Here is a 57,671-nt window from a genome sequence, read left to right on the forward strand (position 1 = left end):
TCAAATAAAATCAATTAGTTATTGTGCTTATCCACAGGATGTGGATAGGTGTATATAACACTATTTAGAGTCAAGACCATATTATAATTTTTTTTTAAAGTTGTAGTTTTGCACGCTCACCTCAATCTCAATTGAAAAAGCTGTGTTGAATCAAAGTTGATGGTAAAAAATCTAATCTAATTGCTGCAAAATTGAAAAAAACATTGGACATAAAAGAATCGGATTCAGCACTTGCAATGCTCCCAGCGATTTTTGTAATGTGGTCTACACACCGGCAAGATAAGAGCTGCGTTAATAATTATGAATATGGCGCTTATCACAGTGATATCTAAAATTTGATCCAAAAAGGCATAGTCCAACTCTATTTGTGTTTGGGCTTGATCAGGATTTTTGTGCTTATATAAACCACTTGAAAAGTGAGCTACTGCTCTATTTTATTTAGATGGTTTTGTTAGGCTTTGGAATGATTGGCATAACTGCATAGAAATATTGCAGTTGGTGGAAAAACGAATTTGCGGCAATTCCGCATAGAAAATATGAAATTTTGCGATTTCAGTTTAAAATCTATTGGTTAATGTGTTAAGAGTAAAAGGCTAAAGATGATGGTAAATGTTGACTTGAACAATATGGAAGAAAATTTTGGGAATTCTTCTATAGACCCATCATTGGAGAATAGCATGGCTGAGGGAATGACCAATAATATGATAATTTCTGATGAAGATGGTGCAAAAGCCTTTGAACGTGTTGCGGCAAAATTAAAGGCACGAGTTGGTGCTGAAGCCTATTCTAGCTGGTTTGGCCGTTTAAAATTAGCCGAATATATGCGAAATCAGGTTCGCCTTTCTGTGCCAACTGCCTTTTTACGCTCATGGATTAACAACCATTATGCTGTTATCCTTACAGAATTATGGCGCGAAGAAAACTCTGCTATTATGCGCGTTGAAGTCATTGTACGCGGCATGAATCGCGCACCAAAACCAACAGTTAGTGCAAATATTGCAAGCGAGCCTCAACTAAGTGAGCAAGCAACACCAGTTGCCAGTCCCGCGCGCAGTGAAAAGACAAGCTCTAGCTATTCCAATGCCAGTATTTTTGGCTCTCCGCTTGATCCTCGTTATTCATTTGAAAATTTTGTTGAAGGTGCAGCCAATCGCGTAGCTCTTGCCGCTGCCCGCTCTATAGCTGAGGGAAGCCAAGGCGCATTGCGTTTTAATCCGCTTTTCATTCATGCTGGCGTTGGTCAAGGCAAAACCCATCTCTTGCAGGCAATTGCAACTGCTGCCTTAAAACACCCAACACCGCAACGGGTTGTTTATTTAACTGCTGAATATTTCATGTGGCGTTTTGCAACCGCTATTCGCGATAATGATGCTTTGTCCTTTAAAGAACAGCTACGTGATATTGATCTTCTTATCATTGATGATATGCAATTCTTGCAAGGTAAGTCTATCCAACACGAATTCTGCCATTTGTTAAATACTCTGCTTGATAGCGCCAAACAAGTAGTGGTTGCAGCTGACCGTGCACCAGCCGAGTTGGAATCGCTTGATGTGCGTGTACGTTCACGCTTGCAAGGTGGTGTATCGCTTGAAATTGGCTCGCCAGATTATGATATGCGCCTTGAAATGTTGCGTCGCCGTTTACGCACCGCTCGCCAAGAAGAACCAAGCATTCAAATTGGTGAAGATATTTTATCTTATATTGCCCAAAGCGTTTCAGGCTCTGGCCGTGACCTTGAAGGTGCTTTTAACCAGCTTTTATTCCGCCAATCTTTTGAGCCAGAATTATCCATTAATCGTATTGATGAATTATTAGGCCATTTGACTCGTAGCGGTGAACCAAAGCGCATTCGCATTGAAGAAATTCAACGTGTAGTTGCTCGCCATTATAATGTATCCAAGCAGGATTTATTATCCAATCGCCGCACCAGAACTATCGTTAAGCCGCGCCAAGTTGCAATGTATCTTGCCAAGATGATGACACCGCGCTCATTGCCAGAAATTGGCCGTCGTTTTGGTGGTCGTGATCATACCACCGTTCTTCATGCCGTGCGCAAGATCGAGGATTTGGTTGGCGGTGATCAAAAGCTGGCGCAGGAATTGGAATTGTTAAAGCGCCTCATCAATGATCAGGCAAGCTAAGCCTATTGGATTGCTTTTAAAAAGCGTTTAATCTTAAAACTTGAACGCTTTTTATTTAAGCCAAATAATATCTCATAAAAAAAGCCCAATTTGATATCGTCAAATTGGGCTTTATTTGGGATATCAGCAAAAAATCAATTATCGGTTTTATTTTTAAAAATTAGCACACGGATAATGGCGGACAAATCAGCAATTGCCTCAACAAGGATAAAACCATTCTTGTCAAAAAGATCATTTACATCTTTTTCTTGGCCCATACCAATTTCGAGGGCAATATAGCCATCATCATTTAAATGATTACGGCTTTGTTCAGCAAGTTGGCGATAAAAATCAAGACCATCAATGCCACCATCAAGGGCGCGCATTGGATCAAATTGACGTACACCAATATCAAGCTCTTCTATTTCCTTATGGGGAATATAAGGGGGGTTTGATGCAATAATATCAAATTTTCCAACAATATTTTCAAACCAATTGCTATAAAGCGGTGTAAAGCGCGGCTCTACACCATGTCGAGCGGCATTGCTTTTTGCCATATCAAGCGCATTTTGTGAAATATCAACGCCAATAGCGTCAACTTTTGGCTCTTCACAAGCAAGGGTAACCGCAATAGCACCGCTACCGGTGCCCATATCAATAATTGTGACTTTGTCCTTTTGTTGTGCAAGTGAACGCACATAGGGCAAAAGCACATCAATTAAAGTTTCGGTATCAGGGCGCGGCTCTAATGTGTCGCTATTCAGCCAAAAATCACGGCCATAAAAATTGCGCTTTCCCATGATGCGATGCACAGGTTCGCCATTAAGTCGGCGTTTGATAATGCTGTCCAATTCCATCACTAATTGATGGGTAATCACCAATTCAGGATTGCTAACGCGGTCCAAACGGCTCGTCGCAGTAAGCCAACTTACAAGCAAATCTGCATCAAGTTCAGCAGTGGCAATATCGGCGTCTTTGAAGGCTTGTTTTGCACTCAAATAACATTCTTGCAGGGTCTTACTGGTCACGCGTCACTCATCTCTGCCAATAATGCACTTTGATGATCAGAAATAAGCGCATCAATAATTTCGTCTAAATCGCCAACTATAATGCGGTCAAGCTTATAAAGCGTGAGATTAATCCGGTGATCTGTCACGCGGCCTTGCGGATAATTATAGGTGCGGATACGCTCAGAGCGATCGCCCGAACCAACTTGGCTTTTACGCGATGCTGAACGCTCGCTATCGGCCTTTTGCCGTTCCATATCATAAAGACGGGCGCGCAAAATTTGCATGGCGCGGGCGCGGTTTTGATGTTGGGATTTTTCCGCCTGCACCACCATAATACCGGTTGGAAGATGGGTGATGCGCACTGCCGAGTCGGTAGTGTTGACGTGCTGACCGCCGGCGCCTGATGCACGCATGGTGTCAATACGAATATCTTCATTGCGAATTTCAATATCAATATCTTCAGCTTCCGGCAAAACCGCAACGGTTGCTGCCGAAGTATGGATACGGCCACCCGCTTCTGTTTCAGGTACACGCTGCACGCGGTGGACGCCTGATTCAAATTTCAACTTGGAAAACACGCCCTTACCGGTAATAGTCGCGATAATTTCCTTAAATCCACCGGCATCGCCTTCACTGGTTGAAACCAATTCGACTTTCCAATTATGTTCGCTAGCATAGCGCTCATACATGCGGAAAAGATCACCGGCAAAGAGGGCAGCTTCTAAGCCACCAGTACCCGCACGAATTTCCAAAATAGCGCTGCGCTCATCGGCTGCATCTTTTGGCAAAAGTAAAATTTGGACGGATTTTTCCAAATTTTCAATTTTTTCTCTAAGTTCGGGTAACTCCGCCTCCGCAAGATCACGCATTTCTGCGTCTGTATCGCGGTCATCAAGCATGGCTTGCAAATCTTGCAATTCGCTAAGAGCGCTATTTAAACCACGAATCTGAGTGACTATCGGCTGCAAATCCGAATATTCAGAAGCAAGGCGCACATAGGTTTCAGAATCGGGATTTTGTGACATCTGCGCTTCAATCATTTCAAAGCGTTTTTCTAATTGATGCATGCGATCCAGTGGCAGTGATACCATTGCTTATTACCTGACCTTGAATAAATTTTTTTAAAATAAATAGCTTATGCAGCCTTAGCATAGCTATATATTTGAACTATTTGATCACTTTTATCCAATCTTGAAGATTTTATTAAAGCGATTATGGTTGCAATCCTGTTTTAAGCTATATACGCGCATTTATGCGCTTTACAACCAATTTATCAATGGCTTGGTATTATTTTAATGTTTTTCCATATGGTTTCGCAGCATAAAAATAGCAAAACAGAATAAAGTGAACGATCCTTTATTGGCTTTTTAATTGATTAAGGCTAAGATCAATTGAAGTTAAAAATTATTACATGGCTTTTCACCAACTGCCGGTTGACTAAATATTGGGTCGTTGACATCTTTTGGCAGTTTTTAATTTAATCTATGTTAAGTTGCTCTATCGTGACACAAATTTTAAGCAGTTTAAAAAAAAGACCGCATCAATATCCAAAACTAATGGTTTTGGCTGTGATGTTTGCGCTTGTTTTTTCGCTTAATATAATGGCGCCGCCATTCATACAGTATAAAATGAGCAATGAGATAACCAATGATATAAGTAGCGATAATGCTAGAATAGCGCTTATTGATGTTCATTGCCATGACACAAGGGACGTAGCTAATCAGTCCTCACAACTACCGCATCACTTACAAGATTGTTGTCGCTTAATGGCCGGCTGCGCCTTTTGCTTTCCCCCTATCGACCAATTTTATTCCTACAGCATAATGCCAACCAAAATTACTATGGTTTTAAGCCATGATGTTTTTATGGTGCAAAGCAATTATCTACCGCCATTACCCCCACCTAAAGTGTCTTGATTGTATTTTTTAAAGTTTAAGCCTTAGCAAAAATGGCTTTAAGGCTTTTTAATAATTAACTTTCTTACATTAGGTGTAAATTATGAATCGTAGAAAAATTCTGCAATTGCTGGGCTCTGGCGCCCTCATGGTAACTGTTGCCCATAAGGCTTTGGCACAAAGTGGACATCAAGGGCATGGCGACCATTCGGGTCATGGTGCAATGGATCACAATAAGATGGATCATAATAGCCATGGTTCCATGCCCGCCATGTCGCATGATTTAGCGGATTTAATGCCGCTTGATAAAATGCCAAGCAAGCAGCCTTTGCAGCCCTTAAAGCTTTTAAAAAATATCGCTAATAAGCAAGGCGTATTTATAGCGAATTTGGAAGCAAAGCCAATCAAAGTTAACTTGGCTGACGACAAGGAAACTGAAGTTTGGGCCTATAATGGCCAATTGCCTGGGCCGCAAATTGTAGTCTATGAGGGCGATGCGGTTGAAATCCATTTTAAAAATTCACTATCACAACCAACCACAGTACATTGGCATGGTTTACCAGTACCGCCGCAAGAAGATGGCAATCCCCATGATGCGGTAAAACCGGGAGAAAGTCGTATCTATCGCTTTACTTTGCCGCAAAATTGCGCCGGCACCTATTGGTATCATCCTCACCCCCATGGCGATGTTTCGGAGCAAGTGGCAAAAGGCCTTGCTGGTAGCTTTATTGTAAAAGCCAAAAATGATCCTTTAAATGATTTATCCGAGCAACATTGGCTTATTTCAGACTTACGCCTTGATAAAAACGGTAATATTCCTGAAAATACCATGATGGATTGGATGAATGGTCGCGAAGGGCAGTTTGTGTTGATTAATGGTCAATTACAGCCACGCATTAACGTCAAATCTGGCGAGCGTATTCGCATCTGGAATGCTTGTTCCGCCCGCTATTTGCGCCTTGCCATACCTAATTGTCAATGGATTGTGGTTGGTAGTGATGGCGGCCTTTTGGAAAAGCCACGCCCTAGCGTCAATGAATTAATGCTTAGCCCTGCCGAGCGGGTCGAGGTGATTTTACAAACAGATAAAGACCAATCGTCACAATTGGTAAGCCATTATTATGACCGCCAAAAAATGATGGTAACTGAGCCGCATGATGATGTCCTATTGGCAGATATTTCGATTGATGCAAGCGCAGTTAAATTACCAAATTTCCTGCGAGAAATTGACGATTTTGGTGCAATTACTGCAACAAAAAGCGTTGAGTTTTCGGAAGCGGAAATGGATCACGCCCATATGGATATGGGCAATGATAAGGCCAAACAAATGGCCATGCTGCAAAATATGTTCAAGGTTAATGGCAAAACCTATGATATGGATCGGATAGATTTAACCAGCAAGCAAGATGCGGTTGAAGAATGGCAAATTTTCAACAATTCTCATATGGATCATCCTTTTCATCTTCATGGCACGCAATTTTTAATTATTAAGCGTGAACTTGATGGCAAAGTAACCGATGAGCCGTTTAAAGCCTTTAAGGATAGTTTTAATTTGCGCCCTTATGAAAAAGTAACCATAAAGGTTAAGCAAACAGAAAAAGGCATCCGCATGTTCCATTGTCATATTTTAGAACATGAAACCCTTGGTATGATGGCGAATTTAAACGTGATTTAAGCTAATATTAAACCCATATTGAACTCTGTCCTGTTTTCACAACAGGACAGAATTTAGCTTACAGCCATATTTCTTCATTGATATGTATATTATGTAAAAAGTCTCGGTCATGGCTAACAATAATTAATGCGCCGTCATAGGTGTTTAGTCCGTTTTCTAAGGCTTCGATGGTTTCAATATCCAAATGATTGGTTGGCTCATCAAGTAATAGCAATTGAGGCGGCGTATCGCTACCAATGGTACAGCAAAGACCAGCCCGCAATTTTTCACCGCCACTTAAATCACCAATTATTTTTTTTGCCATAGTGTTGCGAAAACCAACCCGCGCCAAAGCCTCAAAACATTGGCGATCATTGGCCATGGGGTTAAGCCGTGCAAAATTATCAAGCAAGGTAGAATTGCCATCCAACAAAGATACAAATTGGTCAAGCATGGTAAAGCGGACAAAAATACTTGCTTTGCCGTTTTTTATCGGCAAAATACCACTCAATAATTTTAATAAAGTCGTTTTACCGCTACCATTTTTACCATGAAGCGCAAGGCGTTTTGGTCCGTAAAGCTCGAGATTGAAATTTTGAATAATATCATTATAGCCACCTGTTAATTCATTTGCCGATAAAACCAGCTTTTGTGGCGCTAGCTTGGTCGGTAATAGCCTAAAAGCAATCGGCAATTTTTTGATCAACGCAGATTTTGCAACCGTCATTATATCTTGCGCTTTACTCAATAAGGCTTGGTTCTGTTGAATAGTTTTGCCGCGGGATTTTTCAGCTTTATTCTTTGCCTTATCCAATGACATTTTTGGAATATTAGCAGTTTTGTTCTTGCGTTTTCCGTTTTGGTCGCGCTTATTTTGCCGCTCAATAAGCTTTATGCCTTTATTTTTAACATTTTTTAAATCAACCTCTGCCTGATGAACATCGGTTTCAATTTTGGCTAACCTTTGCATTCTATCGTGATAATAAACACTATAATTACCGCTCACTTGATAAAGACCCGTTGACGATAATTCATTGATTGTGTCCATGTGTTCGAGCAATTGCCGATCATGACTGGCAATGACAATAATGCTTTTTTGTACAATCAAAGGATTTTGGGTTAATTGTTGAATTAAGAAATCTCGTGCTTCAATATCAAGATTATTACTTGGTTCATCCAGCAAAATAAGCGGATAGGCGGCACAAAAAAGTCCAATAAGGCTAGCGCGTATGATCTCACCGCCACTTAAATCACTAGCCAATGTATCAAAATTACGGTTGTTAATCGTGCTTTTTTGCAAAAGATCGTGAAAATCTTCCAATGCAGTCCAGTTAATCTTATCGCTATCAAAAGATAAAAGCTCGCCGTTTTTAATTTTTTCAAGCATACGCAAATCATCACCAAGGCCAAATAGATCTGCAAGAGTAGTATTGGTGCTATCTTTAATGTTTTGGTTAAGATAACCAATCGGATTTGGTGTTTGAAGCGCACCACTTGTTGGCTGTTTTTTGCCGGCAATTATGTCAAGAAGGCTGGATTTACCAACCCCATTTTTTCCAATCAAGCCATGTAAACCAACAGGCAATGCTGCATTGACATTGGAAAACAGCCAATCACCATCAGGTAATTGATAGCTAAGTGAGGTTAAGTCGAGTATGGGAGAATAAGCCATGGAAAACCACCTTTTCATAAAATAAAACAAATAATTTTATGAGTGGATTGCGCACGACACTTATTCCTTTATTGCAATAGGACTATTTTGCACCAAAATTTTAACATGAAAATCCTAGGCTTACCATAGATTTGGCATAACTATATTTAAAATAGCGCTATTTTTCAATAAAATTACCATTAATGTCATATTTATTTCATTGCATCTTTTAAAGAAGCAAGGCAATTTGCATGGCAATTGCGCTTTTATTATTTAAATCTTTTTGGCATTTGAATATAAACGCAGGAATTATAAGCATACGGGGCAATGATGGTTGATCTTAAACAAACAACTTTATTAATTCGGCAACGCATAAAGTTGGCGACAGAAGGCATGATTGGTCGCGAGCAATTGGCCGAATTAATGATTTTAGGCGCGATTGCCGGCGAACATTTATTGGTGATTGGTCCGCCCGGCACCGGCAAAAGTGCTGTGGTGCGTCGTGTGGCTAATTGCTTTGGCGGACGCTATTTTGAATATTTGCTTGGCCGTTTTACTGAACCATCGGAATTGTTTGGGCCGGTTGACCTGCGAAAACTAAAAGAAGGCAAGGTTGAAACTGATATTTCTGGCATGTTGCCTGAAGCTGATATTGCCTTTCTTGATGAGGTTTTTCTTGGCTCTACCGCAATTTTAAATACTTTGCTTGGTATTTTAAATGAAAGGCGTTTTCGCCGCGGTCATACCGAACTTATCTGCCCTTTAAAAATATGTGTTGGTGCGTCCAATTCCTTGCCTGACGATCCTGCCCTTGCCGCCTTTGCCGATCGCTTTTTAATGCATCTTTTCGTTGACCGCATTGCCGATCATCAATTGGAAGATATGTTAAAAGGTGGTTGGCAAGCACAAAGCCAAAATGCAGCTTTTGAAAAGGCTGGTGACCTTATTGCAACATTAAACGCACAATTGCCAAATGTTGATATGGCAAATATGCGGCCAATTTTGGCTGATGCAATACGTAAACTGCGCCATGGTGGAATAAATCTATCAGATCGGCGTATTGTGCGTTGCCAAAATTTAATTGCCGCAGCAGTTTTATTAAATGGTCGATTTGAGGCCAGCAAAGAAGATTTATGGCCTTTGCTTTATGTGGTACCAACTGAGGCCGAGCAAAAATTTGCCCAAGATATTTTACGCCCTATTTTAGGCGATGCGGCTAATTTTTCTTTGCATGGCGCAGTCGAAGCGGTGGCAGAGCAACCGGCAAGCCGCGTTGCGCGTCTCGCTGAAATGGCGGATCTATGCCTTAAGGCGGAAGAGAGTGATCTTAGCGCAATTGAAAATATCTTGCGTGAAATTGATGTTAATTTTGCAAGTGATGCTGTGCCGCAAGAATTGGTTGGCTTGCGTGCCCGCTTGCTAGAGCGTTTGCAGGAAAAACGCCATGGCGAAGTTTGATTGGCAATGGCAAGCGCGGCAAAATGGGCTTACTGCTAAAGGCATGGTTGTTTTTGGCCCAGCAAGTTTTGATTTGCTTGACCGTTTGGAAGCCATTGATGACAGTGCGCGGCAAGCGGCCTTACAAATTGTAGGCTTTCGCTATGGCATTGTGGTTTTAGGGCCATTGCAATATTTACCATGGTGCGAAAATGGCCATTATATTGGCCATGATCTTGAAGCGCCAGAATTATGGCTGCCTTTGCATAGCATGCCTAATGCGCCATTAGACCTTTTGCTTGCAGCCTTTAAAAAGCGTTTTCCATCGCCGTTTTTGCTATGGCCAGAGCCACGTCAAATCATTGATTTGCATCGGCAATTTCCTATTCAATCTTCAGTGCTGACATTATTGCACCAAGAGTTAGAGGAAAACGCAAAATGACAATGGCGCAACAGCAAGCATCTAACCCAAATACATTAAATAGCTTATCGGCTGAGTGGCAGCACTGGCTTAAATGGTTTTTAGCCGATTTGCAGGGTGATATCGGGCAAATATTGCATCATTTGCATCCTTTATTAACCGCGCCGCGCCCAAGTGATAATGGTGGGTTATTAACCGCGCCAGGGCTTGAAACCGTATTGCGACGCGGAAATTATGCCAATTTGCTATTATCTGAATGGATACTTGCGGATAGTTTTCCTGATGAATTTTTGCGCCGTGCCGCTCAGCATGAACATTTGTTTTTTGCGCCGCCGCCCCTTGAAGACGATGGCGGTAAGAGAGTGCTTGCCCTTTTTGATGTCGGCATTATGCAGCTTGGCTTGCCGCGTGTCGCCCATATAGCCTTGTTAATGCTTTTATCGCGCCGTGCGCAATTGCTAAAAAGCGAATTTTATTGGGGCATCGTGCAAAATGAACCGCAATGGCATGAATTTTCCAATGTCAACCATTTGCGGCAAATGCTCGATGACCGACACATTGCTTTAATAACAGCTGAAAAACTTGATAAATGGCGCAATTTTATTGGGCAAGGCGACAAAGGCGATGAGTGCTGGTTTATCAGCAGCCAAAAATTTCATGATCAAGGTAAAAGCCTTTTTGCAAGCCACAGATTAAGCATTGACGAAACGTTTAAAGGTACATCGCTTGAGGTTGTTTTGCACCAAAATGGCTGCTCAGCAATTGAAATTGCGCTACCTTTACCCGATGAAAAGCAATGTAAGCGCTTATTATCGGCTAAATTTGTCAAAAAAGAAACGCAAGCAAAGAAGCAAACTAACAGCTTGCTTGCTAAAGCTTCGCTTTTGTCGTCCCTAATCATTTCACCTAATGGTAAAAAAGTCATGCTGCGCATGCGCGGCGACAATGATGACCAGTTTATTGAAGTTGATATAAGCCGAATTCAGCCTAAAATACGTAAGTTGTCTTTACCACAAAGCGCACATATTGTAGCAGCTGGTTATATGATAAATGGTCATATCAGCTTGCTATTAAAAGTTGATCAAGATTATCAATTATGGGCTAAAGGCCATAAGCTTTTAAGGGGAAATATTCAAACCAATATTTCCGATTCACCTGCAAGAACAACACAAAAAATTGAACCGCTCATTGTCATGACTGATCAAAATGACTCTGGCTGGACTGCGCGGTTGTCAGGCGGTTTGACACAAAACCTTTATATAACCGATGCGACAATCAAGCCTTTGAAAGAAAATTTAGCGTTTCTCGATATTTATGCTGTGCAATATTATTCCTATAAGCATTTTTTAATTTTAAGAAATATAAAAGAAAATTTTCGCTTAGATATGATCAGTATCAAAGATAACGCGGTTAAACAATTTTTTGATCTTGGGCCATCATTTCAAACTTCCAAGACATTTATAAAAATAGGCTATATTGACAATCCAGCTTATAAGGGATCGCAAAAATTTGTATCTGGTATGCTTGCCAAAAATAATGATGAAAGCCGCTTAAACTGGTTAAGCCGGACTAAAATTGGTGGTGAGCAGCTTGTTGAAACTCTATTCACCTTGGCCGAGGGCTGTAAGGTCATTGGCACGTGGTTTGATGACGCTTTAAATGTTTTGGTACCAGTTATCTGGGACCATAAGAAAACCATTGGCGCATGGCGTGGTGATCGTTTTGAAAACTGGTATAGCGATGCGGTAAAGCTAGCTAACGCTGAAATGTGTATCTATTCGGGTACTATTGTTATGCAAAATGTTGATCATGATATCATCTTTTTTGATGTCAATAGTCGGCAAATTATGGCGCATACGGGGCATGCAAACGGGGTAGGCAAACGGGGATAAAAATGGATAAAACAAATTTTTCACCGGTGCGCCAACCTTTAGCGCAAGGAAGACGCGATGTAGCTGGTTTGTGGTTACCCCATGAATGGTATAGCGAAAGTGAGCGCCAACGGATTATCTGGCATTACTGGCAAAAAGGCGCGCAAATTTTGCGCTTTTCAAGTAGTAGCGAATCCTATTTCAATGCAAGTGGTGATTTATTGCGATTTCCTGTTGCATGCTCGATGCTTTGTAGTGATTTACCGGGGCTACCCTTGATTGCTTATGGTGCAATGCTTGCCACTGCTGATCTTGATAAAAACGAGCAAAAAAAAATACCCACTTGTGATTGTTGGATCATTGCTGGCAATGAGACCAATGCTTTAAAATTCAGTCAAGGCGCATATATTGACCCGTCAAATTGGGCAAATATTGCTAACTATACGTGGCATGAAAGTTTTGATCTCACGCCGCCAGTGATAGAGATTGAGGAAATTGCTCCAAAGCCTAGCGGTGATACTCGTGCAATATTGGGTGATAATATTCCGCAGCCAAGTGAAAGCCAAAAAAGAATATTACAAGACTTAAAGAAAAAGGCAGCAGCAAAGAGTAATGATAGTGGCGGCTCCGTTTATGGCAGTCGAAGAGAAAAAAGCCAAACCAACAGCTCTAATAACATCGTTAAATGGGTTTTTCGCCTAGCATTTTTAGGTTTCATTGCTCAAGCACTTTTTTGGATCTATGCAAGCCGTTCAATTCCATTAAAATCAACGCCGCAAAATAATCCAGTCGCTCAACCAATTATCGAGTATAGTAGCAGCCCTTCAATTTTTTATTGGTTGGTTGTTTTTGGGTTGGTGGCACTTTTTATATTTTTATTACGCAAATTTTTAATATCCAATATTTTTAATAAGATAACGGCTACAAGTGTTGAGCAATATACAAAATATCAAGACAGCTTAGCAACGCGGCAAAGTTACCGTCAAACTACGCGGGCGCAAGGTCCTAGCGTGCAATCAACTCATCAAGACGTTGAGCAAGATGGCGTTAATGATGCGATAAGAGCAGAAAGTGCAGAAAGTGCAGTTGTCGAAAACCTAAACCAAGAAATGGCGTCAAATAAGCCACAAACTCAAAACAGTTCCACGCCAACGACCGAAGGCAAAAACAATAAAAATCACTCAAAAAATAATAAAAATGGGCTTAAAGAGCGAGATGAAGATGAGATTATGCGCCCACCATTATGGCGTTTATTGGTGGCGCGGTTGGCAATTGTTAGCAAGTTAAACCACTTGTTTGCTATGCGGCAGGCACGATATTTAAATTCTATGCTGCGCATGTTTGAACAAGGCGATATAGAAAATGCTTTGCGCCATGCTATACCGTTTTCATCAGGTCAAAGCGATGGTGGCCCAATGTTTGGCGTACCACGACCGCGAGATAATTTGCAATTAGGCGCAAAGCAGGTTGGTGGTCCATCTATCAATATTGACGAAGACGCAAGAAAGATGCTTGCCGGCTATTATTGGCGCGCTTTTACAACCCTTGATCAGCAGGGCCGCATTGAAGAAGCCGCTTTTGTTTTAGCTGAATTGCTAAATGAGCGCGTGGAAGCGTTGGATTACCTTGAAAAAAATGGCCGCAGTGATAAAGCCGGCGAACTTGCGCTTGCTTGGGATATGTCGAGTGACATTATTGTGCGACTATATTGCCTTTCTGGGCAATGGGATTGGGCTATTGCTGTTGCGCGCCGCGACCATGCTTTTGCTGCGGCGGTTTTGCGCCTTGAAAATGAGGAATCTGCGGCGAGCTTTCGATTGCGCGAAGAATGGGCGTTGTTTGAAGCTGAAAATGGCAATTTGATGAGTGCCATACAAATTATCTGGCCGCTTAAAAACCAGCGTGATCTTGCATTGCAATGGCTTTTACTAGCTGAAAAATCAGATGGTGAACTTGGTGCTGCCGCGCTTGTTAAACGGGCAATTTTACTATCAGACACGGTTGAGGATTATCGCACTAAAATAAACCAAATTATTGAAAATAAAAATCCCAAAGTTTTTGAGGCACTCATTAGCGAAATTGATAAGGCATTTTTAAATGGTGACAGTAGTGAAGGACTTATTTTTTTAACCCGCTTCATTACAAGGCCAGCCTTATTACGGCATCATCAAAACGCATTTTATCTTAATAAACAAAAGTTTTTGCGGCTTTTACATGCCAGCCAACAATCTGCTTTTGACGCTGATTTGCCAAAAAACGGTTGGGGGCAAGATGATTTGGATGCATTTAGCGCCAGTAATATTTGTGATTTTCAAGCACCAACCAATGGCAGACCGCTTGATATTCATGATATAGTCTATGTCAGTGAAGGACGATTTATTGCCGCCCTTGGTGATGGCGGCGTGGTGCTTCTTGATGATTTAGGCCATCAATTGGCTTTTTATGATGTGCCTGCTTCGCAACTGGTGGTGTCGGCTTCTGGTAATATTGTGCTTTTATTAATGCAGCGCGATAATTTATATCGTATCACACGGCTTAATCTTAATGATAATAGTTTAACGCCGCTCAAAAATTTGGCTTTGCAAGCAATGACGCGCGATTTTGACGGTGTTTCGTGGTCAGTTGCGCTAACGGATAGTTTTATTCATGTGCTTGATACAGCCCGAGGCTTAAAATCGCTTTGGAAAAGCGGAGAATTATCGGGGACAGTATTTAAGATCCGTTATCGCCATCGCTTTGCTGAAGGTGTGCCAACAACTGCAAAAGGCGAGCAATGGCTTATTGGTTATGGAAACTCACAGAAAAAGTCATTCTCACTTGAAAATTGGTATTATTCGCTACCAAGTAGAACTTTACGCTCGCGTGATTTTATTCCAGACGAGGAGGGTGGGGTAACTCGTATGTTCTTGCCCGAAGATTATATGGCCTATCGCTATGGTATTCAGCAAAATGATGAAGGCAATACTGAGCTTTATTATTGTGATGTTTTTGAGCGCGCTGATAAAACGCAATTTGTTTCAATTAATGACCGTTATTTAGGAGAAAATAGTTCCGTTGCTATGTTTGGTTTTAATAATGCGTTTATTGTCAACTATAATGAATCTATCTATGCAATTTCGCATGAAAATGATGTCATTGCCTCTCTCGCATGGGGTAATAGTCGCTATCGTTTGGCAGAACAGCAAAACCATTTAATTGTTTATGATGATCGCGGCCGCATTTTTCATTTTGACATGGTAAACCATACCGGCAAAGCAATAAGCGTTCAGTAAATTTATCTTAGCATAAATACAATTTTTAAAATCGATTTGGATAAACCAAATTGGACATTGGATTAGTGCGTAAAATTATAAACGGTTTAGTATTCATGAATTTTATTCATAGCAGTATGAAGAATTTAGCCTATTCCTTTCATAGGCTTTAGCTGGTTTAATCAAAACCAATAACGAACAAGACTGCTGAAAAGCCAAATTTTATCAAAGTTTCATCCAAACAACTGGAATAAAAAGGACATTTTATGCTTAGTCAATTACAACAAATGATTGTTCCTATTGCAGCTTTTACAGCTAAGGGTGATATTGCGGCATTAAAGAGCGCCCTAGATAAAGCATTAGATGAAGGGGTTACCATTAATGAAGTAAAGGAAGTTATCATTCAAACCTATGCTTATGCTGGTTTTCCGCGTAGTTTAAATGGCTTAAACGCATTGCGAGATGTTTTAGACAGTCGCAAAACTGCGGGCAAAAATGATGAGCTTGGCCGCGATATTTCCCCCATTGCTACCAATCAATCCATGCTTGAAATTGGTACAAAAATCCAAACTAAGGTGATTGGTCAGCCGGTTAGGGGCGGGGTTTATGATTTTGCCCCTGCCATTGATCAATTTTTGAAAAGCCATCTATTTGGTGATATTTTTGCCCGTGATATTTTGGATTATCCAACCCGTGAAGTTGTAACCATTGCAATTTTGGCAACTATCCCTGGGCTTGAAGCGCAATTGCAAGGCCATTATAATATTGGCATGAATACGGGATTAAGCAAAGAGCAATTGCAACAAATTGTAAATATCCTAAATGCAAATCTTGGCAGTGATGTTGGTAAACGCGCCCAAACAGTGCTTGACCAAATAATCTAAAAGTGAGCGGTCATTTTTAATGACTTTGCCAATAAAAGCCCTGCATAGAAAACTATGCAGGGTTTTTTATAAGATTTTTAGAATGAATATTACGGTTCGATTGTATAGGCAAGAATGGAATCACCCATTGGGCTACCCATTGAACCATGACCACCAGCAGCAACCAAAATATATTGCTTACCATCAGCGCCGCGATAGCTCATTGGTGTTGATTGACCACCGGCGGGCAGACGTGTTTCCCATAGTAATTTGCCGGTTTTTAATTCATAGGCTCTAAAGCCACTATCAGCAGTACCTGCCATAAAGACAATACCACCAGCAGTAATTAACGGGCCGCCAAGGCTGATTGTGCCCATTTCAAGTGGAATTGGGAAGCGCTGGCCAGCAAATTCTTGCCCCTCTACGCTGCCATTTCTTTGCTGCCATGCTGTTTTACCACTTGCAAGATCAACACCAACACGCAATCCCCAAGGTGGTGATTGGCATGGAATACCAAGTGGGGATAAAAATGCACTGAGTTTTACCGCAAAAGGTCCACCAAGATTTTCGCCCGATGGCTTAGGACCGGTTGATACCATTCGCTCATCGGCATTTTGTGGGAAGTCTGGACGTGGATAAACGCTAAAGCGGAATGCCATATTGACTGGCGTACCGAAAAGATATTGGTTTTCCGGATCAACCGCAACACTACCCCAGTTGAAAATGCCAGTATTGCCAGGATAGACGATAGAGCCTTCAAGGCTTGGCGGTGTAAATGGATTGCGGTCATAACGGCTCTTACGATAGGTCATCCGACAAAGCATTTGGTCAATAGGCGTGATACCCCACATGTCCTTTTCTTCAAGAACAGGCGGAATAAAATTGAGTGCGGATATTGGCTGCGTTCCAGCTGGAGTTTCTTGCTTAATATCAGATTTATCGGAAACCTTTTCCTCATGGACAGGGTAAATTGGCGTGCCATCACGGCGATCAAGCACCCAAAGATTGCCACCCTTGGTTGGCACGATAATAGCCGGTGCATTTTTGCCCTGATAATCTAAATCAAGCAGCAAGGGCTGTGAGGGCAAGTCTCTATCCCATAGGTCATGATTGATGCTTTTGAAGCTCCAGCGTAACTCACCGGTTTTAACATCAAGCGCAACAAGGGCTGCAGTAAATTTTTCAACTTCAGCTGAGCGTTTTGCACCAAACTGGTCTGGTGACTTATTGCCAAGTGGCACATAAACCAAGCCTAATTCATCATCGGCCGCCATAACGGTCCAAGCATTAGGAGAGCCGGGTTCATAAGTGGCATCGCCTTCAAGCGGCTTGGTTTCATTGGGTTTTTGCGCATCCCATTTCCAAACCAATTGGCCATTATGCACATCATAAGCGCGGATGACGCCAGATGGATTATCAATATAATAATTATCGGCAATTGCACCGCCAATAATCGCTAAATCATGCGAGATAACCGCAGGGGACGTCATCATAAAAGTGTCGGGATTTTGATTAGGTTGATGTTCCATCAAATTAACAAAACCTTGATCGCCAAAATCGCTACAGATTTCGCCATTATCGGCATTAACTGCAAACATACGGGCATCACCCGTGGTGGCAATAATGCGGCGTGGACAATGATTGCCTTCAACCAATTGCTTATCTTCATGATACGATACGCCACGGCAGGTCTGGTGTTCATAAATGACACTACCTTTAACCCGTGGATCATAACGCCACTTAAGTTTACCAGTTACTGGATCAAGGGCTTCAACAATATTATGCGGTGTGCAGCTATAAATCGTATTATTGACTTTTAAGGGATTAACCTCAAACGTATATTCGCTAGAATCATCTTTGCCTTGAAAATCGCCGGTGTGGTGTTCCCAAGCCAATTTTAACTTACCAACATTGCTGGTATTAATGTCTTTTAAGGTTGAATAGCGTTGGCCAAGATTGCTACCACCATAGGCTATCCAATCATCTCCAGCCATGCGGCTTGGATCAATAGTGCTGGCAATTTTTTCATTTTGTGGCAATTCGCCGTCAAAAGTGGCAGGGTCAATAAACCAAGACACAACAGCCAATAGAATAATCACCAAAAGCGAACCACCCAAAAGCCTTGATGCGGGTTTAGTATTTTGGTGATTGTTTCTTATTGGCCGTGATACTAAAGGCAGGCATAATAAAAGTCCAAACAGCACAAGAATAACGCCGCGCGGGATCCATTGCCATTTATCAAAACCAACCTCATAAAGCGTCCAGATAAAAGTTAAAATAAGAGTAAATGTATAGACCCAAAGACCACTTGCTTTTTTGCGCAAAAGCAAGAAGCCGCTCATAAGAAGGCCAAGCCCCATAATGATATAAAAAGGTGAACCACCAACCAGAGCTAGCTGAACGCCTAAAGCGGCGACAGCCAAACCAAATAGCAGGATCACAAAACTAATGATAATAAGTAGCACGCTATTCTCCCAAAACTGAAGTTTAGGTAAAAGTAGATATGGAAGAGATGCCTTATGTCAATAAGAACTTGAAAATTAACATATTTTTATGCTGTCTTTTAAAATTATTGTAATTTAAATATAGGCTAATTATCGGCGTTTTCGCTAAAAAATACTATAAATCAATAGAGATAATATTTTTGTGATAGGTTTGGTTTTTCTCAGTTAATATAAAGAATGTTCATTTTATGATTATATTTATTGTTAAAATATTTGATTTAATATCAATACATCAATAGCAAGTTCGTCGGGAACGCTAATTTTAATGCAAACAATTTTTGGGAAAATTTATTTGTTGTGTAGAAAGTCGTAAATCGGAATTCTAGCAAAATTGTATAAATTGATATTTCATCGGCAACGAAAATGAAGTAATATGATTTACACCTGCCATAATGACTTTGCCAAAAAGGATTAAAAGATATGACAATTGATGAACAAGACGAATTGCCTGATGAAATCTTTGATCAAATAGCTGACTTGTCGGAAGATGGTGAAGATCTTTTTGAAAATGGTGATTTTGAAGAAGCCATTGCAAAATGGACTGACGCTTTAGCTTTGCTTCCAGAACCTAAAGGCAAATGGGACGCCGCTTTGTGGCTTTATACAGCTCTTGGCGATGGTTATCGCAATGTTGGAGATTTTGACAAGGCATTGGTGGCGTTTAATGCAGCTTATGAAAGCGTAGATGGGTCAACCAATCCCTATGTGCTTTACTCAATTGGTGCAACTCTTTACGATCTTGATCGTAAGGATGAAGCGGTTGTGCCATTGTTAAAGGCCTATGAAATGGAAGGCGATGAAATTTTTGAAGAAGAAGGTGAAGTTTATCTAACCTTTCTTGACGAAAAAGGCCTACTTGACGACGCTGAATAAACTAATTTAGCTTAATCATGTCCTGATTTTTTTGCCGTTGTGTGGAAAATCAGGATATGGGTGTTTGAGACGAATTTGCCTTTGGATATTGGTAAGGTTGTCATCTTGCCGTTAAATTATTACTGCCGCAAAGCCTTTAAAAAGCCAGTAACAGATTTTCCATATTATAACTTGATTGCGAATCATAATATTGATCAAATAGGCACTCCTAATAGGTGTGTGTAAGTGCCTCATGCCTTTGCCAAGTTGTGCGCACTCACCTTTTGAACCTTTCAATCTACAGCGTGTAATATCCAATTTTCAAAAGCGGCTATGCGCGGTTAGATTTTCAAAAACGCCATAATTTGGTATTTTGCCGCTAATTAATCTCTGAAAGTTTGATGATAGTTTCCCACATTTTATGGGCAATTATAAAACTATTTGCTGATGCTCTTTACATTTGATCAAATTAATAGCATAATTGATCAAATATATAAATATGACCGATAGAAAAGACGATTAATAATATCGCAGCTATTGGATCATGTCATGGGAGGTATAGCAATGGACAATAATGAGTTTTTTTGGGCTGCCCAAAATTTCAAGGGTAACAAGTTCAATTTTCGTTTGAAAAGAACACATTCTTTTTTTGCTTTGATTAATAGTTTCCAAAAAATGTGTAAGATTATCTTTAGTACTACTACAAATTTGCACAAGCGGTTTTTGGGGCAGCTAAAATTGCAAAAGGTTTTAGTCCTTTCTCCAATAAACTCAACCATATTGATTCCTTTGACCAAATGTCGCGCTGGTGAGGATTAGCGCAGCTTAGGCATTGTAGAATCGTTTTCCTTTTAAAATTATCTCTTTAGTTCTGGTGTATTATGATTGATGAAGCTCAAGCAAAGAAATTTATAGAAGAAAATCCTGATTTGCGCGTATTGGAGGCCTTCGTTATTGACGTTAATGGCGTACCGCGCGGCAAGTGGATTCCGCGTGAACGCGCATTGGATGTTTTGGTAAACGGCATGGCTATGCCGCGCTCGGTTTATGCACTCGATGTTTGGGGACGTGACGTTAATGATGCAGGTCTTGCAACAGGTACTGGTGACCCTGATGGCATGTGCTTTCCCTCACCCGATTCTTTGTCGCGCGTCACATGGTTGGAGCGCCCAACCGCACAGGTAATTTTGGGCATGCAAAACCGTGATGGTACTGGCTTTTATGCCGATCCTCGTCAGGTTTTGATTAATGTCTTGGAGCGTTTCAAGAAATTGAAACTAACTCCTGTGGTTGCAACCGAGCTTGAATTTTATCTTATCGATCCTGTTCGCTCGGCATTGGATCCAGTGCGTCCACCAAATACCCGTGATGGCCGTTGGCATACGGGGCAAACACAAGTACTTTCTATTGCTGAATTACAAGAATATGAGCATGTTTTTGATGATATTTCAGAAGCTTGCCGGGCACAAAAAGTGCTTGCTGATACGACTTTGCGTGAAAATGGCCCTGGTCAATATGAAATCAACCTTAATCACGTGCCTGATGCGTTAAAGGCTGCCGATTTTGCCGTGCTGCTAAAACGTATTGTTAAGGGTGTTGCGCGCAAGCATGATCTTGATGCCACCTTTATGGCAAAACCATATGGTACGCAGGCTGGCAATGGTATGCATGTGCATTTTTCATTACTTGATGAAAATGGCAAAAATGTTTTTGCTGGTGATACAGGCCCATCGGAAGTGCTGTTGCATGCTGTTGGTGGTCTTTTGGCAAATATGGCGGATAGTATTGCAATTTTTGCGCCGCACGCCAATTCATTCCGCCGTCTAACCCCAAGTGAGCACGCGCCAACCTATGCTTCATGGGGCTATGATAACCGCACAGCTGCGGTACGAGTTATTACTGCAAGTAAAGCGGCTACCCGTATTGAGCACCGCGTTGCTGGCGCTGATACCAATCCCTATCTCGTACTTGCGATGATTTTGTCAGCAGCGCTTGAAGGCATGACAACCCGCCGTGATCCAGGTGGTCCAATCCATGGTGATGATCATGATATCGCCCATGAACCACTACCAACCAATTGGGATTATGCCTTGCAGCTTTTTGCAAAATCAAGCTTTGCTTATGCAACCCTTGGTCCCAAATATCGTGATTTGTTTACCGGTTGTAAAAGGCAAGAAATGGCAGAATTTGCCTTGCGTGTAACCGATGTTGAATATGATGCCTATATAAGGACAGTATGATATGACAACAAACTCTAATTCCAATACCATTTCTAATCCAGGTCATGCCGCAACCTATTATGCCGCAACCGCCAATGACAAGACTGTTCATCCTGAGTTAGAAGGTGAAATCACGACCGATGTTTGTATAATCGGTGCAGGCTTTACCGGTGTTTCAGCCGCGCTTGAATTGGTTGAAAACGGTTTTTCCGTTGTCTTGCTTGAGGGGGACCGTATTGGTTATGGCGCGTCAGGGCGTAATGGTGGCCAAATTGTTAATGGTTATAGCCGTGATTTAATGGTTATCGCCAAGCGTTATGGACAAGAAAAGGCCAATGCACTTGGTGCTATGTCCCTTGAGGGCGGCGACATTATCCGCGAGCGGGTGGCAAAATATAATATTGATTGCAATCTCGTCAATGGTGGTTTTTTTGCAGCTTTTACCGATAAGCAGGTGAAAGGCATGGCAGAAAACCGCGCCAATTGGAAACAATATGGCAATGATGGTCTTGAAATGGTTTCCAAGAGCGATGTTGGCAAATATGTCAACAGTGATCGATATGTTGGTGGTATGATTGATCTTCGCGGTGGCCATATCCACCCACTTAACTTGGTGCTTGGTCAGGCAGCAGCAGTAAGCGCGCAAGGCGGCAAGATTTTTGAAAACTCACGCGTTACCAGTGTTGACACTGGAGCAAATCCAATTGTGCACACCAGTAAAGGCGTGGTTAAGGCAAAATATGTACTTGTTTGCGCTAATGCCTATATTGGAAGTCTTTTGCCTGAAATTGGTAGCCGTATGATGCCAGTATCCAGTCAGGTAATGACGACAGAGGTTTTGGATAAGGATTTGATCGATAGTCTATTGCCAGCTAATTCCTGCGTTGAAGATGCCAATTATGTTTTGGATTATTATCGCCGCACTGCTGATAATCGCCTGCTTTATGGAGGTGGTATTGGTTATGGTGGGCAAAATCCAAGTAATCTTACCGCAGTTATTCGCCCCAATATGCTTAAAACCTTTCCACAGCTTGAAAATGCAAAAATTGAATTTGCATGGAGCGGTAATTTTGCATTGACCTTAACCCGTATTCCTCATATCGGTAAATTATCCGATACGGTTTATTTTTCTCATGGTGATAGTGGTCATGGTGTAACCACCACGCATCTTTTGGGCAAAATTTTGGGTGAAGCAGTGCGCGGTCACAGTGAGCGCTTTGATGTTTGGGCGTCCCTGCCAAATTTGCCTTTCCCGGGAGGGAAATTATTGCGTGTGCCGCTTACAGCTCTTGGCGCATGGTGGTATGGTATACGCGACAAATTAGGTGTATAGAGAAGTCTTAGTTTTTGTTAAGCTATTAATTTGAGCTTTTGGGTTTATGTAAATGTCTAAAAGCTCGCATCATGATCAGGAGTGGTCAATGAAAATTGGAATTTTACAAACAGGACATGCACCTGACGCCATTATTCCCCATCATGGCGATTATAATGACTTGTTTGTCAAGCTATTACAAAGCAAGGATATTGATTTTATTGAATATCCAGTTGTTGATGGTATTTTTCCCGCTTCAATTGGCGAGGCTGATGGTTGGTTGATTACCGGTTCTAAATTTGGCGTTTATGAAGATCATGCTTGGTTGCCGCCGCTTTTTGATCTTATCCGCGAAATTTATGCAAGCGGTAGGCCTTTAGTTGGTGTTTGTTTTGGCCATCAAGCTATTGCGCAAGCCCTTGGTGGCAAGGTTGAAAAATTTCAAGGCGGTTGGTCGGTAGGGCAAATCGAATATAAGCGTGATAATGGCGAAACGCAAAATCTTGTTGCTTGGCATCAAGATCAAGTTGTCGAATTGCCAAAGGATGCGAAAGTGATTGGCTCAGCCAATGCTTGTCAATTTGCTATGCTACAATATGGCAATAAGGCTTTAAGTTTTCAGCCCCATCCCGAATTTAGTGCTAGCTTCTATGATGCTTTATATGAAGCACGCGAAGATGTTTTGCCGCAAAATGTGCGTGACACTGCCATTGAGCCAAGCGAAAAAAATCTTGCTAGAGATGCGGTTGCCGATGAAATTATAGATTTTTTTCAGCAAAATATACTATCCTAACGCAATTATTCTTTTGAAGCCGTTTTTTTAATAAAATGGCTTCAAGGTCACTATATTTACGGGCAATAAAATAACTTGCTGGTGTTTGGTTAAGATATTTTATATTTTCATATCTGGCATAATTAAAAAGGCTCAATTTTAAAATTGGGCAAGGAAAAGCAATGAAAAAAAAGCCAGGGTTAAACCTTTTGCAAGACGAAAAGCATAGTGATGAAACCATTAAGCAATGGGTTTATCGCTCACTACGCCTATCAATTATGACAGGGCACTTTCCGCCAGCTCAACCAGTGACGGTCAAGGCAATATCCGATTTGCTGGATGTGAGTGCAACGCCAATTCGTGAAGCATTGCATCGTTTGGTTGCAGAAGGCGCCTTGGAAAACCTTGATAATCGCCGTGTGCGTATTCCTGATATTGATCCTAATAAATTTGACGAGATCATTGCCGCCCGTATTGCTCTTGAGACATTGGCGGCAGAACGCGCTTTGCCATTTGTTGACTTTATGGATCTTGCTCGCCTTCGCAGTATTGATCAGGAAATCAATCACGCCTATGAAACCGGTAATATTCAGCTTGGCATTGAAAAGAATTTTGCCTTTCATCGCTATTTATATCAAAAGCGCTCAGCCGCAGTTTTATTGCCATTAATTGAATCTGTTTGGCTGCGCCTTGGGCCATTTATGCGTGAAGCCACCGAAAATTTGTCGGAAAGCTATACTGTCGATCATCATCAGGAAGCTTTGGCAGCTCTTGAGAAAAAGGATAGTCCAGCTTTAAAAGCCGCAATCATTGCTGATATTGATGACGGTGCTGGCTATCTTGGCCGCAAACGTTTTATCGAAGCTGAAGAAGTAAAAAGATCGGTTAAGTCTTAACAAGCAAATAGTCCTACCGTTATATAGCTGTTTACTTGCACGTTACTTGCACGGCGCTTCCCTCGCAACCAAAATGGTGGATAAAACCTACTTCGTTTTTTTAATAAATTTAACTATGGCAATTTGGCACAAAAATTTAAGCCTTTTGACAGACAAACTCATTACGCTTAAATTTTTAGCTCTGCTAAAATGAAAACATTGTAAATTTTAATAGACCCTTGTAAAATATCAACATTAAATTGTAAATTTTACTATCAGGGTTATAAAAATGCATAAAAATAGTTCAAATTCATTATATTCAAAATATATCCCTGATGAACTCGATCGGCGCCTTATTGGCTTATTAAGGCAAGATGGTAGAGCGCCGCTTGCTAAGCTTGCGGACATTTTAAAAGTATCTCGCGGTACAGTGCAAAATCGCCTCGATCGCATGGTCAATAATGGCACAATCAGTAATTTTACGGTTCGTGTTCGCGATGATTATGACGCAAATGCAGTTCATTCAATCATGCTCATTGAAGTTGTGGGTAAATCCACCACACAGGTTATACGCCACTTGCGCGGGATTGCCGCTATTCAAACATTGCATACTACTAACGGTAATTGGGATTTGGTTGCTAATATAACCACAGATAATCTTGCAGAGTTTGACCGTGTTTTAGGGGAAATCCGCGCGATTGATGGTGTTTTAAATAGCGAGACCAGTTTACTGCTGAGTAGTGTTAGCTAAGATACATGCAATTTTATCGGTTGATTTTGAAATATTGAGCCGACTTAACTTACCAAGATGGAATTATAACTACAAAAAATTCTTCACTTTAAGAACAGTTATAAAATATATTTTTCTTTTTAGTGTAATTATTGGGCAAAATTTCCTAAAATAAGAATTGTTTTTGGCTGCGAATATTGCAAGTTTTATGAAATTTGTATAATTAGCATTGCCGAATTTTATAAATTTTAGCGAAAATTTGTATATTTTTACAGTTTTAAATAAAAAATTATAACTGTAACTTTAATATTACGAAAAATCGAGGAGGATTGGGAGTTATTGGTCATAGATATGGCTTTATTTGATTTTGGATGTTTGTATTGATATTTCATAGTTTAAAATGAAGTGTTTTAAATATACTTCATTATAACTATTCATATTATTAGTATCCAATTAAAAATTTTATTTAAGTAAAGTAATCATGGCAGTTAGTCCCATCAAAAATTAGGTTTTCAAAAATTGGTTGCACTCAATTTTTCGATAACTTTGTAAGGAAAAGGGTTCAAAATGACTACAACAAGAAGTGTATATAACTTTAACTCAGTGATTGTCCGCGAGCCTTCTCGCTCGGTCGTTAATGGTTTGCGTGCTGATGATCGTGGTAATCCTACCTATGAAGGTGTTAAGGCTGAACATGATGCTTATATCGCAGCACTAAAAACTGCTGGCGTGAATGTTACTGTATTGCCTGCACTTGAAGCTTTTCCAGATGCAATCTTTGTTGAAGATCCAGCGCTCGTTTTCAGTGAAGGCGCAATTTTGCTTCGTCCGGGCGCCGAAACGCGTATCAATGAAGTGCAAGAAATTGCACCAACAATTGAAAAAATGTTTGATACGGTTTTGCGCTTGCCACAAAATGGTTATGCAGATGGCGGCGATGTTCTCAACGCGCCCCACGCCGTTATGATTGGCCTATCTGCAAGAACTGATGCAAAAGGCGCCGAAGATCTTATCGAAGCACTTGCAAAATTGGGCAAAAAGGGTGAAGTTGTTCAAACACCTAAAGGTGTATTACACTTTAAAACTGATTGTTCTTTGCTCGATGATGAAACTATTTTTTCCACTGCACGCTTAGCCGCCTCTGGTGTGTTTTCGCGTTTCCGTCAAATTATTGTGCCAGAAGGTGAAGAAGCTGCAGCAAACGCATTACGGGTTAATGATACCGTATTTGTTGGATCGGACTTCCCAAAAACAATCGATTTGCTAACCGGCCATGGCTATAATGTTGTGCCGCTTAAAACCACCGAAATCGGCAAAATTGATGCTGGCTTATCTTGCATGTCGCTGCGTTGGTTTAAAAATTAAAATATCTTTTATAATAAATTTGTTTAATCAAAAATGTATCGTGATTTTTAAAAATCACGATACAGTAATATTTGCAAAAAATAATAATAAGTCAGTAAATATTATTATCTGGATATTTTACATGTTAATATATTAAGTGTTTTTATCGAAATACTCAATAAAACATGAAGTATTTTAATCGATTGGGAGGTCAAACAATGAAAATTAAGTTTTTAAGCCTCGTTATATTTTCTCTTTTTTCTAATTATGCTTATGCAGATAATCCTTTGCGGCTTGGCATGACGCCTGAACCTTATTTGCCTTTTACGGCAGTGCGCTCTAATGGCGAATGGATTGGTTTAGAGGCTGATTTGTCGCGCGCATTGTGTGAGCGCATTGAAGTAAAATGCCAATTTAAATCCATGGCTTGGGATGGTTTGCTTCCTTCCTTAAATGAAAAAAAGATTGATTTTGCGATTGGTGCGTTTTCAGTAACTGAAGAACGTGCCCAAACAATCGATTTTAGTACGCCTTATTTTGTTGAAGGTACAGCCGTTGTTGGTGCCAAAAAAGACCGAACCGTAATTGCAACGATAAAAGCTGAAGATGGAAAAGGCGATATTTTAGACCAGAATAGTTTGCAAGGTAAAATTATTGGTGTGCAGGTTGCTAGTGTACAATCAAAATATATGAAAAAATATTTACCCAATATACATTTAAAGAGTTATGATACGGCTGATAACAACGCCGCCGACCTTGTTGCAGGGCGTACCGATTATATGCTCGCACCATTGCCTTTTTCGGAAGATTTTCTAAAAACACCGTTTGCTCAAAATTACGAAATTAAACTCATTATTCCTGATAATGTTATGTTGGGGCAAGGTGTTGCCTATGCAATTAAAAAGGGTGACCAAAAGACCCTAGATATTGTCAATAAGGCATTACAAGAGCTTGCTGATGATGGCACGCTTAAAAAAATTCAAGATAAATGGGTTGATAGTGCCACTGTAGAGTAGCCGATATCTTGTGCATTTTTATAAATTAAGAAACAAAAAATCTTAGCTGCTAAAAGCATAATTCAAAGCAAAAAATAAAATATTATGTCTCTGTGCTGAGCTTTATCACTATAAAAAGGGGATATGGAATGACGATCTGTTATTTAATGTTCGTAAATGGTGCATGATGGAAAAATATCTGCATTTATTATCATGGGGTAACGATGGCTGGGGCGAACAGTTTTTCTGGGGCTTTATGCTAACGTTGGAATTATCATTCGTTGCATATTTCATTTCTTTTTTGTTTGGGTTGATTACCGCCAGCGCTAAGCTTTCTTCAAACAAAGTTTTACGTGTTTTAGCTAATATTTATCTAACCATTGTTAGATCCCTACCAGAATTGCTGGTGGTGTTATTGCTTTATTTTGCGGTTGCAACTGGCCTTGAAAATTTGCTCAAACAAAGCAACTTAGTGGGTGACGAATTTCAACTCAGCCCATTTTGGGCCGCAATTATTGCCCTTGCCTTCGTCAATGGCGCTTTCATGACCGAGGTTTTGCGTTCATCTTTGCAAGCCATTCCAAATGGCCAAATTGAAGCAGCTTTATCGATTGGTATGAGCAGATGGCAAATATTTACACGCATTATATTTCCGCAAATGATGCGTCACGCCGTACCAGGTATGAGTAATTTATGGTTATCAATCATTAAAGAAAGCGCGATTATTTCTGTTTTAGGCTCGTTCCAAGAATTGCTTTATACTGGCTATCGTGCCGCCTCGACAACACGAGAATATGTTTTCTTTTATGGTTTTACCGCGTTTCTCTTTTTAGTCATCACGCTTGTTTCTATTGTCGTTATCATGCGTTTAGAAAAACACTTGAATCGTGGGTATTGATATGGATCAGCAATCATTTGATATGTCATTCTTGGGTGGTATGGGCGTTTTCTTTGGACGGGTTATAGAATTTATTCCCATTCTTTTGCATGCTTTACCACTCACCTTATTTCTAACTTTCGTTGCTGGCTTATTTGGGCTTTTAATTGGAACTATTGGTGGTATCAATTTAAATTCGCGCAATTGGTTACTATCAAAACCAACCGCCCTTTACACATTTTTGTTTCGCGGCACACCCTTGCTTGTTCAATTATATCTCATTTATCAAGGCGTGGGACAGCTTTTACCTAATTTGCCAGTCCATGATACGTTTTTGTGGCCTTATTTGCGTGAAGGACTTTGGTATGCACTGGTTGCGCTTAGTCTTAATCAAGGCGCATATACTGCCGAGGTTATTCGCGGTGCTATAAAGTCGGTTGGACGTGGTCAATTAGAGGCAGCACAAGCAATCGGCATGAGTTCCAACCAAATATTAATGCGCATTACCTTGCCGCTCGCCTTTCGTCAGTGCTTACCAATTTTAACCAATGATTTGATTATTTTGCTTAAATCAACGGCGCTTGCATCAACAATTACCGTTATGGAAATAATGGGCACAGCGCGCGAATTACAGCGCAGCCTTAACTTGTCTTTAGAGCCATTGGTGGCTGCAGGTATCATTTATTTTGTTGTTGTTTTGATAATGACCAAATCGATCTCGCATTTTGAAAGACATTTCACGCGCTATAGATCCAATTAAGCCTAATACGTTTTAAAATTAAAAGCATTCCTATAAAGAAGTTGGGAGCATAAAATGACCGCCAAAGCATTAACTGTAACAAATATTCATAAAAGCTTTGCCGATATTGAAGTACTAAAAGGCGTTTCTTTCGAGGCAAAAAAGGGTGATGTTATTTCCTTGATTGGCAGTAGTGGCTCAGGCAAAACAACATTATTGCGCTGTATAAATTATCTTGAAACACCCGACTCTGGCGAGATCAGTGTTGCAGGTGAAATTATTGAAACAAAATTGGCAAAAAACGGTAAACAATATGCAGCCAATAAAAAGCAATTGCAGCATATTCGCACCCGTTTAGGCATGGTTTTTCAAAGTTTCAATCTGTGGTCTCATAAAACAATTTTACAAAACATTATTGAAGGACCGACCAAAGTGCTTGGTATTTCAAAAGATGAAGCGATTGAAAATGCCAAGGTTCTTATGGAAAAGGTTGGCATTTCATCAAAGGCAGATCAATATCCATTACAATTATCGGGTGGTCAACAACAACGCGCCGCTATTGCACGGGCACTTGCGATGAAGCCTGAGGTAATTTTAATGGATGAGCCGACATCGGCTCTTGATCCAGAATTGGTTGGCGAAGTTATTCAAGTTATTAAACAATTGGCAAATGATGGATGTACCATGGTGATGGTAACCCATGAAATGGCTTTGGCGCGTGAAATATCAACACAAGTGATTTATTTATATAAGGGTTTAATCGAAGAGCAGGGACATCCAAGTGAAATAATGGCCAAGCCCAAATCAGAACGCTTTAAACAGTTTTTAAATATGCTTTGATGGCGATAAAAAATGGCTCCTAAAGCAACATAGGGTGCGGGATAGTTTAATTTAGTGAACAATATTTTTAAAGGTTAATTTTGTTCACTTTCGGCCATAATATCAATTATGGTTGCGGCTTCGCGCTTCATCAACTCATAGAGCCAAGGGCGACGATCATCTGTCATTCTGGTTTCTATAGCGGCAATGCTTAGTGAGCCAATTAGATTATCTTTTTGATCGATGATTGGCAGTCCAACTGCACCCATGCCTTTAATATAGTGGCCGGGATTGAAGGTATATCCTTGTTTTTTGGCAATTTTTGCATCTTGTTCTATATGTATTATGGTTTTTTCACCATATGACGAAATTTGGTTTATATTACGCTTTAAAACCCTTTCTATTTCCAAATCAGGTAAAGATGAAAGTATGGCTAAGCTTCCCGCACCAATGCCAAGAGGACGCCGATCACCAACGGCTAGGGTTAAGGTTTTTATTGGGTAATTACCTTCTTCCCGCGCAATGCATAATGCTTCATCACCCGAACGAATTTGAAGATAAACGGTGTCTTCAGTTTCTTTAGCAAGGCGAGCGATACTACCTTGCGCACTGTTTAAAAGGCCAAATCGTTTGGCAGTTTTATTGCCAAGCCTATATAATAAAAAGGCTGGAAAATAGCGTAAGGTTTCAGAATTTTGTTCAACCAATCCAACTTGGATAAGGCCAGATAAAAGCCGATGGACAGTTGAACGCGATAATTGCGTGAGCTCTGCTACATCGGCTAATTTTATACCATGGTCACAATGATCCGTAATCGTTTTTAACAGGGCAACAGTTCGTTCAATTCCCTGATTTTGGTTTGGTGAAACAGTCATTTTCTTCCCAAAATAGCAAGTGATATTTATGCTATCTCTATACTATCCCACATTATCGGGCAATGTTTACTTGATTACATTAAATGACCAAGTTTATAGCAATGTCTAATGAATACCTTCTCCTTGTAGATATCCTTTTTGGCGAGGATCTGGCATGGCTAGAACCGATATAAAGGTGATGACCATCATAAAGGTGACATACCAAAAGAAGCCACTTTCCATGCCAATGGATTTAAACCAAAGGGCAATATATTCGGCGGTGCCGCCAAAAAGTGCATTAGCAACGGCATAGGGGAAGCCTACACCAAGCGCCCGCACTTGTGGTGGAAACATTTCAGCTTTAATCAACCCACTGATTGAACTATACATACTCACTGTTGCAAGCCCCACCATAATAAACACAAATGCGATCATTAAGGTTTGCGCCTGACCGATTAATGTTAATAATGGTACTGTAATAAAAATAGAAAGAAAGCTCCAGATAAGTAATGAGTTACGCCTGCCGATAATATCGGAAAAATAACCAAATATGGGTTGTAAAATCATGCAGCCAAGTAAAGCCCATGTCATGGTTGACGAGGCATCAGATTTGGAAAATCCTGCGGTATTGACAAGATATTTTTGCATATAGGTTGTAAAGGAATAGAAGAATAAAGATCCCCCAGCAGAAAAGCCCATGACGCATAATATGGCGCGTCTATGCTGTTTCCAAAGCCCGATAAGGCTGCCTTCTTTTGTCTTGGCGCGTGTTTCTGGTGTTGAAGTTTCATGAAGGTTACGACGCAAAATCAGTGCAACAATTGCAAGAATACCACCGATGAAGAATGGGATACGCCAACCCCAATCATGCAATTGCTGATCGTTTAACAACGACTGCAATATGACTAATGTGAGAACGGCAGTAAGCTGACCACCAATCAATGTTACATGCAAAAATGAGCTAAAAAATCCTCGTTTACCTGAAATTGCAACTTCGCTCATATAGGTAGCGGTTGTACCATATTCGCCGCCGACAGATAGGCCTTGCATTAAGCGGGTTAAAAGTAAAAGAATGGGTGCCAATACACCGATAGTTTCATAGGTTGGCAATATAGCGATGATAAATGAGCCAGAGCACATCATTAAAACCGAAATCAGCATGGATTTTTTTCGGCCAATGCGGTCTGCTATTCTTCCAAATAGTAAACCACCGATGGGGCGCATTAAAAAGCCGGCAGCAAATACTGCTGCGGCATTTAATAATTGCGTTGTTCTATCACCTTGTGGAAAAAATGATGATGCAAAATATAGCGCAGTAAAAGAATAAATATAAAAATCATACCATTCAACCAAATTGCCCGAAGCACTGGAAAATATAGCTATAATGCGCTTACGTGTTTCACTAGGTTTTTTGGTCATATAATCCTCCCGATGTTCCCCAGACATTCAAACCCGTCTCCTTATCGGGAGTAAATGTGGTTAGACCAAATCAAATGCGATTGAAATTAGGCTATGCGATCACCCTTTTTTATAATAGCGGCGCGATTATCAACACCAGGCAGCATTTTGGCAGGATCACGGGTTACAATGACATCTAACACAACAGGCCCTTTGATTGTCATGGCTTGTTGAAGGGCATCGCCAATTTGGTCTGGATCTTCAACGCGAATACCTGTGCAACCAAACGAATTTGCAACTTTTGCAAAATCTACTTCATTTAGGTCAGATGAATGATAATGCCCTGTGCCATAGACTAAGTGTTGCAAGGCTTTAACATAGCCAGAAGCCGCATTATTGACGACTATAATTGTAATATTAAGGTTAAGCCGCTTTGCGGTTTCCAAGTCTCCTAAAACCATGCAAAAGCCGCTATCGCCAGTAAGTGCCATAACTGTACGCTCCGGCGCGGCAAGCGCTGCACCGATGGCGCCAGGTAATCCATATCCAATTGACGCGAAACCGCGATCAGGCAAAAAGCCACGTCCTGCTTGTTTGGTATCATATAATAGACCGCTCCAATGAGCTGCAAATCCACCATCGGCAACCAAGATTGCATCATTAGGCAATGCTGTGTTCAATTCGGTCATTAGTCGTGCCATATTAATTGGCTTTTCATTTGAATATAGGCGTTCTGCAACATCCTTGCGCCATGTATCCATGCGATTACCGACATCATCAATATAAGCTTGGTGGTTTGCATATAATTGTGATGTCTTGTCGCTTAACGCGTCAAGCATATCTTCAAGCCCACAGCGTGCATCACCCCATAAAATAATGTCTGCTTTGGTTGTGCGGCCAAATTCTTCAGGTAATGAGTCAAGGTGAATAATTGTTTTGCCTTTTGGTGGTAATGTATAACGCTTGGTGGCAATTTCGCCTAATTTGCAGCCAACGACAAATAATATATCGGCTTCTTCAATCAGCTTATTGGCAATTCGGTCATAGCGACCAAAGAGCCCTGCATTGAGTGGGCTTGTGCAAGCAATTGCTCCCTTGCCGGTTAAAGTATGGGCAACGGGTATATTGGTTGCTTGCGCAAATTGTTCCAATGCATGATTTGCGCCTGAAATATGCACGCCGCCGCCAGCAAGAATTAACGGGCGCTTTGCCTTGGCTAAGGCAGCAGCTGCTTTTTCTAGGTTAGCCTTATCAGGCCGGCAACGCAAAGCTGGTACACTTTCATTAGCAGGGTCAACCTCAAAATCATCAGCAAAGAAAGTATGGACTGCATGCATGATATCTTCTGGAATATCCACCACAACTGGTCCAGGGCGGCCAGAGGTCGCAACAGCAAAGGCGCGCTTCATTAGTTCAGGGATTCGTTGTATTGTTTCAATGCGGATAAGTTCTTTACAAACCGGACGTAATACGTCCATCTGACGCACTTCTTGTGTCATATTCTTCCATGAGTGATCACGATGGGTATCCCCGATGACACATACCATGGGAGTACCAGCATTGAGTGCTTCACCAAGTCCAGTGACAAGATTAGTGGCTCCCGGTCCTAAAGACGCATCTGCAAGACCAACGCGACCAGTTACTTTGGCATAGGCATCAGCTGCAAAGGCGGCGGCTCGTTCATCATTGATTAAATAATGATCTAAACCAAGCTTATCAGCAACTTCATACATAGGTAGTAGTTGGAAGCCCCCCATGCCAAGCATCGGACCACAGTTAAAAGCTTTTAGGATGCGCGCAACAGCTTCCCCACCTTGCATTTCAATGCCGTTTAAATCGCTGCTATTATTATTTGTCATCAATTTATCCTCCCCAGTAAATTCCGTTGAATAGAATTATTTTTTCTATTGAGTAGAATTATTTATTTTTTTAAAAAAGTCAACAGGTTTTATTCAGCAGAATTTTTAATTCAACTGAGCGGATTTAGTCTGGTGAAAATAGGGTGGTTTGAGCTTATTTGTTAAAATTTTAGGTGCGAAAGCGAATATGATTTTTGATTAAATTAGGTTGTATTTTTATTGCTGACGCTAGTACACGGCAAATATGTTATGCTGATCAAATAAAAAGCCGCGTGCCATTTTTTAAATGGCACGCGGCTTTAATTTGTTTAAATAGCTTAGTTTTTAAGAAGCAATAGGATCAAGTTTGCCTTCAGCATAAAGCTTTGCCATGTCAGCAAGTGGCAATGGCTTAATCGCACTGGCGTGGCCTGCCGTGCCAAATTCTTCAAAGCGTTGTTTGCAAAGCTTGGTAACCGCTTCACGCGCTGGTGCCAAATATTTACGTGGATCAAACTCTGATGGATTTTCAGCAAAAACGCGGCGGATCTGACCCGTAATTGCCATGCGGCAATCGGTGTCAATGTTGATTTTGCGCACACCATGGCGGATGCCGCGTTGGATTTCTTCTACTGGCACGCCCCAAGTTGGCTTAATATCGCCACCATATTGGTTGATGATATCTTGTAGCTCTTGCGGAACTGATGAAGAACCATGCATCACCAAATGGGTATTTGGTAATTTGCGATGGATTTCTTCAATAACGCTCATTGCCAAAACATTGCCATCAGGCTTACGGGTAAATTTATAAGCACCATGGCTGGTACCCATAGCAACAGCCAAAGCATCTACCTTGGTTTCAAGCACAAATTTGACCGCTTCATCAGGATTAGTCAATAATTGGTCATGGCTTAGAACGCCTTCTGCGCCGTGGCCATCTTCAGCTTCACCTTGACCTGTTTCAAGTGAGCCAAGCACACCAAGTTCACCTTCAACTGAAGCGCCGCCATAATGAGCCATGGTTGAAACCTGTTTGGTCACACCCACATTATAATCCCAATCAGCAGGTGTTTTACCATCTTCTTTAAGCGAACCATCCATCATTACCGATGTAAAACCGTTTTGTAGTGCGGTCATGCAGGTTGCTGGGCCATTACCATGGTCAAGATGCACGCACACAGGAATATGAGGGAAAATTTCAACCACTGCATCCATCATATGACGCAGCATGATGTCATGGGCATAAGCGCGCGCGCCGCGCGATGCTTGAATGATAACCGGTGAATTAGTCGCGTGGGCAGCTTCCATAACGGCAAGTGCCTGTTCCATATTATTAATATTAAACGCTGGAACGCCATAATCATGTTCTGCTGCATGATCAAGCAATTGGCGAAGGGTAATACGGGCCATGAAAAACTCTCCTCATTCGGGATTTTGGGTTAAAGTATGATAGGTCTTGATTGTATCGACTTCATTGGCTGCACCAAAAATCAGTGGTGTGCGAGCATGATGACTAGCTGGTACAATATCAAGAATATCTTGCATACCATCAGTGGCTTTGCCTTTTGCAGCGTCACAGAGAAATGCAATGGGAAATGCTTCGTAAATTAGTCTTAGGCGACCATTTTCATAGCCTTTACGCTGGTCATTGACATAAAAGAACAGGCCGCCACGCTGAAAAATACGATGGAGCTCGCCAACCGCAGCGCCAAGCCAACGCATGTTGAAATCTTTGCCGCGCGGCCCAACCTTACCTTGTTGAACATCATCAACATATTGACGCATTGGCTGAAAAAGATGGCGATAAACTGAAGCATTATAAGCAAGGTCGGATGTTTCAGGGGCAAGAGTAACATTTTCTTGTAAAATATAAAAAATGCCGCTTTGTGGCTCCATCGCACCCAAAATAAGCCCATCGCCGACCGATAGAGCAAAATCAATACTATGACCATAAGAAATATAGCCAGCAGCCACTTGTTCGCTACCCTTTACTAAAAATGGGTCATGACTATAAGAATTTGGAAAAATCGAAAAAAATGTGCCAATTGGTGCGCCAATGCCGACATTGCCTGAGCCATCAAGCGGATCAAATGCAACAGCAAAATCACCGCCGTCGGGATTGCTTATAACATCTTCAGATTCTTCCGATAAAAGCTTGCCAGCTCCTGCTTCCAATAATAGTTCAGAAAATAAATAATGCGAGCCAACATCAATGCTTTTTTGTAGATCGCCATCGCTATTGGAACCAACGAGGCGACCCGGGTCACCATAAAGATGGCCGCCAGCTACACGCTTAGAAAGCTTAAAGGCACCAAGACAAATAGCCTCAATCAGTTTTACAATTGCTATTTTTGCACCGTCACCATGCATCCACTTGGTTAAATAAGTTTCAAGGGGCATAAAATCTATGGTTTCGTCATCGCCAATTAGCTTTAGCCTTTCAGCATCATGATGGTTTTTCATTTAAACAGTCTCACAGATTTCTTGCCTCAGTTCATTGAAACAATATTTAGCAGCTTTACTGTAATTCAATAGCACCTTGGCAATAAAAGCAATAGGCTAAACTGTTATTAAAATAATAATAAAAAGTTTCATCGCGTAAAGTTGTATCAAATGCGCTGATAAGAACTCTATTGAATTGCCTATTTAACAGTGGCATAGTTTGTAAGTTGTAACACTTTTTAGCTTTTTAAAGAAGCTTTTTATTGGAGGTGGTGTTACTAGGGGGAGGAAGAATGCGCGGTTTTTATCATCAAGATCAGGCTTTGCATGAGCCAAAACAATTTATGCGTTATGGCGAAATAGCAAAGCCCACCGATAGTCCATTGCGAACACAAAAGCTTTTGATCGCTCTTGAAAATTTGGGCGTAAGCGTTGAAACACCGCAAGATTATAGCCGCCTTGCTGCATTAAAAGTTCATCCCAACTATTATCTTGATTATCTTGAAACAGCTTATAGTCGTTGGTTGGAATTACCCATGCATGGGGTAGAGGTTTTACCCAATAGCTTCCCTTATTGGAATGGTGATCCTGCTAAGGATAGGCGCCCTCCTTGTCCAAGTAATCATCTTATTGCCCAAAGCGGTTATTATCTTGGTGATCTTGCTGTGCCAATTAGCAAGTTTACTTACCTATCGGTTTTACGGTCAACCCATAGTGCAACGGCTGCCGCTGAGGCTATTCTTGAAGGTGAAAAAGTCGCTTACGCCCTTTGCCGCCCTTCTGGGCATCATTGCCGTTCCGATCGTGCTTCGGGCTTTTGCTATATGAATAATGCTGCCATTGCTGCAGAGCATTTACGGCAAGAATTTAAAAAAATCGCTGTTCTTGATATTGACGCCCATCATGGGGACGGCACACAAGAAATATTTTATCGCCGCAGCGATATTTTGACGGTTTCTGTCCATGTTGATACATCAGTTTATTATCCGTTTTATACCGGCTATCAGCATGAAAAAGGCTATGGTGAAGGTTTGGGCTATAATGTTAATATTCCGATTGCCGCCAATAGCGATGATGAAAGTTTTTTAACCGGCGTGGGTTTAGGCGTTGATTATGTTAAGAATTATGGCGCTGAAGTTGTGGTTCTTGCCCTTGGCTATGATACCCATAAGGATGATCCTTTAAGCATTGTTAAAGTGACGACCGATGCCTTTCATAAAGCCGCCATCCTTGTTGCACGTTTGGGTATTCCTGTGGTGATTATCCAAGAGGGTGGTTATCAGGTGAGTGTTATTGGCGATTGCCTCAAAGCGTTTTTAACCGGCATTTTAGCCAAAATATAAGATTTTTAAACGGTGGCATGTTAAAATTTAAAAATGAAAATCTTGCTTTCTGTGTAAGTTTTATTTGTGTCTTATTGGAAATGAAAATATTTAAAAATATTGCCTGCGAAAACAGTTTTGTTTTCACAGGCAATAGACAATAAACGCATGTTTTATGCGGCTAAGATGTTAGTGTGTGTTTTGGTTGTTGTTGGCATGATGCAATTCTTGGTCAAGGCGTGCTTCTTCTTCGGCTTTGGGGCGAACAAAGCGGCCAAGCAGCAAATAAGCAACGGGGGTTACATAAAGCGTCGCAATCGTAGCAAGCCCAAGTCCACCAACAATGACCCAACCAAGCGCAATACGCGCCTCAGCACCAGCTCCTGATGCCAAAACTAGCGGTACACCGCCAAGAATAGCGCAAATCATAGTCATCGACACGGGGCGTAAGCGAATATTGGCAGCTTCCTCAATTGCTTGGCGTACATTCATACCGCGATCACGCAATTGGTCAGCAAATTCAACAATCAAAATACCGTTTTTGGCCATGATGCCAACAAGCAAGACCAAACCAATCTGACTATAAACATTAAGACTAACCCCAGAAATCATCATTGCGATAACTGCACAGCCAAGTCCAAGGGGAACGGTTGCCATAACAATAATACCAGAAATAAAGCTTTCAAATTGTGCTGCTAAAACCAACAAAATAATCACAATCGCAAAGCCAAAAATCAAAATAAGACCGGCCGATGTTTCCCCAAGGGTTGCCGCTTCAGCAAGAGGCAAAATATAGCTGCCTGATGGTAACTCATTTTTTGCAATAGCTAAGACATCTTGATAAGCAGTTCCAAGGGCATAATCTGATGCAAGATTGGTGGTCAAGGTTACCGCCCGCATACGTGATTCACGTTGCAATTCTGGTGGTACGGGTCGCTCATCAACACTAGCAATGGCAGAGACTGGCACAAAGCGGCTATCGCTAGTTTTCATATAGATGTTTTCAAGATCGCTTGGGTCATTAACTGGATGGGTAGAGGATACGATTTTTACATCATAACTACGATCACCCACATAAACCGAGCCAATTTTACGCCCATCGAGCATAGATTGAACGGTTTGTGCCATACCAGAAATATCAATGCCAAGATCGGAGGCGCGGGCGCGGTCTATATCAATAAATAATTGTGGTTGTGTTGCATCAACCGCTAGGCGAGGTTGTAAGAATTTGGGGTTTTGCTGCATTTTGGCAATAATTGCCTCTGCCGCGGGTTGCAGGGTTGCGTAATCCTGTCCTAAAATTGCAAATTGCAAACCATTGCCCGCACCACGAATGCCAAGGCTGTTGCCTTCACGGGTAAGAACGCGCACTGATGGGAACTTGCGCATGGCGGTATTAATGTCGCCAATAATTTCCTGTTGACTGCGCGAGCGATCATTCCATGGTGCAAGAGTTAAAATAATAACACCGCGATTGGTCGAGCCGCCCGTGCCTGCTACGGAATAGGTGCTAACAATTTCACCATTTTCTCGCAAGGGCGAAAGAATAGCTTCAATTTGCTTGAATTGATCATTAAGATAATCAACCGAAATACCCTGCGGTCCTTCAATCGATAGGAAGATAGATGAGCGATCTTCTGATGGCGTAAGCTCTTGCTGCAATGTATTAAAGCCCGCCCATGAAAGTCCAGCAAAAACGATTGAAGCAACAATTACCATTAAGGGTTGGTTTAAACAAAAATGCAGAGTTTTACGATAAAAACCGCCAATAAAACCACCTAATTTTTGAAAAAATAATGGCTCACGATGATCGCTTTCATTGGACTTATGCTCTTTTAAAAAACGTGATGCAAGCATTGGGCAAAGGGTGAGCGATACGATTGCCGATAGTAAAATTGCAATCGCTAGCACAAAGCCAAACTCTTTAAATAGACCACCAGCTTGCCCTGGCAAAAACGAAATTGGAATAAACACCGCAGCAAGGGTAAGAGTGGTTGCGACAACGGCAAAAAATACTTCATTAGTGCCCAAAACTGAAGCTGCACGTGGACCAATGCCCATATTGCGGCGGCGAACAATATTTTCTAACACCACAATTGCATCATCAACTACAAGCCCCGTTGCAAGCACCAGTGCTAGCAAGGTTAAAATATTGATGGAAAAACCGGCCAAATAAATTGCGGCAATTGTACCGATAAGAGCAACGGGAATCGATAAGGCTGGGATAAGTGTTGCTCGAACATCCCAAAGAAATAGGAAAATAACCACGATGACGCCAAGAATGGCAACGATCAAGGCAATTTCAACCTCATGAATTGCACCCTTGATGAAATTGGCATCATCACTGGTGATGCGTACTTCAACCCCATCTGGCAAGGTTTTATTGAGCTCTGCAACGGCCTGCGTAATGCCTTTAGAAATATCCAAAGTATTGGATTGCGCTTGCCGGATAATACCAAGCCCAACGGCGGAGCGACCATTGGCATTCACGATTGATGTTTCAACATCAGGCCCTAAGGTAACATTGGCAATATCACCAATGCGGATTTTTGGGGTAATATAAACATTTTCAAAAGCTTGCGGCGTTGAAAGATTTGCTGTTGCACGCACCACCAAGGATTGGTCAGAACTGCGTAATGATCCAGCTGGTGCGTCAAGCGCCATATCTGATAGGGTGGTGGTGATATTGCCAACCGTCAAACCGTAACTTGCAAGGCGTGCCTGATCAATATCAATGCGGAAAATCTTATCACGATCGCCAAACATTTGCACATCGGCAACGCCGGCAACCGCAGACAGCGTATCAGCAATCTGATCATCGGCAAGAACGGTTAGATCATCTACGCTCATTCTATCGGACATCACCGCAAGGCGCATTACCGCATCGGCATTGGAATCTGCTTTGATGATACGTGATGCGTCCGCGGCTTGCGGCAGATCATTGGTGACGCGCGAAATGGCATCACGAATATCAGCCGCTGCAACATTAAGATCAACACCATCATTAAATTCTACTGTCACGCGGCTGCGCGCAAAGGATGAACGCGATGAAATGGTTTTAACCCCGGTGACGCGCGCTACAGCATCTTCTAAAACTTGGGTAATTTCACGGTCAATAGTTTCGGCGGATGCACCAGTAAAATCTGTTGCAACTGTAACTGCAGGGCGATCAACATCGGGCAATTCGCGAATATCCACACCAGAAAGGGCTGCAAGACCTGCAACAACAATCAAGGCATTAACAACAAAGGCGAAAACTGGCCGGCGAATAAATAGATTAACAAAGCCCCCCTTGCTAATTGTTTTTGGCTTTTTTGTTTCGCTCACGCCATCTTTATCAAAGGAATTGTTATTTTGCATTGGCGTGATCCGCTTTGGCTTCTTCATCGCCCTTAGTGGTTGGCTCTTGTGTATTATTATCAGCCTGTGTGCCAACACGTGCTTGCGGATTTTCAAAGCGTACTTCTATGCCTTCGCGCAGTGACTGCACGCCTTGGATAACAATATTATCTCCCGCTTCAATTTCGCCATTGACCAATACATTGTTGGAATTGCGTTGAATGATGGATACTGGAGTTTTAAAGGCTTTATTATCTTTAATCCGCCAAACATAAGCACCAGAGCCGCTCCATTGAATGGCGAGGGGGTTAACACTGGCATAGGGATCACCGGGAAAGGTGAGGCTTACCTCAAAGGACATGCCGCCGCGCAAGACATCATTCTTGTTTAAAATTTCTGAGCGCACCCGCAAGGTGCGGCTTGCTTCATCAATTTTGCTATCAATAGCGCTAACGGTGCCAATAAAGGGCTTGTCACCCTGGCGTGCGATAGATTTTGCACTGATCGATTGACCAATTTCAATTGATGGCGCATAACGTTCTGGCACCCAAATATCGACCAATATCTTACTACGGTTATCAATATTGGCGATTGTTGTTGCTGTGGTGACATAATTACCCGCATCAATCGGTAAAATACCAACCATGCCATTAATCGGCGCGCGAATAGTACGCCTTTCCAGAGTTAATTGTGCATCTTTAACTGATAACTCAGCCTTGGCAAGTGCAAGTTTGCCGCTAATTTCTTGTACTTGCGATACGGTTTGCGTTTCGCGCAAGCGGATAATGCGCTCATAAGCCTGCTTTGCATCTTCTAGCTGCACCTTGGCTTGCTCAAGGGCAATTTCTTCATTATCCGAGTCAAGTTTAGCAATTGGATCATTGATCTTGACATTTTGCCCCGCTTTGACAAAAAATTTTTCAAGCGTTCCTGCCGACCATGGCGTGACTGCAACTGTTTGATCAGCGCGGCTTGTGCCAATAGCGGTTAAATGATCATTTATGATTTCTTTTTTGGCGGGCTCAACCACCACAAGCGCAGAGGCATTGCCACCGCCTGATTTTTGGTTAGGGTTTTGCGCCATAGCTGGCGCGGTAAAAAGCGGCATCGCCATTAATGATGCTAAGGCACTAACTGTACCTAAAGCGGCAACCGTTAATATGGTTTTGCCAATTTTCATCCATTCAGCCCTTTGATTTTATGTGTTCAAATATTGCATTCATGCAGCATTGAAATTTTTATGATGTATGTCACAACGCTCGAATAAGTATTAATATTATGCAAGTTTAATGCGGCTATATGACAACAAGCCAGTCAATTAGATTTTAGCTTTTCTAGTCGGTTTTTATTTAAGGTCATTAATCGCTATTTATAAAGTGTAACGGGATTCAGCCCATTGTTTTATTTATATAAATTCTAAAAGTTAAAGTCGTCTTTCTGATCATATTCCGATATGCTTTGACATATTTTTGGTAAAGATACCTTTAATCATCAAGTTAAATAATTTTAATGCTTACAAAATACACGACTATATGCGCTAGTTTAGATCACCTCGATATTATTGCCTTTAAAAGAATCATAATTATTTCTCGCCTGTTTTAAAAATGCCCTTTTGATAAAGCCAATATTTGATAAAGCCAGTGAGATAATTTAACCGTTCCAATACTTTGCTTAAAAGCATAATAGCAGCGCCGTATCGATTAGCGAAAAATGGCATTTATAAAATTTATCAATAAATTCATTGGTTTGACTTTTTTCTCTTGATGTACTCCACCCGAGAGGAAATTCAAGGGGCAAAAATATTGCATAAAGCCAAAACTATTGCCAAACAAAAAACGGGCATTGCAATTTGTTCTGATCACTTTAATGTGTCATAATCAACACAAGCGCCAGTTAAATTTTGGTAATGAAACCAGAATAGCGGAAAACCATCTTTTCTTGGTGCTCTTTATGTTTCGTCGCCTGATAAAATTGATTATAAGCAAAGCTATCATTTATTTGGATTATTTTTCATGACATTAAATACTAATGAAACCGCGACTGATGGCATGGATATGTCAAGCCAAGATGACTTGGCAGGTCTGGTTCCATCGTTAAATATTAACGCCTCTCATGAAAATAAAATTCCGTTTTTCTCGCGTATTCGCACACGCTTGTTGCTTTTGATGGTGCTTTCAGTTCTCATTACTGAAATTTTGGCCTTTATTCCCTCCATTGCCAATATGCAAAGCCGTTGGCTTGAAAATCAGACCAAATCGGCTATGGCGCTATCTTATGTTTTACTTAATGAAGACAGAATTGTGCTTGATCAGGAGGTGCAGCATAGGGTTCTTTCGGCAACGAAAGCCCTTGCTTTGACTGTAACCCGTGATGATGGTTCGATTGTAGCTATAAGGCTTAATGGGCAGGAATATTCCGTCGACAAGAATATTGATTTGAATAATTATAGTGAAACTCAGTCAGTCATTAGCGGTGTGACAACACTTTTTTCTAGTACGCCTAAAATTATTCGTCTTTTTGCGCGTACCGATGATAGCAATCAGGTATTTTCGATGACCTTCACCAATAGCGAGTTGCGTGAAGAAATGCTGCGTTTTACATGGCAATTTGCGATAATTTCACTCACCATTGCCATTGTTGCCACCACGATTATTTACCTTATTGTTTATGAATTATTGGTGCGCCCCTTGCGTGCTATCTATTTTCATATGCTTGATTTTGTTGCCGAGCCTGATAATCCTAACCGCATCATTGTGCCAGAAAATCGCCGTGATGAGATGGGGGCAGCGCAACGGCGTATTGCGGCAATTGAAGTTGAATTGCAACAAAATTATGTGCGGCAAAAACATCTTGCTAATCTTGGGCTTGCGGTATCGAAAATTAATCACGATATGCGTAATATCCTAGCTTCGGCGCAATTGATTTCAGACCATTTGGCTGAGGTGAATGATCCGCTAAGCAAACGGCTAACCCCTAAATTAATCCATACCATCGATCGGGCAATCAACTATACGCAAAGTATTATTGCTTATGGTCGAATGCAGGAGCAAAGACCCAATTTGCAATTAGTTTCTTTGCATGCCCTTATTGATGATATAAGGGATAGTCTTGCTGTATCAGGACGAGAGCTCGTGAATATCCACAATAAGGTTGCAGAAGATTTCGAAATGTTGGTCGATAGTGAACAGCTCAACCGTGTTCTTACCAATCTGTTTCGAAATGCTGTGCAAGCCATGACCTCGCCGGCAGAAATGGAAAAGGATAAGTCCCGCGATATTACGGTAACCGCCCATTATGAAGGTAAATCGGCGATTCTTGATATTGTTGATAATGGACCAGGATTGCCGGCAAAAGCCAAAGAACATCTTTTTACGCCCTTTGATGGTAGTACCGGACATGGTGGCACAGGTCTTGGTTTAGCAATCTGTCTTGAATTGGTGCGCGCTCATGGTGGTACAATCGAGCTTATTGATGATTGTAAGGTCGGAACGCATTTCAGGATTCGTATACCAATGGCTGTAAATAATGTGGCAAAATGGTATGGCACTAAAAAAAGCGCCTAATCCTTTGGTGTGTGGATATTTTTTTATAAAATTTATTTGTTATAAATCAATGTTTTAAATTTTTTTTTATAAAAATTTGATTTTTTTTGAAATTTGGTCTTGCAATTATCCAACGAACCCTTTAGACACCGGCAAGCGCAACGCAGTGACGTTGCCAGGGCATGCACCCGTAGCTCAGCTGGATAGAGCACCAGACTACGAATCTGGGGGTCAGGAGTTCGAATCTCTTCGGGTGCGCCACTTTTCTCTTAAAATTTCCAAATTTTTAAAAAGTTAATAATGATATATTGTGCGTAACATTTTATGATTGCATAATATGTGGCTTTGTATTTTTACTTTGAGTGATTTTGTTCATAGATTGCTCTGACACCAAGATAATTGCAGCTATATAAGCAATGGAAATTTTTTCCTTTAAGGTAAAGCAATAAATTGTCTAAAATTTCCCATAACGAAGTCTCATGCATTAAATTTTTTTTCACATAAATTTGCCATTCCTTTGCTGCTATATATTAGGTTATAGTCTTAATAGAACTATAGGGTATTATTGGAGGAAAGAATGAAGGCTGTCGGTTATTATAAATCACTACCAATTGACGATTCCCAATCTTTGATCAATGTCGATGTTGCTATGCCAAAAATTGGCGCGCAAGATCTTTTGGTTGAAATCAAGGCAATTTCGGTTAATCCTATTGATTATAAAACGCGCCTTGCTTCAGGCCCCTTTGATGATCAACCGCGTATTTTAGGTTTTGATGCAGCTGGTATTGTGACCGAACTTGGCAGTGAGGTGAGAGGCTTTAAACTAGGTGATGCTGTTTATTATGCTGGTGCAATAAACCGCCAGGGTTCTAACGCCCAATATCAAGCGATAGATCATCGCCTTGTTGCCTTAAAGCCAAAGACTTTGGATTTTGCAGCGGCGGCGGCAATTCCGCTAACCGCCTTAACGGCCTTTGAAATGCTATTTGACCGGTTACGGATCGATCAAGGGGTGCATAAGGGTAAAAATACCTTTTTAATGGTGGGTGCGGCTGGCGGCGTTGGCTCTATGGCTTTGCAATTAGCGCGGCTTAAAACTGATGCCTTGGTGATAGCCACCGCCTCACGCCAACAATCTCACGACTGGGCGCTTAAAATGGGCGCCGATCAAGTGATTGATTATACCAAGTCTTTTATTGAGCAGTTGCAAAAGCTAGGGCTTAACCATGTTGATTTTATTTTTTCAACCGCTAATTCTGAAGGCTATCAACCGCAATATGCCCAAATCATCGGGCCGCAGGGGCGCATTGGCTTGATTGATGGGCCTAAGACCTTTGATATTGTGCCATTTAAAGGCAAATCTGTTTCATTGCATTGGGAATCGATGTTTACGCGATCAATGTTTGAAACAAGTGATATTGGTCGCCAAGGTGATATTTTAAAGCAAGTGGCAGAGATGATTGATGATAAGTTGCTAACACCAACCGCGACTGATAGTTTATCACCAATTAATGCTGAAAATTTAAGGAAAGCTCATCGGTTGATGGAATCTGGCCAACATATTGGTAAATTGACTTTAAGCGATTTTTCTTAATGATTGCATTATCGCTAATGGTTTAACTCTAATGAATGATAAAGTTATATGATCCGTAAAAGCTTGTTTTCTGTCACTGTGTTGCTGTCTTTGCTTATAAGCCCTTTACTGGCTTATGCGCAAGATATGCGGCCGCAAGGGCGCTATTGCGGTAAGGTTTATCACAATGGCTATATGGTCAATGTTGAAATGACGCTTGAAATATCTCCAACGGGTAGTTTAACAGGCTCTATGCGTTATCGTGATGGTGAAGTGGTAACGGAAGGCAAATTAACGCAAATATCGCCGCCAGCGGGACAGCGTGAAACTTTAAAATGGGCTGATAAATATGGCACCGGCTATGCATTTTTGGAATTTAGTAGTGATTTTTCAACATTTACTGGTGCATGGGGATCATGGGCTGAAAGCCCTAAGCAGCCCACCAATCCTTGGACGGGTAAGCGTTGTAACGGATTTATCAGCTAAATTAATTAGTATTTTATAGGTTGAATATTTAGCTTAACGGTGCATTTTAGTACTTATAAAAATGCACCGATTTTTAGCATTGAACAAAACTATTTTATTGCGATTTCTGGAATAGGCTGTGACTTTATTTGTTTAATCCATTGTGCTGCCCAGCGGGCGGATTCAACTAAAACCGGCTTTGGTGCCTTAAACCATTCATCAGGCGAAATTTCGCGTTTTTCGCGCACAAAAGCAATGGCATCATCAATATCTGGAAATTCATTTTCAGCATTAATATGCAAAAACAACGCCATCATGATAACCGAGCGTGAACGTCCACCACGGCAATTAATCAGCACATTGCCACGCTTGCGGCATGGATAAGTAATTTTTTGCGGCAAAATTTGCTGAAAAGCAGCTTCAATTGTAAAATAACCGGCAATAAGTTGGGTGGCAGGATTTCCTGCTCCATCAATTAGGCCAATTTTATAATAGCGTATTTCTGCTGGGCCAAAATCGCGCTGGTGGGTGGTGCGGTCGGCTTGACTATCGGTAACAAAATTAAAATCAAGATTAACCGCGCAATTAATAACCGTGGTAATATCCAAGCTTTTTAGAAGATGGATATCAGCGGCCCCCTCTTTGCCAGAAAGATAAAGATCTTTGCCATAAGGAGCAAGGTTTTGATAAATAAGGCTGAGATAAGGTAAGTCCAAATCTCCCTTTTCAACCTGATGCGCTTTTATCATAATATTCCAAATCCAGCTTGGCTTTTTAAAAGCCAATAATATTTCAATAGTGTCTCTTTAATAAAAAACTGGTAAAAATCCAAATTAATTTTTTAATTAGCGTCATTTGCTTGGGGATTAAGAAAGTATAATACTTTACACTTCCTTTTTTTATTTGATCAATTATAATTTTTTTCAAATGTTAAGCTGTATAAATTTATATTAGAGTTTAATAATAGTAAAAAATTAGCGTTTATAATTCATTCGCCAAAAATCTTGCCAATCCTCTCGTTTATCCCAATCATCAAGACTGGTTGCCATATCATAATCAAAAAGCTGGTTGCGATAGGCACCAATGCCCGATGGTTCATTTTTTGGTAAAGCAACTGATTGATTGGTGGAAATTTTTCCATCAACAGCCTGTGGCTCAATGCCCTCAGCTGTTAGCGCGTAATGAAGGAAGAGTTTTGCACTATTGGGGCTTTTTGTGCCGGTGGCTATAAGACCAATGCTTGGGTAAAGCCAACCCATATGCGGCTTAAGGCCAGTGCAAAGACCAAGGGTCATGCCTTTTTCTTTATTGTCGCGAAATTTAGCGGTACTGACCAGTGCTAAAAAAGGCTCTTTTTGGCCTGAAGCTGCAACCGCATCGGCCGCCGCAGAGTCTGAATCTGTGAGCAAAGGGCCATTTTGTGCTAAAGCTTTGATCCATGCAGCTGTTGCACTTTTTTCATCGGTTTGAATTTTTTTGCCAAATTGTGCTTCATAGGCTTTACGCATGGCTTCATCGCCATGGCTTTCTAATTGGTTAAACCAATCAACATAAGCGCTTTTACCCAAAGGATCTTGCATGGCAACACGGCCGCGCCACTCACTTTCAGTCAGCTGCCAGACATTATCAATCGGGCATTTATCATAAAGGGCGGTATTATAAACCCAAACATTGGGGCTATTTACAATGGTGAGTGGATCGCGATATTTTTCTGGCACATCATTGGCAAGATCTTGCGGAAACCAGCTCATTGCAAATTTTTGTGGGATAAGCTGCGCCATGGCAGCAGGAGCATCACTAATGATTGACACATCACCTTGAATATTATTGGCGCGCGCTTCGCGGATGAGCATTTCAAGCTGTGCGGTGGCTTTGACTTTGCGACCTTCCGCTTTAAGTCCGTATTTTTGACTAAAGCCTTTTGCCATTTCAATGATTTTGCCTGTACTGTCATAAATGACAATTGGTGCTTCATTCTTGGCAGCTTCTTGCAACGCTGCAAGTGTGTCATTGCTTTGTGCAAGATTACCGTTGCTTTGCGCAAGAGCCGAGGTCGCAATAAGGCTCAAAAAACCAACAGCCAAAATCTTTAAAGGTGATTGGCGTTTGGTTGATATTTTAGTGCCCGAAATTTTTAACATAGTTTGTTTGTTTACCACGGTCATCTCACCTTATTGAGCAAGCGTTGATTTTAAAGATTTAATTCAATTTATATCATCCAACTATTGCAATTGCGCGACTCTTGAGCCAGTTTGATCAAAGCCATGCTGGTTTTTGGCTTGAATAGCAATGGCAACCTTGCTGCCTGTTTCATAATTGGGTGGCTGATGGGTGGAGGCAAAAACCGTGTGACCATCCTTGTTTAACTCAATAATCCAATTGCCGCCGGTTGGCAAAATGCCGGTTACCATCATATCAGCCTTAAAAACATTTTCGTTATGCGTTATGTCCTTTTGGGCTATTTCTATTGCTTCCGGCCTAAAGCCAAGCGCTGCGATATTATTTGAGTTTTGGCTATATTGCGCTAAATAGCGACCAATATCTTGGGCGATAGGCTTATCATTGGCGTCACTTAAATTAATAATATTAATTGGTGGGTTGCCAACAAATTCCGCAACAAAGCGGTTGGCGGGACGGTTATAAATATCATCGGGCGTGCCAATTTGTTGCAATGTTCCCTTATCCATAACCGCAATGGTGGTTGCCAAAGTCATTGCCTCCCATTGATCGTGGGTTACAAAAACAATTGTTGTTTTAAATGCATTATGAATGCGTTTTAGTTCTGCACGCATTTCAAGACGCAAACGCGCATCAAGATTGGAAAGTGGCTCATCAAGCAGCAATATGCCTGGATTTATCGCCAACATGCGGGCAAGGGCAACACGCTGTTGTTGGCCGCCAGATAATTGAGATGGATAACGGTCACGATATTGTTCAATATCCAAGGCTTTCATGACACGCTCAACTTGCGCTTCGCGTTCAAGCTTTGGCACCTTGCGTAAGCGCAAGCCAAAATCGGTGTTGCGTTCAATGGTAAGATGCGGCCAAAGCGCGTAGCTTTGAAAAACCAAACCCATTTCACGCTTTTCCGGCGGTATAAAAATACCTTTTTGAACGCTGTCCACGATACGATCATCAATCAGTAATTCACCATCAGATAGATTTTCAAGGCCAGCAATCATGCGCAGCGTTGTGGTTTTACCGCAACCTGATGGCCCAAGCAGACACATGAAATCACCATTGGCAATTTCAAGATCAAGATTTGAAACGGCTTTCTGCCCATTTTTCGCATAGGATTTTTGCGCATTTTGAAGTTTAATTGTCGGCATTAGCTTCCTAATCCTTCTGCAAGATTTGTTTTGGTAAGTTTTTGGGCGGCAAGGGTTGAAAAATAGGCAATGGCAGCAATGATAAGTACTACGGCATTGGCGGCTTGTGTATAATTATAATCAACAAGGCGCAGTGAAAACGTGGTTAGCACATCGGTACTTGGCACAGCCAAAATGACAAAAAGGCTAAGGCTTTTAATGCCAGAAATAAATGGCAAGAGGATACCAGTGACAAGCGAGCTTTTTTGTATGGGGATAATCACTGTTATCATACGGCGCAACCAACCCGCGCCTGATATTTGGGCAGCTTCCTCGGGGTCTTTGCCAAGTTGGCTCATCGCAGCAATTCCAGCCCGTGATGCATAGGGCATTTGATCGGCAATGAGTGCCAAAAGCAAAATGGTAAGCGTTCCGTAAAGCGCAGGAATGGGACCGCGTGCAATGGCAAAGAGAGAAAGATAAGCCGCAGCAAAAGCAACGCCAGGCACAAGATAGGGTAAAAAGGTAACTTGCCGCAAATAAAAGCTCAAACTTCGTAGCGGTGTGCGAATAACCACATAACCAACAATTAAACCTAATAGACCTGAAACAATTGAAGCGATGCCAACAATTTTTAAGGTATTGTAAAAAGCTGCCCATAATTCATGAGTTAATAAAATACCCGATTGCATGGCAACCGTACCAAGATTTTGGCCAATCCAAAAATCAAGCGTGAAATTATCAAGAGTAAATTTACCCGGAATTTTCATCACCGTTGACAGGATCAGCGCGATTAATGGCAAGGCAACGCTAATGGCAAAAATAAAGCTGGCGAAGACGGTGGCAGTCATACGCCAACGGCCAAGATGATTAGGCCTATTCATTGAACCCTTGCTGCCAATTGTCACAAAGCGGCGGGCTTCACGCACCAAACGTGCATCAATGAGCAAGGTTATGATGCCAAGTATCATAATTGCGGCGGCTAAAACTCCAGCAACGCCAGTTTGTCGAGATTCCAATGAGCGAAAGAGCGAGGTGGATAGGACTTGGTAATTAACCGGCAAGCCTAAAACATAAGGCACACCAAATTCGCCAAGGCATTTAGCAAAGATTAAAACAAGGGAGGAGAGTAAAGCTGGACGCATTAATGGAATGATAATTTTCCAGCTTATTTGCAAACGATTTGCTCCTAAAATACGGGCAGAATCTTCCAATTGCGAGTCAAAACGTTGCAGGGCAGAGCCAAAAAGCAGGATAACAAATGGCACATAATGCAAAACCATGATGATGGTAATCGGTATAGAACCATAGGCAATCCAATTGGGTGGGCTAAGACCAATGGTTTCAAGCCAGCCGGGTTGGCCTCCAACCGTTCGGTTTTTAAACACTGTTGTCCATGCCAATGCAAATGTCCATTCGGGCAGCATATAGGGGACAATAAGCGCGGTTGCAAACCATTTACGGCCAAACATATCGGTGCGGCTGACGAGCCAACCCAAAATACCACCTAAAAGCCCACTCCAAAAAATAACAACAGCCGCAATCATTAAAGTATTGAGTAATGGCCGCCAGAAAAGATCAATTGATATTGGTGAAAAAAGCACCCGCAATATATAATAATCGGTAAGTGTGCCAGCATCTTGGCCAAGACGGCGTTCATGACCAAATTGAACCGTGACTGCATCAATTAAAATAGAAATAATCGGCAATACAATAAGATAGGTAAAAATAATTGCTAAGATTATGCCGATAATCGTTGTTGGTTCATGAAAAGCAATTTTGATGCGATAGCGTAAGCGTTGCCAAAAATGTGTAGATAAGCAAGGTGAAAGGGATGGCGTTATGGAACCTGTCATATCCTTATCAATGGGGGATGCTAAGGGCTTAATTGTCATAACCTATCCAGTAAGGGTTGCTCTAAAACACCAATGAGACACAAATTTTTCAAGTTGATTTGGTACTATTGCTGCGAAATTTTTGAATGAACCGGCATAGGCCGTGAAAATATTGCAATGAGGATTGGGTCAGTGTGCAGGATTTTCAAAGCCTATATTTTAAGAATTAAAATGAGCGCTGGAGACGGATGATACCAGCAACAGCATGGCGTCCTTTTTGCGATTGTTGGACGCGATAAAGACCATCATTGGTTTTATAACCATAATCATCATTGAAATTTGCATAGGCAATTTCAGGTGTTAGCACGAGGCCAGACGTAATTTTAATTTTAACATTGGCAGAAGTAACAAAAGTACCAGCATCTTCGTAAGCGGCTTGATAATTAAAGGACAGCTTTTTGGAAATATCATAAGTGCCGCCAATCCAAGCAGCCCAATCGCCGCCCCAATCGCCATAGGCGCTATTAATCTGGCGATAAACGCCTAATCGACGGCTACCATCAGCAAAGGTTTTTATGCCATTGCTACCAAAGGATTTATCAACGTTATAATAATCATCGGCAGTTTTATAGGCAGCCATTGCCCAGAAAAAAGCTTTATCTGTGAGTTGTAGATTTAGCCGCACGCGCATTGCCCATTCTTGATAATAGGAATCATAGGCGGCAACACCAGCGATAGAACCCCATTTTTGGCTATATTTTAAACCCGTCACAATATGGGGGGTATAGTCGTCAATTTGTTGGCGTAACGCATAGGCATGGCTTACAAATGGTTTGCCAGTATTATCCATTCTGTATTGATAGCCAGTGCTTTCACTACCATAGCCTTGTTCAAGCGCAATAATGGCAGAAATGCCGTTTTTATTCTCATAGGTATAGCTAATCGCATTGGTGCGATGGCTAGCAGGCCCGATAACATCGTCTGTCAAAACATCGCCATAACCGTCGGTCCATTCATAAAAAGCGGTTTCAGTAAGGCCAATGCGCAAGCCCGCAAGATCAATATAACCGCGCCGTAATTGGCCAGCAGAACCATCCTTACCATCTTTCCATTCCGAGCGCAGGCTGATTAAGGTGGTCATCGTTCCAAGTTCGGTATCGGATTTTGTTTCAAATTTTAATTCAGCACGGGTTTTTGAGCGATATGTGTCATTCTGGTCACCAAAAGCTTTGCTGACCGTTTCGCCACCAACATCGTCACCAACTGCAATTTCATGGCGGACATAGCCAGAAATTTTCATACAGGTTTCAGTGCCAGGAATATAATAATAGCCTTTGCCATAAGCATCGCAAACACGAATATAATCAATCGGCTCAGCCGTTGGAGCATCTTGAGCTTCTGCATTGTGGAGCAAAGCTATTGATAATAAAGTGGCTGGCAAAATTGCCTTTAAGGGCTTCATTTTTTGAGTCCTGACAAAGAGCGTTCATGGTGCATCACAAAATTGCAATTTGTAAATAAGCAATAAATATCCTTTGTTAACCTTGCTAGAGGATAACAACATTGCCGATTTTGTTTTAGCAAATTTTATAATGATTAAGTTGTAATATTTTCTACGGTATGTATTTTTTGAAATTATATTAAATCTTGAGTAATAATTAAAAAGTTTATTTTAATTGGTAAAAATACTCATAGTTGCTCTATAGATCAAAATTATTACATTTTTTTTACAGTTATGAATAAAAATAGGATTTTTAATATTATAAATATTAAATATTTTTGGGCTGTTCGGACATTTTGAAAATACTTTAAAATATCCGAATTTATTTTTATGATTATGGTTCGCTGAAATTTAACTATTACTTATAAAGATCAATTTTATGTTCAAATTGTTGGATTTGGGCATTGTTACGTTCAATAAATTGATCAAGACGGCAAAGTTGTTGTTCTTTATCTTTAAGACAATCTGCATCACCAAAATCTTGTGATAATGGAGCATTATTGCCATTAAGCTCAGTCAAGTTGCGCCATTGATCAAGCGAGCGTGCGGTGAAGGAAACATTGATGGCATAGACCTTATTGACGTCATCATAATAGCGCTTAAAAATAAGCATGCCGCCGGGTGGAATGTCGTTGGCTGGATAATTACCAAGATGCCAATTGGCATCCACAATGGTTTGGATTTGTGATATATTGGTATCATGGCCTACAAAGACCACCAAAGGTGCATTAAGGCGATCATAGGTGTTTGTTTTTTGATCTGCAGTCCCTGCCGCTAATGCATTTAAGATTTGCCCCATTAAAACATGGCCACCATGGGTTGCAATTTCTTTTGTATTGCTAACAAGATCATATTTTGCGGCATGCAAAACCATTAATTTGGCAACATCGTCAGAATTTTTAACATTGCCAAAGGCAACATTTTCCAAGGGTAAGCCTTCGCTATATTGTAGGCGGATCGTCTCGGCAATAGTGCTCCCGGCTGATACCGGGCCAGTTAATTTATACTTGCCCGGCTTTTCACTTTTAAAGCCCCATTTTTCATCAAGAAATTTACAATCATCGCTTTTATTGCCGCATACCGCAGCTCTTAAACGGGCAACATCATCAGCATATTTCTTTTCTGCCGCTTCTGGTGAGCCACCCATCGCAGCAAGGACTTGTTGTTCAACGATTTTAGGATCAGGCTGGGCAAGCTCTAAATCAACGGCTTGGAAAAGCGGATCATCTGTTTCAAGCTCTAAATGTTGCGGGGCAATACCGCAACCTGGAAACATGCCATCCCCAACTGCTTGCGCTGTGGCAACGGTTCTTTGCACTGGGCTTGCCCATAAAAAATAGTCTTTAGAAGTTGGGCAAGTATTGGCAATAGGCAAGCCTTCAGCTCGCCATGTATCAAGCATATAGTGCGATTGCTGAACAATGCCAGCATAGCCATGGCCAGTTAAAAAGCCATCGGGTACAATCCATTTTGGCCATTGGCGGCCAGTATTTTCTTCAAGCTTTTTGGTGTTGGTTTGCGGCCTAACACCATGGCGCATTAAAACCACCACCTTATCTAATTTAAAATTGGGGGCGAGTTTAGTGCGCATATCATCACCAAAATATTGCGCATGAGCTTGGTTACTGATTGCTGATAATACAAGGACACTTCCCATAATAGCTGCGCTTGCTAGTGTTTTTACCATCAGCTTAGATAAACCAAATGATGATTTTATCTCAAGAGCAGGTTTTGAAATATCAGATGACATGATGACCCCAGATGAATTTTTAAATTGGTAATGAATAAAAGAAGTACTATTCTAAATCCGCTATACTCTTTGCTTTTGCTTATGAAAAAATTAGGTGCATCATTCAAACTATACACTGCTATTGGCATAATTTTTTAAAATAGCTATTTTCAATAAAAGCTCAGCGTGTTGTATATTCTATCAAGATTACAGTTAAGTGACAGTCTTATTTTTCTTTCCCAAAATTGAATTGAACAGAGTTCAATTGATAATTGTCTTAAGTTTAACGGTGGATACTGTTGTGATGAAGCTTTACCGCGTCTATTTTACTAATGGAAATCACGAGATTTCGGCAAAATGCGCACCTGTCGTGGATGGCGTGCGCTATTATTATCATTATCAGTGAAGCGCTCGGGCATCTGGGCAAGATTTAACAGCTCGCTTGTTTGGTCAATAATTTTCTTCGCCACCACATGCACCACGCCTGATGACGCATCACGCTCAACATGACCATGCACCTCGATTAATTTTGCACTCATCACCTCGCGGCGAAATTGCGCCAAAACTTTTGTCCACACCACGATATTGGCAATGCCGCTTTCGTCCTCAATGGTTAAAAATACCACGCCTTTTGCGCTGCCAGGTCTTTGCCGCACGGTTACAATGCCGCAAATTTTAACTCTTGTACCATGGTTGCAATTTTGTGTAGCGCTTACACAATCAATAACTTGCCTTTTTGCCAAATTGGCTCGCAAAAAACTAACCGGATGGGCTTTTAGCGATAGGCGTGTGGTTTCATAATCGGCAATCACCTGTTCACTTAGTTCCATCACTGGCAATATTGTTTTTTCTTCCATACCAATATCTTGAGCATTTACTTGTTTAAACAGCGGCAAGGTTTCATCATCGGGTAAGCGCCGCGTTGCCCATAGGCTTTCACGTCGATCAAGATTGAGCGAGCGGAAACAATCGGCATCGGCTAAAAGATTATAGGCGCGCCGTGGCAGAGCAAGACGGTGATGTATTTCTTCAATGGAATGAAAGTCACCGTTTTCTTGCCGGTTTTTTGCAATGATTTCTGCCCATTGTCGTGAAAATCCGTTAATTTGCCGAAAGCCCAAACGTACGGGAAAAAAACATTGCTGGGATTGTTTTGCGTCCTTTTTTTCTAAATGATTATCCCAAAAGGAAAGATTGATATCAATCGGCTTAATCATCACACCATGCTCTCTTGCATCGCGGATAATTTGCGCTGGTGCATAAAATCCCATCGGCTGCGAATTTAATAAAGCGCAGGCAAAGACGTCAGGATAATGACATTTTAAAAATGCCGAAACGTAAACAAGATGGGCAAAGCTTGCTGCATGACTTTCGGGAAAGCCATATTCGCCAAAGCCTTCAATTTGTTTAAAGCAGTTTTGAGCAAAACCAATATCATAGCCGCGCTTTACCATGCCGCCAATCATCTTGCCGCCAAGACTGCTTAATTTACCCGTGCGGCGAAAGGTTGCCATGGCGCGGCGTAAATCATTGGCTTCATCAGGGGAAAATCCAGCGGCATCAATAGCAATACGCATCGCCTGCTCTTGAAAAAGCGGAACCCCAAGAGTTTTATTTAATACTTGTTTTAATTCGTCCTTTGGGCCAAAAGCCGGATCGGGGGAGGGAAAGGAAACTTGCTCTTGCCCATTGCGGCGGCGTAAATAAGGATGCACCATGTCACCCTGAATGGGGCCGGGGCGGACAATGGCTACTTGAATAACCAAATCATAAAAATTTTGTGGCCTAAGGCGCGGCAACATATTTATTTGCGCGCGGCTTTCTACCTGAAAGACGCCGATAGAGTCGCCTTTTTGGAGCATGGCATATGTTTGTTCATCATTGGCTGGTAAAGTGTAAAGACCATGATTGATGTTATAAAATTGCTTTAACGATAAAAAAGCCTTACGGATCATAGTTAGCATACCAAGCGACAAAACATCTACTTTCATCAGCTTGATTTCGTCAATATCATCCTTATCCCATTCAATAAAAGTGCGATTTTCCATGGCGGCAGGGCCAATGGGTACAATTTCATCAAGGCGCTCACGAGATAAAACAAAGCCACCAACATGCTGCGATAAATGGCGCGGAAATCCAATCAACTCACCAACAAGTTGCAAGGCAAGGTAAATACGCGGATTATCAGGATCAAGACCAGCTTTTTGTATATGCTCGCCTTTGGCCTCTCCGCCATGCGATCCCCATATCGTACCGGCAATAGCATTGGATATATCTTCGCCAAGGCTTAAAACTTTACACACGTCTCGAATTG

The 57,671-nt window shown here is 41.4% G+C and carries 40 protein-coding genes and 1 tRNA gene (1 of these 41 running past the window's edge); 23 read left to right on the forward strand and 18 right to left on the reverse strand.

Annotation, left to right across the window (positions count from 1 at the left end; all coding sequences use genetic code 11):
* Positions 1–677: 677 nt before the first annotated feature.
* On the forward strand, positions 678–2,141 hold the full coding sequence (gene dnaA / locus H3299_RS00005) for a chromosomal replication initiator protein DnaA (protein ID WP_246708091.1): 1,464 nt from the start codon (positions 678–680) through the stop codon (positions 2,139–2,141).
* 134 nt (positions 2,142–2,275) lie between these two features.
* Here the strand turns inward: dnaA and prmC are convergent, their stop codons facing one another.
* Positions 2,276–3,148, reverse strand: a complete 873-nt coding sequence (gene prmC, locus H3299_RS00010; protein WP_182418321.1) for a peptide chain release factor N(5)-glutamine methyltransferase — start codon at positions 3,146–3,148, stop codon at positions 2,276–2,278.
* Positions 3,145–4,221 carry a peptide chain release factor 1 gene (prfA, locus tag H3299_RS00015; protein ID WP_182418322.1) on the reverse strand — a complete coding sequence of 359 codons (1,077 nt, stop codon included), beginning with the start codon at positions 4,219–4,221 and terminating at the stop codon, positions 3,145–3,147. Before prfA ends, prmC begins: the two co-directional genes overlap by 4 nt.
* 907 nt (positions 4,222–5,128) lie before the next feature.
* Here prfA and H3299_RS00020 point away from each other — a divergent pair.
* Entirely contained in the window at positions 5,129–6,700 is a 1,572-nt protein-coding gene (locus H3299_RS00020) for a multicopper oxidase family protein (RefSeq protein WP_182418323.1), read from the forward strand.
* 58 nt (positions 6,701–6,758) lie between these two features.
* Here H3299_RS00020 and H3299_RS00025 read toward each other — a convergent pair whose 3' ends face one another.
* A complete protein-coding gene (locus tag H3299_RS00025; RefSeq protein ID WP_182418324.1) occupies positions 6,759–8,351 on the reverse strand; it encodes an ATP-binding cassette domain-containing protein in 1,593 nt (530 codons plus the stop codon).
* Between the two features lie 306 nt (positions 8,352–8,657).
* Here H3299_RS00025 and H3299_RS00030 point away from each other — a divergent pair, with 306 nt between their 5' ends.
* From H3299_RS00030 to H3299_RS00050, 5 genes are all read left to right on the forward strand, one after another.
* The gene (locus H3299_RS00030; protein WP_210276124.1) at positions 8,658–9,788 is read left to right on the forward strand and encodes an AAA family ATPase; all 1,131 of its coding nucleotides are present in this window, start codon (positions 8,658–8,660) and stop codon (positions 9,786–9,788) included.
* Entirely contained in the window at positions 9,775–10,209 is a 435-nt protein-coding gene (locus tag H3299_RS00035; RefSeq protein WP_182418325.1) for a hypothetical protein, read from the forward strand. Before H3299_RS00030 ends, H3299_RS00035 begins: the two co-directional genes overlap by 14 nt.
* Complete coding sequence (locus H3299_RS00040; RefSeq protein WP_182418326.1) at positions 10,206–12,080, forward strand: hypothetical protein; 1,875 nt, start codon at positions 10,206–10,208, stop codon at positions 12,078–12,080. The genes H3299_RS00035 and H3299_RS00040 overlap by 4 nt, the downstream gene beginning before the upstream one ends.
* A 2-nt stretch (positions 12,081–12,082) precedes the next feature.
* Entirely contained in the window at positions 12,083–15,331 is a 3,249-nt protein-coding gene (locus H3299_RS00045; protein WP_182418327.1) for a bpX6 domain-containing protein, read from the forward strand.
* 245 nt (positions 15,332–15,576) lie between these two features.
* On the forward strand, positions 15,577–16,194 hold the full coding sequence (locus H3299_RS00050) for a carboxymuconolactone decarboxylase family protein (RefSeq protein ID WP_182418328.1): 618 nt from the start codon (positions 15,577–15,579) through the stop codon (positions 16,192–16,194).
* Positions 16,195–16,283: 89 nt separating this feature from the next.
* On the opposite strand, the gene H3299_RS00055 is transcribed toward H3299_RS00050, so the two are convergent.
* Positions 16,284–18,638, reverse strand: coding sequence for a membrane-bound PQQ-dependent dehydrogenase, glucose/quinate/shikimate family (locus H3299_RS00055; RefSeq protein WP_182418329.1), 2,355 nt, complete (start codon positions 18,636–18,638; stop codon positions 16,284–16,286).
* A 459-nt stretch (positions 18,639–19,097) separates the two neighbouring features.
* On the opposite strand from H3299_RS00055, the gene H3299_RS00060 reads away from it, so the two are divergent.
* From H3299_RS00060 to H3299_RS00110, 11 genes are all read left to right on the forward strand, one after another.
* Positions 19,098–19,550, forward strand: coding sequence for a tol-pal system YbgF family protein (locus tag H3299_RS00060; protein ID WP_182418330.1), 453 nt, complete (start codon positions 19,098–19,100; stop codon positions 19,548–19,550).
* Between the two features lie 860 nt (positions 19,551–20,410).
* Positions 20,411–21,769 carry a glutamine synthetase family protein gene (locus H3299_RS00065; protein WP_182418331.1) on the forward strand — a complete coding sequence of 453 codons (1,359 nt, stop codon included), beginning with the start codon at positions 20,411–20,413 and terminating at the stop codon, positions 21,767–21,769.
* Between the two features lies 1 nt (position 21,770).
* The gene (locus H3299_RS00070) at positions 21,771–23,081 is read left to right on the forward strand and encodes an FAD-binding oxidoreductase (protein WP_182418332.1); all 1,311 of its coding nucleotides are present in this window, start codon (positions 21,771–21,773) and stop codon (positions 23,079–23,081) included.
* A gap of 88 nt (positions 23,082–23,169) precedes the next feature.
* Positions 23,170–23,853 carry a type 1 glutamine amidotransferase gene (locus H3299_RS00075; RefSeq protein ID WP_182418333.1) on the forward strand — a complete coding sequence of 228 codons (684 nt, stop codon included), beginning with the start codon at positions 23,170–23,172 and terminating at the stop codon, positions 23,851–23,853.
* Between the two features lie 161 nt (positions 23,854–24,014).
* Complete coding sequence (locus H3299_RS00080) at positions 24,015–24,728, forward strand: GntR family transcriptional regulator (RefSeq protein WP_182418334.1); 714 nt, start codon at positions 24,015–24,017, stop codon at positions 24,726–24,728.
* Positions 24,729–24,996: 268 nt separating this feature from the next.
* On the forward strand, positions 24,997–25,458 hold the full coding sequence (locus H3299_RS00085) for an Lrp/AsnC family transcriptional regulator (protein WP_182418335.1): 462 nt from the start codon (positions 24,997–24,999) through the stop codon (positions 25,456–25,458).
* 546 nt (positions 25,459–26,004) lie between these two features.
* Positions 26,005–26,802 carry a dimethylarginine dimethylaminohydrolase family protein gene (locus tag H3299_RS00090; protein ID WP_182418336.1) on the forward strand — a complete coding sequence of 266 codons (798 nt, stop codon included), beginning with the start codon at positions 26,005–26,007 and terminating at the stop codon, positions 26,800–26,802.
* Positions 26,803–26,999: 197 nt separating this feature from the next.
* Entirely contained in the window at positions 27,000–27,797 is a 798-nt protein-coding gene (locus H3299_RS00095; RefSeq protein WP_246708092.1) for an ABC transporter substrate-binding protein, read from the forward strand.
* 163 nt (positions 27,798–27,960) lie between these two features.
* Complete coding sequence (locus tag H3299_RS00100) at positions 27,961–28,674, forward strand: ABC transporter permease (protein WP_246708093.1); 714 nt, start codon at positions 27,961–27,963, stop codon at positions 28,672–28,674.
* A gap of 1 nt (position 28,675) precedes the next feature.
* On the forward strand, positions 28,676–29,413 hold the full coding sequence (locus H3299_RS00105) for an ABC transporter permease (RefSeq protein ID WP_246708094.1): 738 nt from the start codon (positions 28,676–28,678) through the stop codon (positions 29,411–29,413).
* A 54-nt stretch (positions 29,414–29,467) separates the two neighbouring features.
* The gene (locus tag H3299_RS00110; protein ID WP_182418338.1) at positions 29,468–30,232 is read left to right on the forward strand and encodes an ABC transporter ATP-binding protein; all 765 of its coding nucleotides are present in this window, start codon (positions 29,468–29,470) and stop codon (positions 30,230–30,232) included.
* A 74-nt stretch (positions 30,233–30,306) separates the two neighbouring features.
* Here H3299_RS00110 and H3299_RS00115 read toward each other — a convergent pair whose 3' ends face one another.
* The 5 genes from H3299_RS00115 to H3299_RS00135 form a co-directional block, all read right to left on the reverse strand.
* Positions 30,307–31,086, reverse strand: a complete 780-nt coding sequence (locus H3299_RS00115) for an IclR family transcriptional regulator (RefSeq protein ID WP_182418339.1) — start codon at positions 31,084–31,086, stop codon at positions 30,307–30,309.
* 105 nt (positions 31,087–31,191) lie between these two features.
* A complete protein-coding gene (locus H3299_RS00120; protein WP_246708095.1) occupies positions 31,192–32,484 on the reverse strand; it encodes an MFS family transporter in 1,293 nt (430 codons plus the stop codon).
* A gap of 86 nt (positions 32,485–32,570) precedes the next feature.
* Entirely contained in the window at positions 32,571–34,322 is a 1,752-nt protein-coding gene (locus tag H3299_RS00125) for a thiamine pyrophosphate-binding protein (protein ID WP_182418341.1), read from the reverse strand.
* Positions 34,323–34,646: 324 nt separating this feature from the next.
* Positions 34,647–35,711, reverse strand: coding sequence for a class II fructose-bisphosphate aldolase (gene fba, locus H3299_RS00130; RefSeq protein WP_182418342.1), 1,065 nt, complete (start codon positions 35,709–35,711; stop codon positions 34,647–34,649).
* 12 nt (positions 35,712–35,723) lie between these two features.
* Complete coding sequence (locus H3299_RS00135) at positions 35,724–36,764, reverse strand: class 1 fructose-bisphosphatase (protein ID WP_182418343.1); 1,041 nt, start codon at positions 36,762–36,764, stop codon at positions 35,724–35,726.
* 272 nt (positions 36,765–37,036) lie between these two features.
* Here H3299_RS00135 and H3299_RS00140 point away from each other — a divergent pair, with 272 nt between their 5' ends.
* On the forward strand, positions 37,037–38,086 hold the full coding sequence (locus tag H3299_RS00140) for a histone deacetylase family protein (protein ID WP_182418344.1): 1,050 nt from the start codon (positions 37,037–37,039) through the stop codon (positions 38,084–38,086).
* A gap of 168 nt (positions 38,087–38,254) precedes the next feature.
* On the opposite strand, the gene H3299_RS00145 is transcribed toward H3299_RS00140, so the two are convergent.
* The gene (locus H3299_RS00145) at positions 38,255–41,425 is read right to left on the reverse strand and encodes an efflux RND transporter permease subunit (RefSeq protein ID WP_182418345.1); all 3,171 of its coding nucleotides are present in this window, start codon (positions 41,423–41,425) and stop codon (positions 38,255–38,257) included.
* Positions 41,415–42,584, reverse strand: coding sequence for an efflux RND transporter periplasmic adaptor subunit (locus tag H3299_RS00150; RefSeq protein WP_182418346.1), 1,170 nt, complete (start codon positions 42,582–42,584; stop codon positions 41,415–41,417). The genes H3299_RS00145 and H3299_RS00150 overlap by 11 nt, the downstream gene beginning before the upstream one ends.
* Positions 42,585–43,416: 832 nt before the next feature.
* Here H3299_RS00150 and H3299_RS00155 point away from each other — a divergent pair.
* The 4 genes from H3299_RS00155 (at position 43,417) to H3299_RS00170 (ending at position 47,005) form a co-directional block, all read left to right on the forward strand.
* Positions 43,417–44,967, forward strand: coding sequence for a sensor histidine kinase (locus H3299_RS00155; protein WP_182418347.1), 1,551 nt, complete (start codon positions 43,417–43,419; stop codon positions 44,965–44,967).
* Between the two features lie 163 nt (positions 44,968–45,130).
* Positions 45,131–45,207 (forward strand) — tRNA-Arg (locus H3299_RS00160).
* 316 nt (positions 45,208–45,523) lie between these two features.
* Positions 45,524–46,540 carry a zinc-binding alcohol dehydrogenase family protein gene (locus tag H3299_RS00165; RefSeq protein ID WP_182418348.1) on the forward strand — a complete coding sequence of 339 codons (1,017 nt, stop codon included), beginning with the start codon at positions 45,524–45,526 and terminating at the stop codon, positions 46,538–46,540.
* A gap of 48 nt (positions 46,541–46,588) precedes the next feature.
* The gene (locus H3299_RS00170) at positions 46,589–47,005 is read left to right on the forward strand and encodes a hypothetical protein (RefSeq protein WP_182418349.1); all 417 of its coding nucleotides are present in this window, start codon (positions 46,589–46,591) and stop codon (positions 47,003–47,005) included.
* A gap of 89 nt (positions 47,006–47,094) precedes the next feature.
* On the opposite strand, the gene H3299_RS00175 is transcribed toward H3299_RS00170, so the two are convergent.
* The 7 genes from H3299_RS00175 to H3299_RS00205 form a co-directional block, all read right to left on the reverse strand.
* Positions 47,095–47,733 carry a dual specificity protein phosphatase gene (locus tag H3299_RS00175; RefSeq protein WP_182418350.1) on the reverse strand — a complete coding sequence of 213 codons (639 nt, stop codon included), beginning with the start codon at positions 47,731–47,733 and terminating at the stop codon, positions 47,095–47,097.
* A gap of 225 nt (positions 47,734–47,958) precedes the next feature.
* On the reverse strand, positions 47,959–49,125 hold the full coding sequence (locus H3299_RS00180) for an ABC transporter substrate-binding protein (RefSeq protein WP_182419564.1): 1,167 nt from the start codon (positions 49,123–49,125) through the stop codon (positions 47,959–47,961).
* A gap of 81 nt (positions 49,126–49,206) precedes the next feature.
* The gene (locus H3299_RS00185) at positions 49,207–50,313 is read right to left on the reverse strand and encodes an ABC transporter ATP-binding protein (RefSeq protein WP_182418351.1); all 1,107 of its coding nucleotides are present in this window, start codon (positions 50,311–50,313) and stop codon (positions 49,207–49,209) included.
* Positions 50,313–52,148: an iron ABC transporter permease gene (locus H3299_RS00190; RefSeq protein ID WP_182419565.1), complete on the reverse strand. Its 1,836-nt coding sequence runs from the start codon at positions 52,146–52,148 to the stop codon at positions 50,313–50,315. The genes H3299_RS00185 and H3299_RS00190 overlap by 1 nt, the downstream gene beginning before the upstream one ends.
* 205 nt (positions 52,149–52,353) lie before the next feature.
* Positions 52,354–53,589, reverse strand: a complete 1,236-nt coding sequence (locus tag H3299_RS00195) for a porin (protein ID WP_182418352.1) — start codon at positions 53,587–53,589, stop codon at positions 52,354–52,356.
* A 397-nt stretch (positions 53,590–53,986) separates the two neighbouring features.
* Positions 53,987–55,378 (reverse strand): histidine-type phosphatase, encoded by a 1,392-nt coding sequence (locus H3299_RS00200; protein WP_182418353.1) that lies wholly within the window; start codon positions 55,376–55,378, stop codon positions 53,987–53,989.
* A gap of 308 nt (positions 55,379–55,686) precedes the next feature.
* Positions 55,687–57,671, reverse strand: partial view of an error-prone DNA polymerase gene (locus tag H3299_RS00205; protein WP_182418354.1) — the 3' portion only. It continues 1,276 nt past the right edge of the window; 1,985 of the gene's 3,261 nt are visible here — the last part of the coding sequence; its start codon lies off the right edge, out of view; the stop codon is at positions 55,687–55,689.

The sequence above is a fragment of the Bartonella sp. HY038 genome (assembly GCF_014117425.1).
Classification (GTDB): domain Bacteria; phylum Pseudomonadota; class Alphaproteobacteria; order Rhizobiales; family Rhizobiaceae; genus HY038.

Bases quoted from the DNA above. Each gene is read 5' to 3' on its own strand.
- H3299_RS00115 (WP_182418339.1), bottom strand. From the start codon at position 31,086: ATGACTGTTTCACCAAACCAAAATCAGGGAATTGAACGAACTGTTGCC.
- H3299_RS00020 (WP_182418323.1), top strand. From the start codon at position 5,129: ATGAATCGTAGAAAAATTCTGCAATTGCTGGGCTCTGGCGCCCTCATG.
- H3299_RS00155 (WP_182418347.1), top strand. From the start codon at position 43,417: ATGACATTAAATACTAATGAAACCGCGACTGATGGCATGGATATGTCA.
- H3299_RS00090 (WP_182418336.1), top strand. From the start codon at position 26,005: ATGACTACAACAAGAAGTGTATATAACTTTAACTCAGTGATTGTCCGC.
- H3299_RS00025 (WP_182418324.1), bottom strand. From the start codon at position 8,351: ATGGCTTATTCTCCCATACTCGACTTAACCTCACTTAGCTATCAATTA.
- fba (WP_182418342.1), bottom strand. From the start codon at position 35,711: ATGGCCCGTATTACCCTTCGCCAATTGCTTGATCATGCAGCAGAACAT.
- H3299_RS00100 (WP_246708093.1), top strand. From the start codon at position 27,961: ATGATGGAAAAATATCTGCATTTATTATCATGGGGTAACGATGGCTGG.
- H3299_RS00110 (WP_182418338.1), top strand. From the start codon at position 29,468: ATGACCGCCAAAGCATTAACTGTAACAAATATTCATAAAAGCTTTGCC.
- H3299_RS00125 (WP_182418341.1), bottom strand. From the start codon at position 34,322: ATGACAAATAATAATAGCAGCGATTTAAACGGCATTGAAATGCAAGGT.
- H3299_RS00150 (WP_182418346.1), bottom strand. From the start codon at position 42,584: ATGAAAATTGGCAAAACCATATTAACGGTTGCCGCTTTAGGTACAGTT.
- H3299_RS00030 (WP_210276124.1), top strand. From the start codon at position 8,658: ATGATGGTTGATCTTAAACAAACAACTTTATTAATTCGGCAACGCATA.
- H3299_RS00085 (WP_182418335.1), top strand. From the start codon at position 24,997: ATGCATAAAAATAGTTCAAATTCATTATATTCAAAATATATCCCTGAT.
- H3299_RS00135 (WP_182418343.1), bottom strand. From the start codon at position 36,764: ATGAAAAACCATCATGATGCTGAAAGGCTAAAGCTAATTGGCGATGAC.
- H3299_RS00170 (WP_182418349.1), top strand. From the start codon at position 46,589: ATGATCCGTAAAAGCTTGTTTTCTGTCACTGTGTTGCTGTCTTTGCTT.
- H3299_RS00040 (WP_182418326.1), top strand. From the start codon at position 10,206: ATGACAATGGCGCAACAGCAAGCATCTAACCCAAATACATTAAATAGC.
- dnaA (WP_246708091.1), top strand. From the start codon at position 678: ATGGCTGAGGGAATGACCAATAATATGATAATTTCTGATGAAGATGGT.
- H3299_RS00180 (WP_182419564.1), bottom strand. From the start codon at position 49,125: ATGTTAAAAATTTCGGGCACTAAAATATCAACCAAACGCCAATCACCT.
- H3299_RS00105 (WP_246708094.1), top strand. From the start codon at position 28,676: ATGGATCAGCAATCATTTGATATGTCATTCTTGGGTGGTATGGGCGTT.
- H3299_RS00185 (WP_182418351.1), bottom strand. From the start codon at position 50,313: ATGCCGACAATTAAACTTCAAAATGCGCAAAAATCCTATGCGAAAAAT.
- prfA (WP_182418322.1), bottom strand. From the start codon at position 4,221: ATGGTATCACTGCCACTGGATCGCATGCATCAATTAGAAAAACGCTTT.
- H3299_RS00120 (WP_246708095.1), bottom strand. From the start codon at position 32,484: ATGACCAAAAAACCTAGTGAAACACGTAAGCGCATTATAGCTATATTT.
- H3299_RS00060 (WP_182418330.1), top strand. From the start codon at position 19,098: ATGACAATTGATGAACAAGACGAATTGCCTGATGAAATCTTTGATCAA.
- H3299_RS00075 (WP_182418333.1), top strand. From the start codon at position 23,170: ATGAAAATTGGAATTTTACAAACAGGACATGCACCTGACGCCATTATT.
- H3299_RS00195 (WP_182418352.1), bottom strand. From the start codon at position 53,589: ATGAAGCCCTTAAAGGCAATTTTGCCAGCCACTTTATTATCAATAGCT.
- H3299_RS00145 (WP_182418345.1), bottom strand. From the start codon at position 41,425: ATGCAAAATAACAATTCCTTTGATAAAGATGGCGTGAGCGAAACAAAA.
- H3299_RS00050 (WP_182418328.1), top strand. From the start codon at position 15,577: ATGCTTAGTCAATTACAACAAATGATTGTTCCTATTGCAGCTTTTACA.
- H3299_RS00190 (WP_182419565.1), bottom strand. From the start codon at position 52,148: ATGACAGGTTCCATAACGCCATCCCTTTCACCTTGCTTATCTACACAT.
- H3299_RS00140 (WP_182418344.1), top strand. From the start codon at position 37,037: ATGCGCGGTTTTTATCATCAAGATCAGGCTTTGCATGAGCCAAAACAA.
- H3299_RS00165 (WP_182418348.1), top strand. From the start codon at position 45,524: ATGAAGGCTGTCGGTTATTATAAATCACTACCAATTGACGATTCCCAA.
- H3299_RS00095 (WP_246708092.1), top strand. From the start codon at position 27,000: ATGAAAATTAAGTTTTTAAGCCTCGTTATATTTTCTCTTTTTTCTAAT.
- H3299_RS00035 (WP_182418325.1), top strand. From the start codon at position 9,775: ATGGCGAAGTTTGATTGGCAATGGCAAGCGCGGCAAAATGGGCTTACT.
- H3299_RS00045 (WP_182418327.1), top strand. From the start codon at position 12,083: ATGGATAAAACAAATTTTTCACCGGTGCGCCAACCTTTAGCGCAAGGA.
- H3299_RS00080 (WP_182418334.1), top strand. From the start codon at position 24,015: ATGAAAAAAAAGCCAGGGTTAAACCTTTTGCAAGACGAAAAGCATAGT.
- H3299_RS00065 (WP_182418331.1), top strand. From the start codon at position 20,411: ATGATTGATGAAGCTCAAGCAAAGAAATTTATAGAAGAAAATCCTGAT.
- H3299_RS00070 (WP_182418332.1), top strand. From the start codon at position 21,771: ATGACAACAAACTCTAATTCCAATACCATTTCTAATCCAGGTCATGCC.
- H3299_RS00200 (WP_182418353.1), bottom strand. From the start codon at position 55,378: ATGTCATCTGATATTTCAAAACCTGCTCTTGAGATAAAATCATCATTT.
- H3299_RS00175 (WP_182418350.1), bottom strand. From the start codon at position 47,733: ATGATAAAAGCGCATCAGGTTGAAAAGGGAGATTTGGACTTACCTTAT.